Source organism: Neobacillus sp. MER 74 (genome assembly GCF_023714155.1).
Map to the genome: position 1 here is coordinate 346,029 of NZ_JAMAUV010000002.1, position 57,671 is coordinate 403,699.

Annotated in this window: 64 protein-coding genes and 1 other annotated feature (2 of these 65 cut by a window edge); of the genes, 9 read left to right on the forward strand and 55 right to left on the reverse strand. The window is 38.1% G+C overall.

What is annotated here, in order from left to right; genetic code table 11:
* The 16 genes from ccpN to rpsU all read right to left on the reverse strand — a co-directional run.
* Nucleotides 1-500: the 5' portion of a transcriptional regulator CcpN gene (gene ccpN, locus M3610_RS06125; protein WP_098575536.1), read on the reverse strand. 121 nt of this gene lie to the left of the window's left edge; only the first 500 of its 621 coding nucleotides appear in the window; the start codon lies at nt 498-500; its stop codon lies beyond the left edge, outside the window.
* A gap of 119 nt (nt 501-619) precedes the next feature.
* Entirely contained in the window at nt 620-2,002 is a 1,383-nt protein-coding gene (locus tag M3610_RS06130) for a glycine--tRNA ligase (RefSeq protein ID WP_251457346.1), read from the reverse strand.
* Nucleotides 2,003-2,067: 65 nt separating this feature from the next.
* Nucleotides 2,068-2,253, reverse strand: a binding site (T-box leader).
* A gap of 50 nt (nt 2,254-2,303) precedes the next feature.
* Nucleotides 2,304-3,056 (reverse strand): DNA repair protein RecO, encoded by a 753-nt coding sequence (gene recO, locus M3610_RS06135; RefSeq protein ID WP_098575537.1) that lies wholly within the window; start codon nt 3,054-3,056, stop codon nt 2,304-2,306.
* Between the two features lie 34 nt (nt 3,057-3,090).
* Nucleotides 3,091-3,234, reverse strand: coding sequence for a YqzL family protein (locus M3610_RS06140; protein ID WP_066257674.1), 144 nt, complete (start codon nt 3,232-3,234; stop codon nt 3,091-3,093).
* A gap of 155 nt (nt 3,235-3,389) precedes the next feature.
* A complete protein-coding gene (era, locus tag M3610_RS06145; protein ID WP_026563545.1) occupies nt 3,390-4,313 on the reverse strand; it encodes a GTPase Era in 924 nt (307 codons plus the stop codon).
* A gap of 267 nt (nt 4,314-4,580) precedes the next feature.
* Complete coding sequence (locus tag M3610_RS06150) at nt 4,581-4,961, reverse strand: diacylglycerol kinase family protein (protein ID WP_251457350.1); 381 nt, start codon at nt 4,959-4,961, stop codon at nt 4,581-4,583.
* Nucleotides 4,945-5,415 (reverse strand): rRNA maturation RNase YbeY, encoded by a 471-nt coding sequence (gene ybeY / locus M3610_RS06155; protein ID WP_251457353.1) that lies wholly within the window; start codon nt 5,413-5,415, stop codon nt 4,945-4,947. The genes M3610_RS06150 and ybeY overlap by 17 nt, the downstream gene beginning before the upstream one ends.
* Nucleotides 5,412-7,583, reverse strand: coding sequence for an HD family phosphohydrolase (locus tag M3610_RS06160; protein ID WP_251457356.1), 2,172 nt, complete (start codon nt 7,581-7,583; stop codon nt 5,412-5,414). The genes ybeY and M3610_RS06160 overlap by 4 nt, the downstream gene beginning before the upstream one ends.
* Nucleotides 7,584-7,787: 204 nt before the next feature.
* A complete protein-coding gene (locus M3610_RS06165) occupies nt 7,788-8,756 on the reverse strand; it encodes a PhoH family protein (protein ID WP_251457359.1) in 969 nt (322 codons plus the stop codon).
* Nucleotides 8,753-9,946, reverse strand: coding sequence for a sporulation protein YqfD (gene yqfD, locus M3610_RS06170; RefSeq protein ID WP_251457362.1), 1,194 nt, complete (start codon nt 9,944-9,946; stop codon nt 8,753-8,755). Before yqfD ends, M3610_RS06165 begins: the two co-directional genes overlap by 4 nt.
* Nucleotides 9,943-10,245, reverse strand: a complete 303-nt coding sequence (gene yqfC, locus M3610_RS06175; RefSeq protein WP_026563539.1) for a sporulation protein YqfC — start codon at nt 10,243-10,245, stop codon at nt 9,943-9,945. Before yqfC ends, yqfD begins: the two co-directional genes overlap by 4 nt.
* Before the next feature lie 87 nt (nt 10,246-10,332).
* Nucleotides 10,333-10,770: a hypothetical protein gene (locus M3610_RS06180; protein ID WP_251457365.1), complete on the reverse strand. Its 438-nt coding sequence runs from the start codon at nt 10,768-10,770 to the stop codon at nt 10,333-10,335.
* Nucleotides 10,771-10,802: 32 nt separating this feature from the next.
* A complete protein-coding gene (floA, locus tag M3610_RS06185) occupies nt 10,803-11,795 on the reverse strand; it encodes a flotillin-like protein FloA (protein WP_251457368.1) in 993 nt (330 codons plus the stop codon).
* A gap of 16 nt (nt 11,796-11,811) precedes the next feature.
* Nucleotides 11,812-12,447, reverse strand: coding sequence for an NfeD family protein (locus tag M3610_RS06190; protein WP_251457371.1), 636 nt, complete (start codon nt 12,445-12,447; stop codon nt 11,812-11,814).
* A gap of 122 nt (nt 12,448-12,569) precedes the next feature.
* A complete protein-coding gene (locus M3610_RS06195; RefSeq protein ID WP_251457374.1) occupies nt 12,570-13,016 on the reverse strand; it encodes a GatB/YqeY domain-containing protein in 447 nt (148 codons plus the stop codon).
* 15 nt (nt 13,017-13,031) lie between these two features.
* Nucleotides 13,032-13,205, reverse strand: coding sequence for a 30S ribosomal protein S21 (rpsU, locus tag M3610_RS06200; RefSeq protein WP_007087607.1), 174 nt, complete (start codon nt 13,203-13,205; stop codon nt 13,032-13,034).
* Between the two features lie 216 nt (nt 13,206-13,421).
* Between rpsU and M3610_RS06205 the strand changes: the two genes are divergently transcribed.
* On the forward strand, nt 13,422-14,357 hold the full coding sequence (locus tag M3610_RS06205; RefSeq protein ID WP_251457376.1) for a Na/Pi symporter: 936 nt from the start codon (nt 13,422-13,424) through the stop codon (nt 14,355-14,357).
* A 24-nt stretch (nt 14,358-14,381) separates the two neighbouring features.
* Here the strand turns inward: M3610_RS06205 and deoC are convergent, their stop codons facing one another.
* From deoC to gpr, 13 genes are all read right to left on the reverse strand, one after another.
* Nucleotides 14,382-15,056 (reverse strand): deoxyribose-phosphate aldolase, encoded by a 675-nt coding sequence (gene deoC / locus M3610_RS06210; protein WP_251457378.1) that lies wholly within the window; start codon nt 15,054-15,056, stop codon nt 14,382-14,384.
* Nucleotides 15,057-15,155: 99 nt separating this feature from the next.
* Entirely contained in the window at nt 15,156-16,523 is a 1,368-nt protein-coding gene (gene mtaB / locus M3610_RS06215; protein WP_251457380.1) for a tRNA (N(6)-L-threonylcarbamoyladenosine(37)-C(2))-methylthiotransferase MtaB, read from the reverse strand.
* 6 nt (nt 16,524-16,529) lie between these two features.
* Entirely contained in the window at nt 16,530-17,279 is a 750-nt protein-coding gene (locus M3610_RS06220) for a 16S rRNA (uracil(1498)-N(3))-methyltransferase (protein WP_251457382.1), read from the reverse strand.
* Between the two features lie 105 nt (nt 17,280-17,384).
* Nucleotides 17,385-18,326, reverse strand: a complete 942-nt coding sequence (gene prmA / locus M3610_RS06225) for a 50S ribosomal protein L11 methyltransferase (protein ID WP_251457384.1) — start codon at nt 18,324-18,326, stop codon at nt 17,385-17,387.
* Between the two features lie 18 nt (nt 18,327-18,344).
* Nucleotides 18,345-19,472 (reverse strand): molecular chaperone DnaJ, encoded by a 1,128-nt coding sequence (gene dnaJ / locus M3610_RS06230; RefSeq protein WP_098575552.1) that lies wholly within the window; start codon nt 19,470-19,472, stop codon nt 18,345-18,347.
* A gap of 162 nt (nt 19,473-19,634) precedes the next feature.
* Nucleotides 19,635-21,470 carry a molecular chaperone DnaK gene (gene dnaK / locus M3610_RS06235; RefSeq protein WP_251457386.1) on the reverse strand — a complete coding sequence of 612 codons (1,836 nt, stop codon included), beginning with the start codon at nt 21,468-21,470 and terminating at the stop codon, nt 19,635-19,637.
* Between the two features lie 30 nt (nt 21,471-21,500).
* On the reverse strand, nt 21,501-22,100 hold the full coding sequence (gene grpE, locus M3610_RS06240) for a nucleotide exchange factor GrpE (RefSeq protein WP_373561729.1): 600 nt from the start codon (nt 22,098-22,100) through the stop codon (nt 21,501-21,503).
* A 106-nt stretch (nt 22,101-22,206) separates the two neighbouring features.
* Nucleotides 22,207-23,238 (reverse strand): heat-inducible transcriptional repressor HrcA, encoded by a 1,032-nt coding sequence (gene hrcA, locus M3610_RS06245; RefSeq protein WP_251457642.1) that lies wholly within the window; start codon nt 23,236-23,238, stop codon nt 22,207-22,209.
* A 132-nt stretch (nt 23,239-23,370) separates the two neighbouring features.
* Nucleotides 23,371-24,504 (reverse strand): radical SAM family heme chaperone HemW, encoded by a 1,134-nt coding sequence (gene hemW, locus M3610_RS06250; protein WP_251457389.1) that lies wholly within the window; start codon nt 24,502-24,504, stop codon nt 23,371-23,373.
* 79 nt (nt 24,505-24,583) lie between these two features.
* Nucleotides 24,584-26,419, reverse strand: coding sequence for a translation elongation factor 4 (gene lepA, locus M3610_RS06255; RefSeq protein ID WP_251457392.1), 1,836 nt, complete (start codon nt 26,417-26,419; stop codon nt 24,584-24,586).
* A 116-nt stretch (nt 26,420-26,535) separates the two neighbouring features.
* A complete protein-coding gene (locus M3610_RS06260) occupies nt 26,536-26,862 on the reverse strand; it encodes a DUF3679 domain-containing protein (RefSeq protein WP_098575640.1) in 327 nt (108 codons plus the stop codon).
* 19 nt (nt 26,863-26,881) lie between these two features.
* Nucleotides 26,882-28,084: a stage II sporulation protein P gene (spoIIP, locus tag M3610_RS06265; protein WP_251457395.1), complete on the reverse strand. Its 1,203-nt coding sequence runs from the start codon at nt 28,082-28,084 to the stop codon at nt 26,882-26,884.
* A gap of 125 nt (nt 28,085-28,209) precedes the next feature.
* Complete coding sequence (gene gpr / locus M3610_RS06270) at nt 28,210-29,334, reverse strand: GPR endopeptidase (protein WP_251457398.1); 1,125 nt, start codon at nt 29,332-29,334, stop codon at nt 28,210-28,212.
* A gap of 211 nt (nt 29,335-29,545) precedes the next feature.
* Here gpr and rpsT point away from each other — a divergent pair, with 211 nt between their 5' ends.
* Nucleotides 29,546-29,806, forward strand: coding sequence for a 30S ribosomal protein S20 (gene rpsT / locus M3610_RS06275; protein ID WP_098575557.1), 261 nt, complete (start codon nt 29,546-29,548; stop codon nt 29,804-29,806).
* Between the two features lie 43 nt (nt 29,807-29,849).
* Here the strand turns inward: rpsT and holA are convergent, their stop codons facing one another.
* A complete protein-coding gene (gene holA, locus M3610_RS06280; protein ID WP_251457401.1) occupies nt 29,850-30,866 on the reverse strand; it encodes a DNA polymerase III subunit delta in 1,017 nt (338 codons plus the stop codon).
* Nucleotides 30,867-31,170: 304 nt separating this feature from the next.
* Between holA and M3610_RS06285 the strand changes: the two genes are divergently transcribed.
* Nucleotides 31,171-31,305 carry a YqzM family protein gene (locus tag M3610_RS06285; RefSeq protein WP_026563518.1) on the forward strand — a complete coding sequence of 45 codons (135 nt, stop codon included), beginning with the start codon at nt 31,171-31,173 and terminating at the stop codon, nt 31,303-31,305.
* 72 nt (nt 31,306-31,377) lie between these two features.
* Here M3610_RS06285 and M3610_RS06290 read toward each other — a convergent pair whose 3' ends face one another.
* The 3 genes from M3610_RS06290 to M3610_RS06300 all read right to left on the reverse strand — a co-directional run bounded on the left by M3610_RS06290 (nt 31,378) and on the right by M3610_RS06300 (nt 34,959).
* Nucleotides 31,378-33,705, reverse strand: coding sequence for a DNA internalization-related competence protein ComEC/Rec2 (locus M3610_RS06290; RefSeq protein ID WP_251457404.1), 2,328 nt, complete (start codon nt 33,703-33,705; stop codon nt 31,378-31,380).
* Between the two features lie 79 nt (nt 33,706-33,784).
* On the reverse strand, nt 33,785-34,243 hold the full coding sequence (locus tag M3610_RS06295; protein ID WP_251457407.1) for a ComE operon protein 2: 459 nt from the start codon (nt 34,241-34,243) through the stop codon (nt 33,785-33,787).
* 74 nt (nt 34,244-34,317) lie between these two features.
* Nucleotides 34,318-34,959, reverse strand: a complete 642-nt coding sequence (locus tag M3610_RS06300; protein WP_251457410.1) for a helix-hairpin-helix domain-containing protein — start codon at nt 34,957-34,959, stop codon at nt 34,318-34,320.
* Between the two features lie 87 nt (nt 34,960-35,046).
* Between M3610_RS06300 and comER the strand changes: the two genes are divergently transcribed.
* Nucleotides 35,047-35,871 (forward strand): late competence protein ComER, encoded by an 825-nt coding sequence (gene comER / locus M3610_RS06305; protein WP_251457413.1) that lies wholly within the window; start codon nt 35,047-35,049, stop codon nt 35,869-35,871.
* Between the two features lie 55 nt (nt 35,872-35,926).
* Here comER and M3610_RS06310 read toward each other — a convergent pair whose 3' ends face one another.
* From M3610_RS06310 to M3610_RS06345, 8 genes are read right to left on the reverse strand one after another with little or no spacing between them, the layout of a single operon-like run.
* The gene (locus tag M3610_RS06310) at nt 35,927-36,688 is read right to left on the reverse strand and encodes a class I SAM-dependent DNA methyltransferase (RefSeq protein ID WP_251457416.1); all 762 of its coding nucleotides are present in this window, start codon (nt 36,686-36,688) and stop codon (nt 35,927-35,929) included.
* The gene (gene rsfS, locus M3610_RS06315) at nt 36,685-37,041 is read right to left on the reverse strand and encodes a ribosome silencing factor (protein WP_251457419.1); all 357 of its coding nucleotides are present in this window, start codon (nt 37,039-37,041) and stop codon (nt 36,685-36,687) included. The genes M3610_RS06310 and rsfS overlap by 4 nt, the downstream gene beginning before the upstream one ends.
* 3 nt (nt 37,042-37,044) lie before the next feature.
* Nucleotides 37,045-37,611: a bis(5'-nucleosyl)-tetraphosphatase (symmetrical) YqeK gene (yqeK, locus tag M3610_RS06320; RefSeq protein ID WP_098575565.1), complete on the reverse strand. Its 567-nt coding sequence runs from the start codon at nt 37,609-37,611 to the stop codon at nt 37,045-37,047.
* Nucleotides 37,601-38,170 carry a nicotinate-nucleotide adenylyltransferase gene (locus tag M3610_RS06325; protein WP_251457422.1) on the reverse strand — a complete coding sequence of 190 codons (570 nt, stop codon included), beginning with the start codon at nt 38,168-38,170 and terminating at the stop codon, nt 37,601-37,603. The genes yqeK and M3610_RS06325 overlap by 11 nt, the downstream gene beginning before the upstream one ends.
* A gap of 24 nt (nt 38,171-38,194) precedes the next feature.
* Entirely contained in the window at nt 38,195-38,485 is a 291-nt protein-coding gene (gene yhbY / locus M3610_RS06330) for a ribosome assembly RNA-binding protein YhbY (RefSeq protein WP_098575567.1), read from the reverse strand.
* A complete protein-coding gene (aroE, locus tag M3610_RS06335; protein ID WP_251457425.1) occupies nt 38,479-39,318 on the reverse strand; it encodes a shikimate dehydrogenase in 840 nt (279 codons plus the stop codon). The genes yhbY and aroE overlap by 7 nt, the downstream gene beginning before the upstream one ends.
* 32 nt (nt 39,319-39,350) lie before the next feature.
* Nucleotides 39,351-40,457, reverse strand: coding sequence for a ribosome biogenesis GTPase YqeH (gene yqeH / locus M3610_RS06340; RefSeq protein ID WP_251457427.1), 1,107 nt, complete (start codon nt 40,455-40,457; stop codon nt 39,351-39,353).
* A gap of 3 nt (nt 40,458-40,460) precedes the next feature.
* Complete coding sequence (locus M3610_RS06345; RefSeq protein ID WP_026563506.1) at nt 40,461-40,976, reverse strand: YqeG family HAD IIIA-type phosphatase; 516 nt, start codon at nt 40,974-40,976, stop codon at nt 40,461-40,463.
* Nucleotides 40,977-41,446: 470 nt separating this feature from the next.
* Between M3610_RS06345 and M3610_RS06350 the strand changes: the two genes are divergently transcribed.
* Nucleotides 41,447-41,587, forward strand: a complete 141-nt coding sequence (locus M3610_RS06350; protein ID WP_251457430.1) for a sporulation histidine kinase inhibitor Sda — start codon at nt 41,447-41,449, stop codon at nt 41,585-41,587.
* 44 nt (nt 41,588-41,631) lie between these two features.
* Here M3610_RS06350 and M3610_RS06355 read toward each other — a convergent pair whose 3' ends face one another.
* Nucleotides 41,632-42,411, reverse strand: coding sequence for a phosphatidylserine decarboxylase (locus M3610_RS06355; RefSeq protein ID WP_251457433.1), 780 nt, complete (start codon nt 42,409-42,411; stop codon nt 41,632-41,634).
* A 127-nt stretch (nt 42,412-42,538) separates the two neighbouring features.
* Here M3610_RS06355 and pssA point away from each other — a divergent pair, with 127 nt between their 5' ends.
* Both pssA and sigK read left to right on the forward strand, forming a co-directional pair.
* Complete coding sequence (gene pssA, locus M3610_RS06360) at nt 42,539-43,078, forward strand: CDP-diacylglycerol--serine O-phosphatidyltransferase (protein WP_026563503.1); 540 nt, start codon at nt 42,539-42,541, stop codon at nt 43,076-43,078.
* Between the two features lie 164 nt (nt 43,079-43,242).
* Entirely contained in the window at nt 43,243-43,956 is a 714-nt protein-coding gene (gene sigK, locus M3610_RS06365) for an RNA polymerase sporulation sigma factor SigK (protein ID WP_026563502.1), read from the forward strand.
* Between the two features lie 22 nt (nt 43,957-43,978).
* Here sigK and M3610_RS06370 read toward each other — a convergent pair whose 3' ends face one another.
* Together M3610_RS06370 and M3610_RS06375 are read right to left on the reverse strand one after the other, a co-directional pair.
* Nucleotides 43,979-44,956 (reverse strand): F510_1955 family glycosylhydrolase, encoded by a 978-nt coding sequence (locus M3610_RS06370; protein WP_251457436.1) that lies wholly within the window; start codon nt 44,954-44,956, stop codon nt 43,979-43,981.
* Between the two features lie 35 nt (nt 44,957-44,991).
* Complete coding sequence (locus M3610_RS06375; protein ID WP_251457438.1) at nt 44,992-45,675, reverse strand: response regulator transcription factor; 684 nt, start codon at nt 45,673-45,675, stop codon at nt 44,992-44,994.
* Between the two features lie 182 nt (nt 45,676-45,857).
* On the opposite strand from M3610_RS06375, the gene M3610_RS06380 reads away from it, so the two are divergent.
* Entirely contained in the window at nt 45,858-47,654 is a 1,797-nt protein-coding gene (locus M3610_RS06380) for a M3 family oligoendopeptidase (RefSeq protein ID WP_251457441.1), read from the forward strand.
* 451 nt (nt 47,655-48,105) lie between these two features.
* Here the strand turns inward: M3610_RS06380 and M3610_RS06385 are convergent, their stop codons facing one another.
* From M3610_RS06385 to mtnN, 5 genes are all read right to left on the reverse strand, one after another.
* Nucleotides 48,106-48,246 carry a YrzI family small protein gene (locus tag M3610_RS06385; RefSeq protein ID WP_098575574.1) on the reverse strand — a complete coding sequence of 47 codons (141 nt, stop codon included), beginning with the start codon at nt 48,244-48,246 and terminating at the stop codon, nt 48,106-48,108.
* A 45-nt stretch (nt 48,247-48,291) separates the two neighbouring features.
* Nucleotides 48,292-48,432, reverse strand: a complete 141-nt coding sequence (locus M3610_RS06390; protein ID WP_081825320.1) for a YrzI family small protein — start codon at nt 48,430-48,432, stop codon at nt 48,292-48,294.
* Nucleotides 48,433-48,920: 488 nt separating this feature from the next.
* A complete protein-coding gene (locus M3610_RS06395; RefSeq protein WP_251457444.1) occupies nt 48,921-50,057 on the reverse strand; it encodes a bifunctional cystathionine gamma-lyase/homocysteine desulfhydrase in 1,137 nt (378 codons plus the stop codon).
* Complete coding sequence (locus M3610_RS06400) at nt 50,058-50,981, reverse strand: PLP-dependent cysteine synthase family protein (protein WP_251457447.1); 924 nt, start codon at nt 50,979-50,981, stop codon at nt 50,058-50,060.
* Between the two features lie 13 nt (nt 50,982-50,994).
* Nucleotides 50,995-51,690 carry a 5'-methylthioadenosine/S-adenosylhomocysteine nucleosidase gene (gene mtnN, locus M3610_RS06405; protein WP_251457450.1) on the reverse strand — a complete coding sequence of 232 codons (696 nt, stop codon included), beginning with the start codon at nt 51,688-51,690 and terminating at the stop codon, nt 50,995-50,997.
* A 324-nt stretch (nt 51,691-52,014) separates the two neighbouring features.
* Between mtnN and M3610_RS06410 the strand changes: the two genes are divergently transcribed.
* Nucleotides 52,015-52,218 carry a DUF2536 family protein gene (locus M3610_RS06410; RefSeq protein WP_251457453.1) on the forward strand — a complete coding sequence of 68 codons (204 nt, stop codon included), beginning with the start codon at nt 52,015-52,017 and terminating at the stop codon, nt 52,216-52,218.
* Between the two features lie 45 nt (nt 52,219-52,263).
* Here the strand turns inward: M3610_RS06410 and M3610_RS06415 are convergent, their stop codons facing one another.
* From M3610_RS06415 to M3610_RS06440, 6 genes are all read right to left on the reverse strand, one after another.
* Complete coding sequence (locus M3610_RS06415; protein ID WP_251457456.1) at nt 52,264-52,959, reverse strand: YrrS family protein; 696 nt, start codon at nt 52,957-52,959, stop codon at nt 52,264-52,266.
* A 114-nt stretch (nt 52,960-53,073) separates the two neighbouring features.
* Entirely contained in the window at nt 53,074-54,834 is a 1,761-nt protein-coding gene (locus tag M3610_RS06420; RefSeq protein ID WP_251457459.1) for a peptidoglycan D,D-transpeptidase FtsI family protein, read from the reverse strand.
* A gap of 87 nt (nt 54,835-54,921) precedes the next feature.
* On the reverse strand, nt 54,922-55,398 hold the full coding sequence (greA, locus tag M3610_RS06425; RefSeq protein ID WP_026563493.1) for a transcription elongation factor GreA: 477 nt from the start codon (nt 55,396-55,398) through the stop codon (nt 54,922-54,924).
* 161 nt (nt 55,399-55,559) lie between these two features.
* Nucleotides 55,560-56,195, reverse strand: a complete 636-nt coding sequence (udk, locus tag M3610_RS06430) for a uridine kinase (protein ID WP_098575581.1) — start codon at nt 56,193-56,195, stop codon at nt 55,560-55,562.
* Between the two features lies 1 nt (nt 56,196).
* Entirely contained in the window at nt 56,197-57,468 is a 1,272-nt protein-coding gene (locus M3610_RS06435) for a peptidase U32 family protein (protein WP_251457462.1), read from the reverse strand.
* Between the two features lie 54 nt (nt 57,469-57,522).
* On the reverse strand, nt 57,523-57,671 hold the final stretch of the coding sequence (locus M3610_RS06440) for a peptidase U32 family protein (protein WP_251457465.1). The gene runs 781 nt beyond the window's last position; 149 of the gene's 930 nt are visible here — the last part of the coding sequence; the start codon falls outside the window, past its right edge; the stop codon is at nt 57,523-57,525.

Sequence of the window (57,671 nt, forward strand, 5' to 3'; positions counted from 1 at the left end):
AATTTCTTAGCGATATCAATTAATAAATCTTCTCGTTCACACATAGTGATATTAGGCATTCTTGTCATAATAATATTAACAGGAATGGTGGTTAGTTCTTGCTTCCCTATACTAGCACGGAGCAAATCCTTTCTGGATAATACTCCAACAAGAATGGTGTTTTGATCTACTACAAATAAGGTTCCCACATCTTCCAGGAACATCGTACAGATGGCATCATAAACGGAAATATTTTCATTCACCACAACAGGGATAGACTGATATTCCTTCACGTATATTTTTTGTAAATTTTCGGTTAAAAGCTGTGTCCCTGATTTTCCAGTATAAAAATAACCGACACGGGGCCTTGCATCTAAATAACCTGCCATCGTCAGAATGGCAAGATCCGGTCTAAGCGTCGCCCTAGTCAAGCTTAGTTGCTCTGCAATATGTTCCCCTGTGATAGGCCCGTTTTCTTTTACAATTTGCAAAATATGTTCTTGCCGTTTGGTTAGTTCGATTGTTCACACCACCTTAGTTTCCCATTTAGAAAGGTTTTTATCTCAAGATACTTACTTTATTAGAAATATTATATACTATTGAATCTATTAAGAAAACTCGCCAATTGGCGAGTTTCCTCTTAAAACATCATCTTTTCTTGCAAGAAGCTAACTAGTTCATGTATCGAGATACGCTTTTGCTCCATTGTATCACGGTCACGAACTGTAACCATACTATCTTCTTTAGAGTCGAAGTCATAGGTAATACAAAACGGAGTACCAATTTCATCATGCCGACGATAGCGTTTTCCAATCGATCCTGATTCGTCATAATCAACTGAAAAATGTTTAGCCAGAGTCGCGAATACTTCACGTGCTTCTTCTGACAATTTCTTTGATAACGGAAGAACCGCTGCCTTATATGGAGCTAATGCAGGGTGGAAATGCATGACCGTTCTAGAAGTACCATCTTCAAGCTGTTCTTCATCATAAGCATCAATTAAGAATGCTAAAGTAACACGGTCTGCTCCTAAAGATGGTTCAATACAATAAGGAACAAACTTTTCATTTGTTTCTGGATCAAGGTAATGGAAGTCCTCACCAGAATACTCCATATGCTGCTTCAAATCATAGTCTGTTCTTGAAGCAACCCCCCAAAGTTCGCCCCAGCCAAACGGAAACTTAAATTCAAAATCAGTTGTAGCATTACTGTAATGAGACAATTCGTCCTCAGAGTGATCGCGAAGTCTTAAATTTTCCTTTGTAAGGCCTAATGACATTAACCATTGTTCAGCAAATTGCTTCCAATAATCAAACCATTTCAACTCCTCACCAGGCTTACAGAAAAATTCAAGTTCCATTTGTTCAAACTCTCTTGTTCGGAAAGTGAAATTACCCGGAGTAATTTCATTTCTGAAACTCTTCCCAATTTGAGCAATACCAAATGGCATTTTCTTTCTCATCGTCCGCTGGACATTTTTAAAATTAACGAAGATACCTTGGGCTGTTTCAGGACGAAGAAAAATTTCATTTGTACTTGATTCTGTTACTCCTTGGAAAGTTTTAAACATTAAGTTGAACTGGCGAATTCCAGTAAAGTCATGACTGCCGCAATCTGGACAAGCGATATTGTGTTCCTTCACCAATTCTTCCATTTTTTCAAATGGTAAGCCATCGACAATCATTTCAATGCCTTTTTCATCGAGAGCATTTTCAATTAATTTATCGGCACGATGACGTGCTTTACAATTTTTACAATCTATCATCGGATCATTGAAGTTCCCAATATGGCCAGATGCTTCCCAAGTACGCGGGTTCATTAAAATACTCGCATCTAAACCGACATTATATGGTGACTCTTGGACGAATTTTTTCCACCATGCCTGCTTAATATTATTTTTAAATTCAACACCTAACGGACCGTAATCCCAAGTATTGGCAAGACCTCCGTAGATCTCTGAACCAGGAAAAATAAATCCTCTGTGTTTGGCATGTGAAACGATTTGTTCCATTGTTACATTCATAGAAATTGCTCCTTTAAAATAAATTTGATTCAAACAAAAAAACTCCCGTTCCTATGCTAGATTAGCATAGGGACGAGAGTTACCCGCGGTTCCACCCTAATTGCTGCTAAGAAGCAGCCTCTTTTATCGTGTTAATAAACACAAATATTGCTCAGGAACGCCTTCGTTAGTTCTCTATACCCTAGCTTACACTATCCTAGGTTCGCTTTTATAGAGGATGACTAAGTACTCTTCTCCATCACTGCAATTATTTTATTAATGAAAATAATAGCGAAAACTCCAAACATTGTCAACTAGGCGATTATAAGAGATTGCGAAATTTATCCATGGAATTTAGAAACTTCTTGGATTTAAGGTGCAAACCAGAATACTCTTCATAATAGGCAGTAATAACCTTCTTAAGTTCAGCTTTTGTTTCTTCTTTAACAGAAATATTCCCTAATCTTGAAAGATCAAAATAATAAAATACCCTTAATAATTTAACCGCAGCAGCGGATAGTTTAAGATGATACGGATCTTTTTCTAGACATCGATGACAGAGAAACCCGCCTTCACGAATCGAAAAAGAAAAATGTCCGTCTGTACTGCCGCAAACGGAACATTGATTTAAGATTGGGTTCAAACCCATCACATTTAACATTTTCATCTCGTAAATATTCATGAGGATATCTGGGTCATAACCTTCATTTAAGTAATTTAATGTTTGAAAAAGCAACTCAAAATGAAAAGGATTTGGTTTCTTTTCATCCGTGCACTTATCCGTTAATTCGACAATATAACTAGCATAAGCAGTTAAAAAAATGTCTTCACCAATCGACCGTAATGATGTAGCCGTTTCTCCCTGCTGCAGGCTGCCTAAACCAGACCCTCTTGCAATTAGAAAATAACCATGTGTAAAAAGCTGTGTGATGGAGGAAAGGCGGCTGTTAGGCTTTTTTGCACCACGAGCCATGACTCCAACCTTTCCCCATTCCCTAGTATATATTGTTACAATTTTATTTGTTTCACTATAATCAGTTGTTCTAATAACAATGCCTTCACACTTCTGAAGCATTATTGTCACCTTCTAAAGTAGCACGAAGACAAACTTATGAAACGGGAAAATCGATTTGTGCTAGCTCATCATTCAGATTTCCGGGTATTTCCTGGTTTTCCTTCTCTAGTTCTTTAATGAGAAGATATGTGTCAATATTACCTGTTTGGAGGAATACTTTCCACGTAAAATCCATCATCGAAAACCCCACCTTTCATATTTAGACTAGCTGTTATTCGGTCCCAAACCTTACAATTATCATAGCCTGCCAGCGCAAAAATCATAAGACGAAATATTTGTTAATGTTGTCCATGCATAATTTGAAATAAACAGTAATACTTTAGTTAGGGTTAATTAATATTCATCTTCGTTAAAACCATAATCTCGAAGCTGGGACATCTTATTACGCCAGTCTTTTTGAACTTTTACCCATAACTCTAAATACACCTTAGACCCTAGAAGATTTTCTATATCTGCCCGTGCACGCTTCCCAATTTCTTTTAACATACTTCCTTGCTTTCCAATTATGATTCCTTTTTGGGAATCACGTTCAACAATTACGGTTGCCATGACATCGATCATGTCCTTACCCTCTCGTCGCTCCATTTTGTCAAGAACAACAGCAAGTGAGTGTGGAATTTCTTCTCTTGTTAAGTGAAGGGCTTTCTCCCTGATAAGCTCTGTAATAATAAAACGTTCCGGGTGATCTGTCACTTGGTCTGCTGGATAGTATTGTGGTCCCTCTGGCAAGAAAGACTTAATCTGCTCGAGCAATCTTTCGACATTATTACCTTCAAGCGCTGAGATGGGGACAATTTCTTTAAATGGATATTTTTCTTGATATGATTCAATAATTGGCAATAATTTATCTGGATGAACTTGATCAATTTTATTAATGACAAGAAAAATTGGCGTATTAACGGTTTGAAACTTTTCAAGGATAAATTCTTCGCCACGGCCAAACCCTTCTTCGGCATTCACCATAAACAAAATCAAGTCTACTTCTTTAAGCGTATTCACTGCTACCTTCATCATAAAATCGCCTAATTTGTGCTTTGGTTTATGAATTCCTGGCGTATCAATAAAGATCATCTGTGCATCATTTACTGTTAACACGCCTTGGATTTTGTTACGAGTGGTTTGCGCTTTATCACTCATGATCGCAATTTTTTGGCCAATCACCCGATTTAGAAACGTGGATTTCCCGACATTAGGCCGGCCAATTATAGAAATAAAACCTGACTTATAACCTTTGCTGGAGTTCTCATTATTTAACATGGAGATCCTCCGATGTTACAGTAACACATACTGTTGCTTCTTCAATTAGGTGTTCGATATTCACTCGTGTTCTTCCCTTCCAGCAGATGTCTGCTGTTCCTTTATTTTACCTCAAAATCCATTGAAAATCATTACATATAGATGAAAAAAATTAAAAAATTAGAATTTTCTCATAAATTAGCGAGTCCACTTTTTTTTCGCTGTAGAGTCATTTTACCGAATTCATTATTCGATTTCAAATTTCGTCGAACCCCCTATTCTAACTATCTAAAATAACTCTAGAATATAAGGTAAAAAGATCACAATCCCAATGACAAATGAAAGAACGGCATATACAAAGACGGCGCCAGCCGCCAAATCTTTCGCCTGTTTTGCCAAGGAATGATATTCTCCTGTAACGAGATCTACTACTCTTTCGATAGCTGTATTCACTATTTCCAACGCAAACATTCCTCCAATTGCCATAAGGATGAATAACCATTCAAATTTAGTAATTGAAAAATAAAAAGAAATAAGTAAAACAACAATCGAACTAAAAAAATGGAAGCGCATATTCCTCTCGCCCCTCAGGGCAGTTGCAATCCCCGCAAATGCAAACGAAAATGACCTTAACAACCCATACTGTGCCGATTTAGCGTTTGAGTCCATATTCGTCTAAAATATCCTTCTGCAATGTAAACATTTCTTTCTCCTCTTCTGCCGTCATGTGATCATAACCCAGGAGATGCAAGAATCCATGTACAGCTAGAAAACCAAGTTCACGTATAAAAGAATGCCCATATTCTTCTGCCTGCTCGATTGCTTTTGGAACAGAGATAATGATATCACCCAAAACCCTAGGCATATCGGCTCCTACAAATTCCACTTCACCTTCCCCTAGTTCTTCCATCGCAAACGAGATAACATCTGTTGGCTTGTCTTTATCCCGGTATTCTCGATTTATTTCTTGAATTCTTTCGTTTGAAACAAATGTGACAGAAACCTCACTATGCTCTTCCACATCCTGTTTTTTTGCGGCAAAGTTAATTACCCGTTCGATTTCAAGCATTTGTTCTTCTGTAAGTGTTTCAGTTTCATCAATACAATCAATTAGTAATGTCATGCTTGCTTCACCTTCTTTATCATTTCTGGATACTCAATTCTGGAGTGAAAAATCCCTTTTAAAGTTTCACATAACGCTTCAGAAACCGTTTCAATTTCTCTCATAGTGAGATCACATTCGTTTAATTGTCCATCTTGAAGACGATCCGCAACAATTTTCTTAACTAGTGACTCAATTAATTCAGGCGTAGGCTGGGATAAAGAGCGAACAGCCGCTTCCACACTATCAGCAATCCCAACTACTGCAGACTCTTTTGTTTGTGCCTTAGGTCCAGGATATCGATAATCTGCTTCCTTAACTTCAGTATCAGCTTGAGCTGCTTTGTGGTAAAAGAATTTTAGCAAGGTAGTTCCATGATGCTGCTCGGCAATATCAATAATTTCCTTGGGCATATTGTATTTTTTCAAAATAGAAGATCCATCTGTTACATGTGCGATAATAATATTCGCGCTTTTATCTGGCGGGAGGCGATCATGTGGATTCTCAAGATGCATCTGATTTTCAATATAAAAATTCGGGCGCTTTGTTTTTCCAATATCATGATAATAACTTCCTACTCTCGCTAAAAGACCATTCGCTCCAATTGCTTCACAAGCAGATTCCGCTAAATTAGCGACCATCACACTATGATGATATGTACCTGGTGCTTCCATTAAAATTTTTCTAAGCAATGGATGGTTGGGATTAGAAAGTTCGATTAGCCTCATCGTTGATAAGATTCCGAAACTCGCCTCAAAAAAAGGAAGGAGTCCAATCGTTAGTACCGCTGAACCTATTCCTGAAACAAGGGCTGTAATTAGATAATATCCATACTCAATTCCAGTAAATTGCCCATTCGGCAAATACATTAACGCTAAGATAGTTAACAGGTTTACGAGTGCGGCAAAGGAGCCTGCCTGAAAGATTTTCGACCGTTGATTAAGTTTACTTAAAAATAGGATACCCGCCAAGGAACTGAATAGGATATAGATACCCTCTGAAAAATTTAAAGTCCCCGTAACCCCTTCATTAAATAAAATACTGCCGCAAACCGCCATGATAATAGACATTAGCGTGGCTAACTTTTCATCAATTAATATTTTAATTAACATCCCTCCTAAAGCAGCAGGGAATAAATAGCCAATTCCAGCATAATTAAAAATTTGCAGCATGCTGATGATTTTCATTATAAGTATCGTAAGGATGAATATTATCCCAAATAATAACAAGTCCGTCTGCTTTTTTCCTGGTATAGACTTAATTTGAGAAAAATAAAAATAGATAGCTGATAGAATAATCGTTATTAGAACGATTAAGCCAATAAAGGGTTTGAAGGGTCGTTCATTATCAAGGAGACCGACCAACTTTAATTGCCGATAAATATCCTGGTTAATTAACTCTCCTTCTTCAACAATAATTTGCCCCTGTAGAATTTTGGCAGGTTCTACACTTTCTACTGCTTGCTGCCTCAGTTCCTCGGTCGCATTAGGGTCATAAAACTCATTTTGAATAATAGCATACCTGCCTAATTCGATGACACCCCTTCTTAAATTATCATTCAAGGTGGTGTATTTTAATTCTTCCTCTACTCTTTTCTTGGCATTCTCAACATCATCTGCAGAAATCCTTTGGGCCATTACATTATTAATCGCTGTAACAGTTAAATCCTTAGCAATCGATAATTCATCAGGATTGGCTTGTACTAAAGCAACAAAGACTTGATCAGAAAGTCCCTTGGAGACATTTGGTGTTAATTTCGCTTTTAACCGGTCCATTTTTTCCGAATCACTTGGTTCAGCTTTATCAGGTTTTTCTTCTGCTGCTAACTCAGCATGCTTGTTTATTTCTTCTTTTATTTCATCATTCATCTCAACTGTGGCTTGAAAAATGGAGCTAATTAAATCCACTCGATTTTGTGTGTATTCTTTTTTTAAGGTATAGACATCCTGAACCTGATCTATTGCTTCTTTACGCTTATTTTCTGTACTTTTTCTATCTTCTACTGTTCCTGGTGAACGAATTGTTTTTTCCGCAACTGAAAATAGGCTTAAATCTAATTTCTCAGGTTTTACATTACTATACATTGCTGCTAATAACACGGTACCTAACATTATAAAGAATAGTACTAGAAAGAAAGTTATATCCAGCAGCTTACGTATCCGTATGAAGTATTGCTGAAGTTTACCCAACTATATCCCTCCAACCACTGCCCTTGAAAAAAGATTCAAATTGTTCATAAATCAATTCTCAATAATTGTCATATTTTCACTGTTTTTGCTTCATGTAAAATGATAACAGTTTTTCGTACAAGTTTCACCTTCTTTAGGAGAAGATTTGTTTTTACTACATTTTTTAGAAAAAAAGAGGCAAACCTTTATAGGTTTACCCCCTTGTTATTGTTGAATTGCTTTCTTCTCGTATGCCTCAATAATTCTGCCAACGAGCGGATGTCGAACAACATCCGTTTGTTCTAAAAAGATAAACGATATTCCGTTGACATTTTTTAAGATTGCTTCTGCTGCAACTAAGCCGGATTTTGCCCCTTTTGGCAAATCAATTTGTGTTTGATCCCCAGTGATAACCATTTTAGACCCAAATCCAAGCCTTGTTAAAAACATTTTCATTTGTGCATGTGTTGTATTTTGGGCTTCATCTAAGATGACAAATGCATCATCTAATGTACGTCCCCTCATATAAGCAAGCGGGGCGATCTCAATCGTCCCTCTTTCCATTAACCTTTGTGTATGCTCTGCCCCCAATATATCATGAAGTGCATCGTATAATGGCCGTAAATATGGATCCACTTTTTCCTTTAAGTCCCCTGGTAAAAAGCCTAAACTTTCCCCTGCCTCAACCGCTGGTCTTGTTAGAATTATTTTATTTACCTGTCCATTTTTAAGAGCGTTAACAGCCATGACCACAGCTAAATAGGTTTTACCCGTTCCAGCAGGTCCAATCCCAAATACAAGGTCGTTTTTTTTGATGGCCATCACATACTGTCTTTGACCAAGTGTTTTAATTCGAATAGTTTTTCCTTTTACATTTTTGCCAATTTCTTCTTCGTATAAATTCACAAAATATTCCAATGTCCCTGCATTCGCCATTTGCACAGCATACAGGACGTCTCTTTGACTAATATTTACCCCTTTACGGATCACGATCATTAATTTATTAAGAATCTGCCCTGCCAGAGTAACTTTTTCTTCGTCCCCTGACAAACTAACTGCTTCACCACGAGTAATGACTGTGACTCCAAGTTCCTGTTCAATGATTTTTAAATTGGAATCTGAATTCCCTAGCAAACTAATTGCTTCTGCAGGATTTTCAAGCTGTACACTTATGGTAGTTAACTTTTCTGTCATTCACTAGTCTCCTTGGAAATCGGTTGTCCGACCGCAATATTTTCTATTACCTTAAAATGAATATCCAGTATAACTTTACCATTTTTATTTACTTTGTGTAAAATTTTTTCATCCTTTATAATAGCATCTTCATCTAACTGCCCTTTTATTTGTTTTTTTGCAAGTTCAATTGCTATTTGCTGCGCCTCTTTATTAGTATAAGAACGCTGCACCTCTTCTCGCTCGCGAAGGGTCTTATTGAGGTAGGAAACTGGCAATTCCCACTTCAAGAAATGAATTTTATGAACATTCTCTTCTGTTTCATAATTACTGAATTCTGGCTTACCAAACCCCCAAACTGGGAGTTCAAAATTGCCAAGTAATATAAAATGTTTTTCCTTTTCTTTACCGTTAAAAACTTTAAAGTTGGTTTCTAACGGGAGTTCAACGTGACTTTTATACCATGTTTCGCCCCAGACCTCACCCTTAGCAGCAACCAATTCTGGGCTATCTTCTTGTCCAAATGCACCTGAAACAAGGAGTTGACCTTTGTCTACGTGATCATGAATATCCACCATTTTTTGACCATTTTCAATATACATATTAACTATTATTGCTTTCTTTTTCGCAATAAGATTCCGCGGTGATAAATGCTCGGGTTTTTTGGGCTCATTTTTTTCAACTACTTGGAGGTGAAAGGTTGTCCCCTTTAACTCCACACCAACCCATGTTAAGTCCCCGACATTATTAGTCAGTTTCCTCTGAATACCTTCCACATTATCTACAAAAAATTGTAACTTTCCAATTTTTACGCCCATCTTGTCCAACTCTTTACGGATTTGGTACTCTGTTGCTGGTTTTGCGCCTTTAATTTCTATTCCCCAGATAACATTAGACAGAAGCAATAATAGGAACAAGAAAATTCCTGCACCTGCTATAAAGCCACTATTTTTCAACATTCTGCGAAATAAAAAAGGAAGCCCGTTCCTTCGTAAAAAGGATACTGAGCAATTGCTTTTCCTCGCATATCGCCTGATACTCTTGGCATCTTTAAGCCTCATATTAAACGTTATTGTCTCGGTTCCATGTCTTTTGATATTCCAGATTGGAAAATCATTTCTTGTCAGGACATTAATAAAACGTTCAGTGCCCTTTCCTGATACTTTTACAGTAACCCTGCCATTAAAAAATTCGATCCACTGGTTATTCATTTTGTTCCTCCCGGATTTTCATTTATATAAATGACCTGATCAATTTTCCCTTCTAGCAAAATTTCTTCAGGTAAAATGGTTTTAATCACAAAGGATTTTCCTTTTATTAATAACTGTCCTTGCTTTAACAACAAGCGAAGTTCCTTATCTGTAAATACCAACAACCCTCGATGATTCTCAATATAGACATGAATTTGCCCGATCATCGTAATACGGGGTAAATCCATCATGACATCTTGAGGAAGATCCATTTTTTTAGCCATCCAGTTACGAACCCGCCCGGCCCAGTTTTTCGCCATAAAAAAAGAACCCCCTTTCATCTCATATTTATGAAATGAAAGGACGTTCTAGCACACCTTTTTCGTATTAACTAAGTTGATTTACCACTAACTGTTTCTGGGACGGTATGGTTTTTTTGACCGTGGTTCCCCAAGAATCTCAGCCCAAATAATACTGTTAATGAGCGTTTTTTCATCGGAATTTAGGGCGATGTTGCTGTCCTCTACCGGTCTAGGATTTCCATCTACTTTTTCAGCCTTTTGTTGGCCAACGGACATTCCGATCCGATTGACCTCAGGCTTTTGTTTTAGTTGAAGGTATTTATTTTCAAGATTATCTTTTGGAGTATCTGGAATATTCTTTGATGGTAAGGGTCCAGTTGTTCGAGATTCCTCAAAATCCAGTTGTTTTTTTACCAAAGTTCGAATTTCATCAAAAGTTTCCTTTGAAAATGTTTTGTTTCTAGTTGTTCCTTTCTTCCCTTTGGCATTACGGAAAACCATAGAAGCAATACCGATGATAATCATAAATAGTATGCTTTCCAATAATCTCCACCCCTTTCATATCCCAAAGTGGATTATTGTCCGTCTTTTTTGTCTCCAGTCATCTTACCGATAGAACCTCTCATATCAGTGTCTGCTGATATATTTTTATAGTTCATATAATCCATTACACCTATATTGCCCGATTTAAGTGCTTGAGCCATTGCCAGTGGAACCTCTGCCTCAGATTCTACAACCTTTGCCCTCATCTCTTGAACCTTTGCTTTCATTTCTTGTTCTAGAGCCACTGCCATCGCCCGGCGCTCTTCTGCTTTCGCTTGAGCAATTTTCTTATCTGCTTCTGCTTGCTCTGTTTGTAATTCAGCTCCAATATTTTTACCGATATCTACATCCGCAATATCGATGGAGAGGATTTCAAAGGCCGTACCAGCATCAAGGCCTTTGGAAAGAACAGTTTGGGAAATCAGATCTGGATTCTCAAGCACTTTGCTATGACTATCTGACGAACCGATGGTAGAGACAACACCCTCCCCGACACGAGCAACCACCGTTTCTTCCCCGGCACCACCAACAAGTCGTTCGATGTTAGCACGAACAGTAATTCTTGCTTTTGCCTTTACTTCAATCCCATTCATAGCCACACCAGCGATAAATGGCGTCTCAATGACTTTTGGGTTAACACTCATCTGAACCGCTTCTAAAACATCACGACCAGCTAGATCAATAGCAGCACAACGTTCAAAGGATAATTCAATATTAGCCCGGTGTGCAGCAATTAGAGCATTTACGACTCTGTCAACATTTCCGCCGGCTAGGTAATGGCTCTCCAGTTGATTAGTGGTAACGTTTAAACCCGCTTTATGGGCCTTTATAAGGGGATTAACCACCCTGCTTGGCGTTACCCTCCGAAGCCTCATTCCAACTAAGGTAAAGATACTGATACGTACACCTGCTGCCAGTGCGGAAATCCACAGCATGACCGGTACAAATGATAATAAGATTCCAAATAATAGTAAGGCAACTACTACAACCGCAATAATAAAAATCGTTCCGTTACTTGCAAACATATTTAAACACCCCTTTTTAATTTAACTCTCTTACAACAATACGTGCCCCTTCGACTTTTATCACTTTAACGAGAGCGTTCTGCTCGATAAAGCCGCCTTCACTAACTACATCGACTCGTTCATTATTAATAATAACAGTTCCAGCAGGCCGCAATACTGTTAGGGCGAAACCTTCCTTTCCCAACAAATCAGTCCTGTTAATATTGGAGACATATCCATCTTCTTTCCTTGCTGAATCAAATAGGACCATTTTATTAAATAGAACAAGTTTTTTATTAAAAATTTTAATCATCATAAAGAAAATTAATACGGATAAGAAAATAGCTATTAAGATAGATACGCCGATTTGGATCGTATCTTCTCCTGCTAAAAAAAGACTTAAGATTAATGCAGCCACACCTAGTGTACCGGCAATAGCTCCTGGTAAAAAGAACTCGAGGAATATAAGGATTAAACCTGCCACAAATAATAGTAAGGTGCCATAGCCCGCAAGACCCGCTTGGAAATGGCCATAAAAGAATACTATGAGCGCTAACACACCGATAAATCCTGCCACACCAAACCTTGTTGAAAATAGCTCCAGTACAATTCCGATTCCCGCAATCGATAAAAGGATGGTTACAACAATCGGGTCAGTAAGAAATTGTGTCATTCGAGAGCCCCCTTTCTTTCTTTAGTCTCGACTATACTTATTACGTATGTAAATGAATTAAGTTTCATTATTAAAATTAAAAAGACTGCAGGCCATTGACCTGCAGTCTTTATGTCAGAATACTATGAAAGGTGTTGTTGTACAAGTTTATTTACAAGTGCCCCATCTGCTTTACCCTTAATTTTAGGCATAATCGCAGACATCACTTTTCCCATTTCTGCTTTTGATTTTGCGCCGACTTCAGAAATCGTTTCTTTAACAATCTCTGCCAGTTCCTCTTCAGAAAGCTGTTTTGGCATATATAATTCAACAATAGCCAATTCCGTGCGCAACTTATCAACTAGGTCTTCACGACCAGCTTTACCAAATTCATGGAGGGAGTCTTTGCGTTGTTTCACTTCGCGAGAAAGGACTGTTAACTCTACATCATCGGAAAGCTCTTTCGTGCCGAGCTTAATAGCTTCATTTTGCAATGAAGCCTTAACCATCCGAATGACTGAGAGTTTGTCTTTTTCCTTGTTTCTCATCGCTTGTTTCATATCATTATTCAAACGCTCGAGAAGACTCATGTATTACACCCTCTCTTAAAACTTACGTTTTCTAGCTGCTTCAGACTTTTTCTTACGTTTTACACTTGGCTTTTCATAAAATTCGCGCTTTCTTGCCTCTTGCAAAGTACCAGTTTTTGATACTGTACGTTTGAAGCGACGAAGAGCATCTTCAAGCGATTCGTTTTTACGAACGACGGTTTTAGACATTCTCTTTCCCTCCCTCCGAAACACAACACACTAACATTCAATCCATGTACCTTGCAATTATAATATAACCTTGAAACAAGGTCAACTGAAATTCGCATGGATAAAACAAGCTTTTTATTTTTTTATTCAATTAATTGAAGACTTGTCTTTATTTCCTTAAAAACTGGCATGTCCCTCATAGTACAACCATACAATGAAGCAAGGGGGGGCCGTATAATGCTATACATATTATTATTTGTTCTTTGCATTTTATTATTTATCTTTGGGATGACCATTATGCGATTTGCATTGTTTAATTTATCGGCCAACAAATTAAAGGGGTGGCTGATTAAACTTACTAGTACTCCTTTAAAAGGGATGCTAACAGGGACATTTATTACTGCACTTTTACAAAGTAGTACTGCCGTAATGGTAATTACAATTGGGTTAATTTCAGCAAGAATAATGACCTTCCCTCAGTCAATTGGAATAATTCTCGGTACAAATATTGGAACTACCTTTAAAACAGAATTAATTACCTTTAATATAGATAAAGTTCTCGTTCCTCTCGCCATTTGCGGAGCTCTGCTTATTTTATTAAAAAATAAAAAAGCAAGAAGTATCGGGATGCTGCTATTTGGTATCTCTTCAGTTTTTGCAGCTATGAAAGGGTTCGAGATGCTTGCAGTCCCATTAACATCTATGAATTTTATCAATAATTATATCCTTTCCATTAATGATCATATTCTTTTAAGCCTGTTAACTGGTACAATTATTACAGCCATTATTCAATCGAGTACTGCGATGACTGGAATTGCAATGAGTTTTTTATTAACCGGACTCTTGAAGCTAGATGCGGGTATAGCTATTGTCCTTGGTGCGAATATTGGTACTTGTATCACAGCTCTAATTGCTTCGATTGGCGGCGGCAAGGAATCGAGATTAGCTGCATTTGCGCATGTTTGGCTCAATGTATTTGGGGTTTTGCTGTTTATCCCACTAATCCCAACACTTACTGAAAATGCTCCACTTCTTGCAGAGACCAAAAATGTACAATTAGCACATATTAGCGTCATTTTTAATGTAGTTACTTCGATAATTGTCTTACCTTTTGCAACCAGATTTGGCAAGATGATTTTATTTTTACATGATAGACCATCTAAAATCACCTAAAAAAGACGGCATTCGCCGTCTTTTTTAATAATTGGAAGTCACTGTAAGGCCATTGATGATAGCGATACTTGAACTTGCCCCAATTCTAGTTGCGCCGGCCTCAATCATTTTTTGGACATCTTCTGTACTTCTAACCCCACCAGATGCTTTTACACCCATGTCTGGACCGACTGTTTTTCTCATTAAAGCAATGTCCTCTGGCTTCGCTCCCCCTGTAGAGAATCCTGTGGAAGTTTTAACAAAATCTGCACCAGCCTTTAAAGATAGCTCACAGGCTCGAATTTTTTCCTCTTTTGATAACAGACTAGTTTCTATAATCACCTTCGTATGTGCCTTACCCTTTGCAGCCTCAACAACAGCTCGGATATCGTTTTCCACTAATTCATCGTTACCATCTTTGAGGGCTCCAATATTAATGACCATATCCACTTCTTCCGCGCCATGATCAATTGCGTTTTTCGTTTCAAATGCTTTTGTTTCAGAAGTGGTTGCCCCTAATGGAAATCCAATTACGGTACAAACCATCACTCCACTACCTTGCAACAATTCTTTTGCGGTGCTTACCCATGTAGGGTTTACACAAACCGAAGCAAATTTATATTCCTTCGCCTCCTGGCAAAGTGCTTCAATTTGGTGCTTCGTCGCTTCTGGCTTCAGTAGTGTGTGATCAATCATTGCAGCAATATTTTTAGTAGCCATGTACAAACTCCCTTCGATTGCCAAATAATATTAGAAAGTAATATGCTGCTGTCCATAGTTTAACCTAAACACAATAAAAAAAAAGGACCTAAATGGTCCTTAAATGGCAGCTTCTTCTTCAATAAACAATTCTGTTTTGGAAATTGACTCCTCAACAACCTTAACAAATTGCCCACGATTGTACGGGTATCCAGCTTGGTTAATTTTAACTTTAACAATTTTACCAATCATATCCTCTGGCGCCGAGAAAATAACCTTCATGTAGTTATCAGTGTATCCGATTAGATAACCAGAATCGGCTTCTTCTGCTGACACCTCTTCAGGGATTACTTCTAGGACTTCACCCTCAAATCTTGAAGCATATTCTTTTGCCAATTGATCAGAAAGCGCGATGAGGCGATGAACTCGTTCATTTTTTATTTCTTCATCGACTTGGTCTTCCATCCGAGCAGCGGGAGTTCCTGTACGTTTAGAATAAGGGAACACATGTAGCTCAGAAAATTTATGCTCATTAATAAAATTATATGTTTCCATAAACTCTTCCTCAGTTTCACCTGGGAAACCGACAATAACGTCAGACGTGACAGCAAGGCCTGGAAGAACTTCTTTTAGTCGATCTAATCTTTCTCCAAAGAACTCCATTGTATATTTACGGCGCATTCTTTTTAAGACAGAATTCGACCCAGATTGTAACGGAATATGCAAATGTCGGACTACTATAGGTGAGTGTTTAATCACTTCAATTACTTCATCAGTAATCTGACTTGCTTCTATAGATGATATGCGCAGGCGCTTTAGTCCATTTACTGCTTCCAAATCACGAAGTAATTGGGCAAGATTGTAATCCTTCATGTCTTCCCCATATCCGCCTGTGTGAATACCTGTAAGAACAATTTCCTGATAACCTGCATTAACTAATTGCTGGGCTTGCCGAATTACTTCCTTCGGATCACGTGATCTCATTAACCCGCGGGCCCAAGGAATAATACAGAAAGTACAGAAATTGTTACAACCCTCTTGAATTTTTAAAGAAGCACGAGTCCTGTCTGTAAAGGAGGGAACATCTAGTTCTTCATAGACGCGGCTTTTCATGATATTGCCAACCCCATTAATTGGCTGACGTTCAAGCTTATATTGCTCAATATATTCAAGCATTTTTATACGGTCCTGTGTTCCCACCACAACATCAACACCAGGAATAGCCATAATTTCAGCAGGGGATGTTTGTGCATAGCATCCTGTTACACAAATAACCGCATCAGGATTTTTCCTAACGGCACGGCGAATGACTTGACGGCTCTTTTTGTCGCCAGTGTTTGTTACGGTACAAGTATTAATAATATAGACGTCCGAAATTGATTCAAAATCAACCCGTTCGTATCCTTCTTGTTTGAATAACTGCCAAATAGCTTCAGTTTCATAATGATTAACTTTACAACCTAAAGTATGAAACGCAACTGTTGCCATTATTTTTCACCTCATTAATTCAAAATGATAGGAAATTGCTGATAGTGCATATAAAGGGGCTGTTTCGGTTCGTAATATCCTTGGACCTAACCCACAAACTGCAAAATCGCTATCCTTTAATTGCCTAACTTCTTCATCAGTTAAGCCGCCTTCTGGGCCAAAAACGATAAGGAGTGTTTCACCTTTATTGATTTTTTTTAGTGTATCAGCAAAAACGGAAGTTTCCCCATTTCTACTTTCTTCCTCAAAGGCAACTAATTTATAATGAAAATCTTTGCTTTTTAAGAGCAAATCTTTAAAGCTAATGGCACTAAGGACATCTGGTAAAAGGGCACGATGGGATTGCTCCGCAGCTTCTTTTGCAATTTTTTGCCATCTGTCTACTTTTTTCGCTGCTTTTTTTTCATCCCATTTAACAACTGAACGAGCTGCTGCAAATGGTAGGAATTGATACGCACCTAGTTCTGTTCCTTTTTGGATAATCCATTCCAACTTGTCCCCTTTAGGCAGTCCACTAGCAATCGTAATTGAAATGGGCAGTTCAGAAACCCCATCTTTCCATTGTACAACGTCTGCAACAACACTTGTATCGGTAATTTCTGCAAGAGCACATACTGCTTGCTTCCCCTCTAGATCAACACAAATAATTTGGTCACCAATTTGCATGCGCATAACTTTTACGATATGATGGCGGTCTTCATCATCAATCAAAAAGCGCCCGTCGTTTACTCGTTGTTTAACAAAGTACCGTTGCACACTTTTGCACCCTCTCTAAATCATTCACACCTTATTTTACTAAAGAAATGTCTGTTCTAAAAGCATGGCACGAAAAAAAGGGGTATGCCCCCTCTTATTCAACCATTATATCCGTTTGGCAACAATAGCAACCCAATCTTCCATCAAAATAGTTTCGGATATCTCAAAGCCAACAGCAACTAACGCATCTTTGACTTGATCTTTTTTCTGCTGAATGATCCCAGAGGCAATGAACGATCCGCCAGGTTTGACAACTCTTGCAGCATCTTCAGTAAACCGTAATATTACTTCGGCCAATATATTAGCTACAACAACATCAGCAGAATTTTCCTCTACCCCATCCAATAGATTATTTTGGGCAGTAACTGCTCGATCACTTACTTTATTAAGTTTAATATTCACTCTTGCAGTTGTTACTGCTACTTCATCAAGATCAAATGCACGAACATCTTCAGCACCTAGCATAGCTGCGGCAATGCTTAATACTCCCGATCCTGTTCCCACATCGATAACCCGGTCACCAGGACGAACCGTTCTTTCAAGAGCCTGAATACACAAGACAGTAGTCGGATGTGTTCCGGTTCCAAACGCCATTCCTGGATCTAATTCAATGATTAATTCATCACTGCTGACCGGAGTATAAATCTCCCAAGTTGGTACTATTGTAAATTTTTCAGAAATTTTCACAGGATGATAATATTTTTTCCATGCTGTTGCCCATTCTTCTTCATTTACTTCACTTATTGTCACTTTATTTTTACCGATATCGATATTATGAATAATCAAATTATTAATGGATTCCTTAATTGCATCCACCGTTTCACCTAAAAAGCTATTAACCGGAAGGTACGCCTTTAATATCACGCCTTCATCTGGATAATCATCGGGATTGAGTTGATAGATTTCTCCAAATTGATCTTGTCTTTCTTTCGTTAGTTCAAATGGATCTTCAATGACTACGCCACTCGCCCCAGCTTCGTGCAAAATATGAGAAATAGGTTCAATCGCCTCATTTGTTGTGTGAATACTGATTTCAGACCATTTCACATCTACCAACTCCAATCCTTACTCGCTTTTAAAGGCACGTTTTACTTTTGAGAAAAAACTTTCTTCGTGTTCACCAATCGGTGAAGAGCCACTAAGCTCTGCGAATTCTTTTAAAAGCTGCTTCTGTTTATCAGATAACTTTGTTGGGGTAATAATCCGAACTATAATATATTGATCGCCAACACCGTATCCACGAACATTAGGAACACCTTTTCCTTTTAAACGGAATTTTTTCCCTGTTTGAGTACCTGCAGGAATTTTTAGTTTCACTTTCCCGTGTAGGGTAGGCACTTCAATCTCATCACCTAGTGACGCTTGAACGAAAGTGATCGGCATTTCACAATAAATATCATCGCCATCTCTTTCAAAAAACTCATGTTGCCTTACTTGGAATACAACATAAAGATCCCCTGGAGGTCCACCGTTAATTCCTGCTTCTCCCTGTCCTGACATGCGGAGTTGTTGACCATCATCAATACCCGCAGGGATTTTAACATGAATTTTCTTGCGTTTTTGCACTTTTCCTTTACCACCGCAAGTAGAACATTTATGTTTAATTTCTTTCCCTGTCCCATGACAGTGATTACAAGTACGTCGATTGACGATTCTTCCAAATGGAGTATTTTGCTCTACATTTAACTGACCTGTTCCATGACAGTGCTGGCAAGTCTCTGGTTTCGTTCCAGGCTTTGCACCAGAACCGCTGCATGTTCCACAAGTTTCTTCGCGAGGAATTTCAATATCAGTTTCTTTCCCAAAGGCTGCTTCTTCAAAAGAAACCGTCATCGTGTACTGAAGATCTGCTCCTTGTCTTGGTGCGTTTGGATCACGTCTTCTTCCGCCTCCACCGCCGCCAAAGAAAGTATTAAAGATGTCCTCAAATCCTCCAAAGCCGCCGCCGAAATCACCGCCGCCAAATCCTTGGTTTGGATCCGTATGGCCAAATTGATCATAATGGGCCTTTTTCTGATCATCGCTTAATACTTCATATGCCTCTGTTATTTCTTTAAATTTATCTGCCGCATCTGCTGCTTTATTAATATCTGGATGATATTGTTTTGATAGCTTTCGATAGGCCTTTTTTATTTCATCCTTTGAAGCACTTTTACTTAGCCCTAGTACTTCATAGTAATCCCGTTTACTCATGATTACCCACTCCCGAATCTGTCACATAGAGGTTATTGTATCATTCATCACAATGTTAATGCAATAAAAAAGCCAAAGCCCATAGTTCTGACTTTGACTTTTTTCTGAGCTGTGAAAACTTGGATAAATGTCTAGCTCCAGCGCCTAGGCGCTTCCGCTTTTCTATTTATCTTCTTTTACTTCTTCAAATTCTGCGTCAACAACATCATCTTTAGGACCAGCAGTATTTCCAGCCTCAGGGCCTCCCTGTTGAGCTTGCTGAGCAGCTGCCGCTTGTTCATAAAGTTTAACTGTTAGAGCTTGAACGATTTCTTGTAATGCATCCTTTTTCGCACGGATCTCTTCAAGGTCGTTTTTCTCAATCGCAGCTTTTAACGCATCCTTAGCTTCATTAGCTTGAGCTACTTCACCAGCATCAACCTTACCTTCAAGATCTTTTAAAGTCTTTTCTGTTGTAAAGACAAGTTGATCTGCTTCGTTACGAAGTTCCACTTCTTCTTTACGCAGTCTATCCGCTTCTGCGTTTTCTTCAGCTTCTCTAACCATGTTTTGGATTTCTTCATCTGAAAGCCCAGTTGAAGACTTAATTGTGATTTGTTGTTCTTTATTAGTGCCAAGGTCTTTTGCACGAACATTTACGATACCATTCTTATCGATATCAAAGTTTACTTCAATTTGCGGAATTCCACGTGGAGCTGGTGGAATATCAGATAATTGGAAGCGTCCTAGGGTCTTGTTATTAGCCGCCATTGGACGTTCCCCTTGAAGAACATGAATATCAACAGCTGTCTGATTATCAGCAGCAGTAGAGAATACTTGTGATTTAGATGTTGGAATTGTTGTATTACGATCGATTAGTTTCGTAAATACACCACCCATTGTTTCAATACCAAGGGAAAGTGGCGTAACGTCAAGTAATACAACGTCTTTTACATCTCCAGTTATAACTCCACCTTGAATCGCAGCACCCATTGCTACCACTTCATCAGGGTTAACCCCACGATGCGGCTCTTGTCCAGTCGCTTTTTTAATTGCTTCTTGAACAGCAGGAATACGTGTTGAACCACCAACAAGGATTACTTTATCAATTTCTGAAGGAGTTAAACCAGCATCGCTTAATGCTTGGCGAGTTGGACCCATTGTACGCTCTACAAGATGAGCAGACAATTCATCAAACTTTGCTCTAGTCATAGTAACTTCAAGGTGAAGCGGACCAGCAGCACCAGCAGTGATAAATGGTAATGAAATTTGCGTAGAAGTTACACCTGATAAGTCCTTTTTCGCCTTTTCAGCCGCATCCTTTAAGCGTTGTAATGCCATTTTATCTTGTGAGAGGTCAATTCCATTCTCTTTTTTGAATTGGTCTACAAGGTAATCAATTACGACTTGGTCAAAATCATCTCCACCAAGGCGATTATCACCAGCAGTTGATTTAACTTGGAAGACACCGTCTCCTAATTCTAGAATGGAAACGTCAAATGTACCACCGCCAAGGTCATAGACAAGGATGGTTTGATCTTCATCGGTTTTGTCTAAACCATATGCAAGTGCAGCAGCAGTTGGCTCATTTATAATACGTTCTACTTCAAGACCAGCAATTTTCCCCGCATCTTTTGTTGCTTGACGTTCTGCATCATTAAAGTAAGCTGGTACTGTAATTACTGCTTTTGTAACTGGCTCGCCCAGATAATCTTCTGCATAAGACTTTAAGTATTGAAGAATAATCGCAGATAATTCTTGTGGTGTATATTCTTTTCCTTCAATATCCACTTTATAATTTGTGCCCATATGGCGTTTGATGGACATGATCGTGTTTGGATTTGTAATTGCTTGACGTTTAGCAACTTCACCAACTTGGCGTTCCCCATTTTTAAACGCGATTACGGAAGGAGCCGTACGATTACCTTCTGGATTTGGAATAACCTTTGGTTCGCCACCTTCAAGGACTGCAACACAAGAGTTAGTTGTACCAAGGTCGATACCGATAATTTTACTCATTTCCTTTTCCTCCTAAAAATATATGTAGTTTTATTGATTTACTTTCACCATTGCAGCTCGAATCACACGGTCTTTTAATAAGTAACCTTTTTGAAATTCATCCGTTACAATGTTTGGGCCATAATTCTCATCTTCACCCTGCATGACAGCTTGATGCTGATGTGGATTAAATTCTTTACCTACAGATTCAATTGGTTCAACACCCTCATTTTTCAGGGCATCAAGCAAACTGCGGTAAACCATGTCCATTCCTTGTAGAAGTGTCTTAGTTTGTTCATTATCTGCTTCAATTTTCATTGCTCTTTCAAAGTTGTCAATTGCAGGCAATAAATCGGTAATAAGTTTTTGTGCTCTATATTTTTGGCTCGCTTCTAGATCTAACCTAGAACGTCTCCGGAAATTATCAAAGTCTGCTTGCAAGCGTAGATATCGATTATCTGCTTCCTCTAACTTTTCTTTCAACAATTGAATTTCTTGGTCTTTTTCATCAACAGGTGAATCCTCTGTTTGTTCTGTTGCTGCACCTTCGTCAAAAACAGTCTCAACCGTTTTTTCTTCGGTAAGTTCAACATTATCAGTACTTTCAACTTCCATTTCTTCATTTAACGTATTGTTATTCTCGTTTGTCAACTTACTCACCTCCCTTAAAGCATTTACTGTCATATATAGGATAATTCATTTTCATAGTAAAAGGGGGTTGAAACAGGTATTTCACCCCTATTCAATATTACCCGAGCTATTTATTTTGATACAATTTCGTCCAGACAGCCGTTAAATCCTTACTTAAAAATTGTAATAAGCTAATGACTCGGGAATATTCCATCCTTGTGGGACCTAGAATGGCAATCGTCCCTAAATTTTCAACACCAGCCGTATAGGTAGCTGTGATTAAGCTGCAATTATCCATGACACTATTATTATTTTCCGTACCAATTTTAACTTGAATTCCAGCTGAATCATTCCTGATTAAATTATACATCCACTCTTCCTGATCAATCATCGTTAATAGGCTGCGGAGTTTTGTTACATCATGAAACTCTGGCTGGCTTAACATATTGGTCTTTCCAGCGAAGAAAAGTTTTTCATTAACTGGCATTTTTAATGAATCAGCGATAGTATGCAGCATTAAGTCATAATCATGGATATGCTGCCTTAAAAGCATCGCTACTTCTTTATAAATCTTATCATTCAGGTCTTCGAGAGGAACGCCGGATAAGCGATCGTTCAAAATGTTCACTGTTTTTTCTAAATCACTAGCATCTACTGATGCTGGTAATGAAAAAGTCCTATTTTCTACATGGCCCGTATCTGTAACAAAAATAGCTACGGCTGTTTCTTTGTTTAACGGGATAATTTGAATTTTTTTCAACTTATTAATACTAACAGCCGGACCAAGAACAATTGATGTGTAATTCGTTAAGTCCGATAATATTTTCGCGGACCTTTGGATAATTTTTTCGAATTCGAAAATTTTCTCAGCAAAAATCGACTGAATGATAGATGTATCATGTTGATTTAATACTTGCGGAGACAATAAATGATCCACATAATAGCGATATCCTTTTTCAGATGGGACACGACCTGAAGAGGTATGTGTCTTTTCAATATACCCCAACTCTTCAAGGTCGGACATTTCATTACGAATGGTTGCCGAACTGAAAGAAATCTCTTTCTTTTTCGACAAACTTCTTGAGCCGACTGGTTGGGCAGATCGAATAAAGTCATCAACAATAACCTGAAGAATTAACAATTGACGATCTGTTAGCAACATTCATCACCTCTGTTAGCACTCCTAGTTAACGAGTGCTAATTATATTAATAAATTATCAAATGAAGGGGGATGGTGTCAATCAAAAAGAACAGGAAACCGCACTTATCAAGACAATAATTATTATCTTGCTTACCTTAAAAATGCCTGGAATACCTCATTTCCTAGCAGTCTACCCTTTTTCGTTAAAAATATATGATTTTTTCCCACATCTAACCACTGTTTTGCCGTTAATTCTCTAATCTCTTTTTCGAATAATTGAAGGGGATCTTCCGCAAATTTTTCAATAAAATGAGGAATGGCAACACCGGCAGTTTTTCGCAGTCCCAAAAACATTTCCTCTTCCATTTGCTCAATTTTTGATGTTTGATGTTTTTCCATTACTGGTAGGATGCCATTGTTTATTTGCTCCATATACCTTTTTAAGGGACCAATATTCGAACGTCTTATCCCATTTAAATAGCTATGTGCACCTGCCCCAAACCCATAATAGGAATCGTTATTCCAATAGGTAAGGTTATGTCTGCTCTCATACCCTGGTTTAGAAAAATTGCTAATTTCATATTGGTTGAAACCATGCTTTTCCATTTCTTCCATTAGCAATTCGTACATCGAAGCTTCCACATCCTCACCAGGAGTTGGCAGTTTTCCTTTTTTTAACAAATTATAAAAAACTGTTTTTGGCTCAATGATTAAGGAATAGGCAGAATAGTGTGTGATATCAAGCGAAAAAGCCTCTTTTAATGTTTCCTTAAAATCCGTAAGAGTTTGTGAAGGTAAACTAAAGATAAGATCAATACTGATATTTTCAAAACCTATAGATTTTGCTTTATCAATGGTTTGGTAAACATCTTTCGCTTTGTGGACACGGCCGATTTTCTGCAGTAGTTCCCCATTAAACGTTTGAACTCCTAGGCTAATCCGGTTAACCCCAGCCTCTTTTAATATTTCTAATTTCCCTGCCGTTAAATCACCAGGATTCGCCTCAAAGGTAAATTCTATAGTCTCATCCATTGGTAAATTTCTGTTAATACTTTCACAAAATTGATAAAGTTGCTTCTCATTTAACGATGTCGGTGTACCCCCACCCACAAATATCGTCTCAAGAGACGTTGTTGGATATTGGGTTAAAGTCATTTTCATTTCTTGTTCAAGTGCTTTTAGGTAATCATCAACCGGCTGACCCTTTAGATATACTTTATTAAAATCACAATAATGGCAAATATGCTCACAAAAAGGGATATGGAGATAGGCTGATTTAATCATTTCGTTCACTTCCTCATTCTTCAACAAAAAGAGGCTAGAATTCGCCTAAAAATATGGCTTGTCCTAACCCCCAGCTAGTTTATTTTTTTGTGTTGCTATCGTCCATTTTTAAGACAGCCATAAATGCTTCTTGTGGTACTTCCACGGATCCTACTTGCTTCATCCGCTTTTTACCTTCTTTTTGCTTTTCTAATAATTTTCGTTTACGAGAAATATCTCCGCCATAACATTTGGCTAAAACGTTTTTACGCATAGCCTTAATTGTAGAACGAGCAATAATTTTCTGACCTACTGCTGCCTGAATCGGAACTTCAAACTGCTGCCTTGGAATTAGCTCCTTCAGTTTTTCAACAATTATCTTCCCTCGTTCATAAGCGAAGTCTTTATGAACAATAAAGCTTAATGCATCCACTTTTTCACCATTTAACAATATGTCCATCTTAACAAGGCTGGAAGGTTTATAACCTATGAGCTCGTAATCAAAGGATGCGTAACCTCTTGTGCTTGATTTCAGTTGATCAAAGAAATCATAGACAATTTCTGCTAATGGCATCTCATAGATAATACTTACCCTGTTTTCTGCCAGGTATTCCATTGTCACAAAAATACCGCGTTTTTGTTGGCAAAGTTCCATAATGGTCCCTACATAATCATTTGGAGCCATCATCGTAGCCTTCACATATGGCTCTTCCACACGGTCAATTTTTTGTGGATCCGGTAAATCTGATGGATTGTCGACCCTTATTTCGGAGCCATCTGTCATATGAACATGATAGATAACACTCGGAGCTGTCGTTATTAAATCAATTTTAAATTCACGTTCAATCCGTTCTTGAATAATTTCCATGTGAAGCAATCCTAAGAATCCACAACGGAAACCAAATCCAAGTGCTTGCGATGTTTCTGGTTCAAATTGAAGTGAAGAATCATTTAACTGAAGCTTTTCAAGCGCTTCACGCAGATCATTAAACTTTGCTGTATCAATTGGGTAAAGTCCACAATAAACCATTGGGTTTAGTTTCCGGTAACCTGGAAGTGGCTCTGTTGCCCCATTTTTTGCATTTGTAATCGTATCACCCACACGAGTGTCGCCGACATTTTTTATTGATGCTGATAAAAAGCCAACATCACCAACGGTTAACTCATCACGCATAGTTGCTTTTGGTGTAAATACGCCTACCTCATTTACTTCAAATTCTTTCCCAGTAGCCATCATTCTTACTTTATCGCCGACTTTAACGGTTCCTTCGACCACACGAATGTACGCGACAACACCTCGATAGGCATCATAAAGGGAATCGAAAATAAGGGCCTTTAATGGTGCTTCTGGGTCTCCCTGTGGTGCAGGGACTTTCTGAACAACTTGTTCAAGGATTTCTTCAATCCCAATCCCAGCCTTTGCTGAAGCTAATACGGCTTCCGAAGCATCCAAACCGATAACATCTTCAATTTCACCTCGAACACGCTCTGGATCTGCACTAGGTAAGTCAATTTTGTTAATGACGGGTAAGATTTCAAGGTCGTTATCAAGGGCAAGATAAACGTTGGCTAGTGTCTGTGCTTCAATTCCTTGTGCAGCGTCAACGACTAAAACAGCCCCTTCACATGCTGCAAGGCTCCTTGATACCTCGTACGTAAAATCGACATGTCCTGGTGTATCAATTAGATGGAAAATATACTCTTCTCCATCTTTTGCTTTGTATTTTAACTGGACGGCATTTAATTTAATAGTAATTCCACGTTCTCTTTCAAGGTCCATCGAATCAAGGAGCTGATCTTTCATTTCCCGAGAGGTCAATGCATTGGTTCTCTCCAAAATTCGGTCAGCTAATGTTGATTTCCCATGATCAATATGGGCAATAATTGAGAAATTTCTAATCTTTGATTGTCGTTTGAGTCTTTCATTATTGTTCACGGTCTTTCACTCCTACTATACTCGCACATATACACTATTTTGAATTATATCAATAGGATTAACAAGATTCAATCAAAATCGAAAAGCGGCACCTAACTGGTGCCACTTCAATTATTTTAATCAGCAATAAGATGAACTAATTTTTCAGAAACCCCTGATATCCCCTCAGACATCTTCTTCCCCATAGAAGAGAAAAAATTATATGCACTTATTTGTTCGAGTTTCTTTTGCTTTGCCTCTAGATCATGACTTGAGATTTCGTTTCCCAAAAAGGTAGCTTGAAAGTTATTGTCTGCCCCATTTAAACGTACAGCATTTTGAAAATTTGGATCATCATAGCCTTTCATTTTGTGAATACCATCATTAGCCAATTGCATACCTACTAAAACAGAGATTAACATGAGAGCAGCCAAGCATAGGCTTTTTAACATGAACATCTTCATAAAAAATGCTCCCTTACAACTATTGTTTTTTTGTTGATTGTTCAACATCCTTGTTAACCTTTTCAGCCTGCCAGTAAAATTCACTAAATACATCCGCTAAGGCATCTGCGGAACGATTTAATTCTTCAAAGCTATTATCTACTCCGCCAAATTCAATCAACATGGCATTTTCAGAGAGGTTTTGATTATAGATACTATTTGAACCGGCTGCATTTTTAATAATTACTCCTCTGCTTAAGCCTTTATATTTCTTTTGAAGAAGTTCGTGGAGAGCTTTTGCAAGTTTTGCATTCTTTTCATAATTAGGATTCTTCCCCCCGATAATAAAGGCCAGTCTCGCATAGGATTTACCTTTAATATCCACGGTTGTTTGTGCTTTTCGTTGAGAATCCCGGTGAATATCAATCAAATAACTTATATCTTTGTTTGATGCCATGGCTGCTTGAACCACCGGACGGGATTCATCGTAGGATTGCCAAAATTTCCGCCCCTTCTTATTTAAGCTTGCCTGAATGTCTGTTTTATTAACAGTTGTTCCGATTCCTCTGTCCTCGAGACTTGCTTTTAAATGATCACCAATATTCGTCACATTGATTTTCGAATGATATGCAAGGTTGGGATTTGTTACCCCTTTTAAATATGGAAGATAGGATTCCCGATTATGCGAGAAGTATAGATAGACTACCTTCCGTTTACCAGTGGTTTGATCTGGTGCTGACGGGGTATTCTCACTAGATGGATGCTCGGTAATTTCTAAATCTGTCAAGGCTGCCTCTCGTTCCGCTTTCATAATATCAAGCGGCGGCGCAGATTCAATCGGCATATTTGTGTAGTTCGTCCCCTCACCAGCGACTAGAATTTTTCCATCAAATTCATAAAAACCTGGGAGTTCTCTTCCTAAGAGACTTCGGGGATCATTCAAATTAATATTGCTTGATAGCTTAAATACAAGGTTCGTTAATGTTGGAGCTGAGGTCCAATCTTGTTCAACGGATAAGAAATGATGATTTTCCCAACCCATTAATTGATAGAGCAATTCCCCATTTACATTTGTAGCTGCCTGATTTACTGAAGACGACATCGGTCGATATTGTGGCTTTAACGAGGTTAACAACCCACTAATAGAGAAAATCAAAAGCATAAATAGCAACAATACTCCAGCGGCTTTAAGTAGACTTGTCCCTTGCACCATAACAAAAGTTCCTGAATTTCTAGCCTTCATGGTTCCACCTCGCAAAACGGATTCTAGTAAATGATATGAAGCTACTAGAATTGGTAGAACCCGAATTTTAACTTAAGAGGCATCCTTTCAAATAAATAGATTTGAAAAATGCCTCTCATCATCCTTTATTTTGTATAGTAGCCAGCATTACCTTGATCAACAGCACCATGAAGTGAAGAATTTAAACCATTGGCAATTAGATTGGCCATGTCTTCAATAAAAACATCAACTTCCTTAGGAGTAACCATTAGATTATGACCAATTGGCGATAAAACTTCATAAATTAATTTCCTTTTCTCCTCATCTTCTAATGTCCCAATCATTCCAAGAAAGGTCTTACGGTGCTTTTCTTCAGGTAAGTCTTCTTCAGTCAACTTTCGCTTTTCACCGAAACTCATGCCTGCAGGTGCGAGCGCTCTTGAAGGACGATTGCCCTCCTTAAGCTCTTTTCCAAAATGCTTTAGTATAAAATCAATGGTATCACTAGTAATGGATACAGCGTCTACCACGGTCGGAACCCCAATTGCAATAACAGGTATTCCTAAGGTTTCTTTACTCAATTCTTTTCTCTTATTACCTACCCCCGAGCCAGGGTGTATACCTGTATCGGAAATTTGGATAGTTGAATTAACTCGTTCAATCGAACGAGATGCAAGTGCGTCAATAGCAATAACAAAATCAGGTTTTGTTTTTTCCACTACACCAAAAATAATATCGCTTGTTTCAATCCCCGTTAATCCCATTACACCTGGTGAAAGGGCACTAACGGACCTGAAGCCTTCTTCTACATTTTCCGGCTGTAACTGAAACAGATGACGGGTGACCAGTAAATTTTCACACACCATCGGTCCTAGGGCATCTGGGGTCACATTCCAATTGCCTAGCCCCACCACAAGACATGAATCCGTTTTTTTGATCCCAGACCCCTCCAAAAAGTAGGAGAACTCTCTAGCAAAAATTCCCTCCACCTTTTGCTGTACCTCTGTGTTTTGCTGGCGAATCCCTTGTACCTCAACAGTTAAATATCGACCAGGTTTTTTCCCTAGCTGGTCGGCCCCTTTTTCGGTTACTTCGACCAAGGACACTTTTATGTCATCCACATCTTTTTCCTTAATAATCACGCCTTCAATTTGCGAAAGATCTTTCTCTTGCCCGACTGACCCTTTTTGCTGTGTAAGGACCATCTCTCTTGCTTCAATCGCCAAATCCGTTCGAACAGAATATTGACTCAAGTCAATTGACTCATCCATTAATATTCACTCCCATCAAATCTTTCAAAAGTCTAGAAACTATTTCCTATTTTTGCCCTTACCATCTTAATTCATGCAAATGATATTCTTCTTCGAAAACAGTATTGCATTATAGCCTTCCATTTGATAAAATATTTCATGTTCTGAATTATTTCTTAGGAATGTTAAGTCGAGTTCATATAGTCTCGATTCTTTGTAGGAGGTGAAAGTAATGCCTAATATTAAATCTGCTATTAAGCGTGTAAAAACAAGTGAAGCTCGTAACGCTCAAAATACAACTGCGAAATCTGCAATGCGTACTGCTGTTAAGAAAGTAGAAGCTGCAATTTCTACTAACGACGGTGCTGCTGCTAAAGAAGTATTTGCTGCTGCTGCTAGTAAATTAGACAAGGCTGCTGCAAAAGGTCTTATCCACAAAAATGCTGCTGCTCGTAAAAAATCTCGTCTAATGAAGAAGACTAACGCTCTTTAATTTAGAGAAAAAAAACGATTCCCTTCTAAAGGAATCGTTTTTTTTATTTCTTTAAATGAAATAGAAACATTTCAATCAATAAAGATTTATTCATTCCACCGGTTTTCATTTGGTAATCCGCTTCAGCAAGAAGGTCGATTAAATGAGCCAATTCTTCATCCGTAAATTTATTTGCTTGTCCGAGTGCCAACTTAACACGGAAAGGATGCGTTCTTAAGTAACCAGCAATTTGCTGCTGCCCATACCCTCTCCTCGATAATTCCTTTACTTGGTAAATCAATCTAAATTGCCCTGCAAGCAAGGCCAAAATCTTTATCGGTTCTTCATTTTGTTTTAGCAAATCGTAATAAATCCTTAACGCTTCATCAAGTTTTCGCTGGACTACTTTTTCAATGAGTGTAAAAATATTCTGCTCAAGCGAGCGTGCAACTAATTTCTCTACTAGTCCTATGTCTATTCTTTTTTCACCTGCTGCGTATAAAGCCAATTTATCTACTTCACTGGTTATCATAAACATATTTGTTCCAACTAATGCCAATAACTGGTCGATTGCATCTGGCTCGAATTCAATCCCGCTGTTCTTGGCCCTGCCCTTAACCCAGTTCTTTAAGTCATGTTCATTTAACTTTTTTGCCTCAACAACTTCAGCATTTCTTTTTAATTCCTTTGTTATTTTCTTCCGTTCATCTAACTTTTCGTACGGCGCGGAAATTACCAACACCGAATAAGGCGAAGGCTCTTTCAAATACATTTCGAACCTGGATAAATTATGTACCGCCTTATCCTTGGACTTTTCTGCTGTTAAAAAAACAGGATTATGTAAAAAGATAACTTTTTTTTCTCCTAAAAAAGGAAAGGTTTCAGCATCTTCGATGGCCACCTCGATTGGCGTTTCCTCTAAATCATAACTAGCAAAATTAAAATCCTTCTCTTCTTCGGTTAAAATATGATTGAGTAGTAATTCCTTTGTTTCATTAATTAAAAAAGACTCAGTTCCAAACAATAAATAAATAGGAGCAAATTCCTTTTGTTTGATTTTTTTCCAACTATCCATTACCATGTTTCAGCGCTCCCCTTCTTTCCATTCATACCTATGGTAAAGAAGCTTGGCCATTTTGACAAGCATTTTAAAGGGAATTAGCCCTTATTTAAAAAGTGCTAATTCCCTATCTATAATGAACGCCCGCAATAGAAGCCCTAGGATATTCTATTGTCTGGCGGAGTTCCTTAAGTAAATATAGTTTAGCCGTTTATCCGTCTTACTATTTTGACAACTCTTGTCAGTTGTGGAAAGCAATTTGATGTATGCTGGATTTTTTTTCGAGAATGACTTATACTATATTGTGAAATAGGAGGGGTAGACTGTGAATGAATTTGAAAAAGATGTGCAAAGTAAACGAAACGACGCAATTGATTCAGGGGTAGGATTTGGGGTTTCTTTTGGTTTTTTTGCCATAATGTTTATTGTTGCAACAGTCATTAAGGTAATCGGTTCGTAATGATTGGCTACATATGTGTAAGGTAGAAGGCTGCAATGATGCAGTCTTTTTTAATTATTAAGATGCTTTATCCTATGGTAAATACGGGTAAAAGGTTCCTTTTTGATGATAAAATTTATAGGTGATTGCCCCCTGTAGATCTGTACGAAAAATAATCGTATTTGTTTTTTCTAACCGTTTAAGCACCTCTTGATGGGGATGACCAAAGCGGTTATTTTCACCTGCTGAAATGAGGGCGACTTTTGGTTTTATTTGGTTAATAAAAGTATCTGCACTTGAAGTTTTACTGCCATGGTGACCAGCTTTTAACACATCAATATGTAAATGAGGATATTGACGTATGATTTTCTCTTCCCCTGCTTGATCTAGATCTCCTCCGAAAAACCAACTTACACCTCCTAATTGAGCAATAAAAGCAATGGATCCTCCATTTCTTTCTCCCTTATAATTCTTTTCTGGCGACACAATAAAAAAGCCATTTTCTTCATTTGTCCACTGATCGCCGTCCGAAACTTTTATGACTGGAATATTTAATTTTTTGGCCTCCTTAATAATATCAAGTTCAGTACTCGATGGTTCAACCACAGCAGGCATTATGATTTGTTTAACTTTAAGCTCTTTTATAATTGAAACTGTCCCCCCAATATGATCCATATCCCCATGCGTTAAAATTAGTTTATCAATTTGCGTTATTCCCTTTCCTTTTAAAAATGGAACAACTACATCCCTTCCCACTTCAAAGGGTTCTGCACGTTCTCGCCATTTTTCTTCAGCAAAGTGCATGGTTCCACCTGTATCAATGAGATAGGTCCCTTTTGAATGTGGGAAATGAATTAAGATACTATCCCCTTGACCAACATCAATCATTGTTACTTCCCCGTATGGGGATAACCAGTTCCAACTTTTTTGTGAAATTACCAACATGATACTTAAAAAAATCAGGAAAGCCTTTCTTTTGGGATAGGTTTTTGACTCCCAAAGATAAAAAATAGCAAGCAGCAGTAAAATATAAGTGATGAGTAAAATCAAATTGGGTCTCCCGGGAGTAAAATGGAAGAAAGTAAAATCGGCGAGATATTCAATAAGGTGATTAGCGACAGTAATCATGATTAAAAAGAATTTAGTAAGAAATGGTGGAGTTGTTCCGAAAATAAACTGAATAAAAAACAAAAGATATAATCCCGGTAGATATAGAAATGAAAAGAGCGGAATATAGACCAAATTGGCGATAATGCCAATTAATGAAACCTCAAAATAATGATACAGCAAGAATGGCAGTGCCCCTAATTGAGCAACTAATGAAGTCGCAAGCATCCGTGTTAAATGATTAGCATAATCTGTAAGAATACTATTAGCAGATAAAATGATGACTAGACTCACTGCAAAAGATAGTTGAAAGCCAGCATCAAAAACCACCATTGGACTAACTATTAAATAAGCAATAAAAGCCAAACTAATGGCATCAAGTGGGAGTAACTTCAGTCGAGTGCGCCACTTCACAGTAAGTAAGACAACAAAAATCATTAGTCCTGAGCGAATAACAGAGGGCGAACTACCAGTTAATATCACATAGATTGGAAGGATCATTAGAAGGAAATTAATCATGAACTGTCTCGTAAGTCCGAAGCGGACCCCAAGATAAAAAACCATCGTGATTAATAAGGAGACATGGAGACCAGAGATTGCAAGTAAATGGACAAGACCCGTTTTTTGATAAGCTGATAATACATCTGGGTCAAATAAATTTGTGTCGCCAAAAATTAATGCAGCTGAAAGGGAAGCAATTTCCACGGGAAAGTGCGACTCGAGGTAGTTAATTCCTGTATAACGCAGTTGTTTGATGATCACTAACGGAGATGGTTTCAGCGGAATGCAATGTTGAAGCGGATTTACTTGTACTTCCATTATCCAATAAATGTTCTTCCTCATTAAATAAGCTCGGTAATTAAACGAATTAGGATTTTTGGCGGTCGCCGGTTTTTCTAAGGTACCAGATACGGTACATAATCTTTGATAAAACATTTCTGTTTTTAAATTCATTTTTTCCTGCTCAGATGAAATGTTGTAACGAATTAAGACCCTCTCCTTGTAGCGTTGTTCGATTGCTTGCACTTGTAAAAGATCGCCATCAATTTTGGGGTCTTGAGTATATTGAAGCGTAAATGTTGTTGTAGGAGCGGGGATAACCGATTTATTTATTGAATTAGAATGAAGGCCAATAAAAAAGAATATCAAGAAACAAATGGTGATACTAGTTAGTCGCAAGGCGGAAAATCGTTTGTATATATATAGAAGATAAAGAAAAAAGACTTGTAATAAGAAAAAAGGAAAGAACTTATAGAGCGCAGATAATACACCAAATAAAGCAGCAATGGCAAAATAAAGATATTTTCCATTCATTCGATTTTCTCCATTTAGAATTTCATATATTTAGATTTAGGGAGGCCGGCACATAACCGGCGTCCATTTGAAAAAATTATTATTTAACCACCCGTAAATTCATTACTGACTCGTTTAAAGCAACCTTTTCAATTGTAACATTTGCCTGTTTAAAAAGGTCAATTGCATATGGATGATTTTTGTAATCCTCTGCGTAATAAACGGTTTTAATTCCCGCTTGAATAATTGCTTTACAGCATTGTAGACACGGGAAATGGGTGACATAAATTTCAGCGTCAGCGGTTGGAACACCAAATTTAGCACACTGCAGTAATGCATTCATTTCTGCGTGGACCGTTCTGACACAATGATTGTCAATTACAAAACACCCCTTATCAATACAATGGTCACCGCCAGCTATGGAACCATTGTATCCCCCGGCAATTATTCGTTTATCTCTAACGATGGTTGCACCCACGGTCAACCTGGTACATGTGCTTCTAAGTGCGAGCAAATGGCTTTGTGCCATAAAATATTGATCCCAAGAAATTCTCTCCACTTCTCCCACTCCCTTTTTTGATCGTTCTCTATTAGTGTAATAGTGCTTGTCCTTTTTGGTCAAATAAAGATTTTTTATATAGCAATCAAATCCTTTAATTTTTCAAACGTTTTGTCCCCAATCCCGCTGATATTTTTTAAATCTTCAACCGTTTTGAATGGGCCGCTTGTATTCCTATATTCGATGATGGCCGCTGCCTTAGCTGGACCGATGCCAGGAAGATTCTGCAGTTCTGTTTCATCTGCCTTATTAATGTTAATTTTTGCTTCATTTTGACTACCAACTGACGAAGCTGGGTTACCTGATGAGGTAATAGGTGAAGAAAGACCCTCCTCTCCCTTTGCGGGTATGTAAATGATCATTTCATCCTTGACGTGTTCGGCAAAATTCACCATGCCTTGGTCTGCTTTATCCGTTAAACCACCAGCCCGGCTAATAACATCAATCACTCTTTCACCCGTATTTGCTTGATAAACTCCAGGCTGTTTAATTTGTCCTTTCACATCTACCATAATTTTTTCTGGTAGTTCAGGTTGGTTGTCGGATTGGGTACTTCCTCCTTCCCCCACATTCTCTTGAACCTTACCTTCCATACTAAGTGTGTTAACGGGGGAAGTGGTTGCATAATCACTAACATAAAAATAATAAATACCACCTAAAGTTAATAAAGCCCCCAGCAAAACAGAAATCTTGTGTTCAATCAACCAGTCTTTCACTTTGATCCTTCCTTTCTAAAGGTATATTTCACTACCTGATTTCATATGGTTATAAAAGAATAATTGCATGTGAGGAGGGTCGGAACAATGAATATAGGTATTATCGGTACTGGTAATATGGGGAGCATGTTGGTAGAAGCCATGATTGAAGGAAAAGCCATTTCCCCTGCTTCTATGATCATTACAAACAGAACAAAATCAAAAGCCTTGTTGCTTAAAGATAAATATAAAGAAATAAAGGTTGGGGCAAATCCAGGAGAAGTAGCTGCTGAGTCCGACTTGGTATTTGTTTGTGTCAAACCATTAGATGTATATAAAATTTTACATGAAATTAAACCACGGTTAAGTCCCAAAAAATGTGTGATCACGATAACGAGTCCTATCAGTACAAGCCAAATTGAAAAAAAGGTTTCCTGTTCAGTCGCAAGGGTAATTCCAAGTATTACCAATCGGGCCTTATCTGGGGTAACACTGATTACCTATGGAGAAAATTGCAGTGAGCGATGGAAGAGGAAGATCGAAGAATTAATTACTAAAATTGGAGTGCCAGTCCATATCAACGAAAAAATAACGAGGGCTGCCTCTGATATCGTAAGTTGTGGTCCTGCATTTTTCAGTTATCTACTCCAAAGCTTCATTAATGCGGCAGTTAAAGAGACTGAAATTAATGAAAATGATGCAACGACGATGGCTAGTGAAATGATTGTCGGACTAGGTGAATTATTAAAGCAAGGGCATTACACCTTGCCGTCACTACAAGATAAGGTATGTGTTAAGGGCGGAATTACAGGTGAAGGAATAAAAGTATTAGATAATGAACTCGGGGATGTTTTTGAACATATCTTTCAGGCAACAAAAGCAAAATTTAAAGACGACCTTGATAAAGTCGAATCACAATTCTCAAATTATTAATTTCGCCATGAACTGACAAATTCCTTTTTTATTATGATAAAAAAGCCATCTTTTTTTATAGATGGCTTTCTTTATGTTTTCTTGCTACAAAGAAGATTCGTTCTGATTGTGAGTGAGGGTCTGTATTTTCAAAATCCGCGCTGACTTCCAGGACTTCAAAACCGGCCTCAATTAACCAGTTTGAATATTGCTGTATGGTATATGTACGTTGAAAATGAAGCTCATCAAAGCGGTCATACTTACCGGTCTGTTCGTCCAGAACAAAGAAACTCAGCTCATGCTCGACACTATTTAGACTTTTTCCAGCAAAGCTATTCCAAATAAAGGAAACATTTTCCTCACTTGAAGCATATGTTTGATTTATAAATAGATGAGCTATTTTATAAATGGAATGGACATCAAAGAGGAAAATTCCCTTAGTGCTCAAATGCTGAAAAACGTTTGAAAAAGTTTCCCTAACTTCGTCCTCAGTTTGGAGATAATTTAACGAGTCACACAAAATACCAATGACGTCAAACTCCGCCTGTCCTTCCAAATCTGTCATACTCTGTTGAAAAAATGGAATTCTTAGCCCTGTTTCCTCAGCTTTTGCATGGGCCACTGCTAGCATATCCTCAGATAAATCGACACCCGTTACCTGAAAACCATCTTGGGCTAAACGGACAGATAATTCACCCGTGCCACATGCTAAATCAAGGAAGCGAGTGCCCTCAACATGATATTTTACGCACCTATCTTTAACGAATTCGACCCACTCCTCATAGGGTGCATCCTTCATTAATTCATCATAAAGATACGCGAATTGTTGATACCTCATGTATTTAACTCACTAAGGATATCTTCCATTGGTGCATCGCCCCATAAGCGTTCCAACTTATAATAGCTTCGTTCGTCACGATGAAATACATGGGCAACGACATCACCAAGGTCAATTAATACCCATCTAGCTTCATCAAAGCCTTCTATTCTTTTTACTTCACATCCTTGCTCTTGCGCTTTTTCTTTTATTTCCCTTGCAATTGCTTGTACTTGTTTATCTGAATTACCATGACAAATGATAAAATAATCTGCAATTAGGGAAATCCCCTTCATATTTAATGCAAGAATATCTTCCGCTCGTTTGTCATCCGCAGCCTTTACGGCAATTTTTAGTAGTTCATAATTATCCATGAATCAATCCTCCAGTTTCGCGATTAGGTCATTGTACGTATAGAATGTATCAGGGTAAACCGTTTGATTCTTTTTTAATAAAAAGCTAATTGTATTTTTAATTGCCATAATTAATGCTTTATCTAAATTTTCTTTCGCCATTTCTCTTACTTCATCCACACCTGGAAAATGACGGCCAGGTTCAATGTAATCGGCCAAATAGATTATTTTTTCTAAAAGGGTCATTCCTGGTCTTCCTGATGTATGATAACGAATGGCATCTAACACTTCAGGGTCGGTTATGCCCGCTTCTTTTTCCACCAAGTACGTACCAGCAGGGGCATGCCACAATTCTGAATTAAAATGAAGTAAATCCTCTGGGAATCCTTGACTAGCGATAATTTCCTTCATTTCTTCTTTCGGCCGAAATTTTGCATAATCATGGAAAATGGCTGCTAATTCTGCTTTCTGTTCATCCCCGCCATATTGCTTTGCAAGGACGATTGCTGTCTCCATTACTCCTAAGGTATGCTGATAACGATGGTCGGTTAATTGTTTCTTAACAAGTTCTAAGGCCGCTTCACGTTCCATACAAATGCTTCTCCTCGATATATTGAATGACCGAATCCGGCAATAGATACCGAATGGTCTGTTTGTTTTTTACCCTCTCACGTATCATACTCGATGATACATCCATTGCTGGCACATCTACGTAAAGGACAGGGTATTCAGTTTGACTGCTATATGCTGGTCTCTCAACTCCAACAAATTGGACCAGTTTAATCAGCTCTTCAATTTTATGCCATTTTGGGAGGTATTCTATCATATCAGCGCCAATAATAAAGAAAAATTGATGGTCAGAATACTGGGCATTGATCATTTTCATCGTATCGACTGTATAAGAAGGGCCTTTTCTATGAAGTTCAATCGTTTCGACTCGAAAAGCATCATTTCCTTTGATGGCTAATTCAAGCATTTGCCGGCGGTCTTCATTTGATATCGATTCCGATTTTTTCTTATGTGGAGGCTCTTGATTTGGCATAAACCAAATTTCATCTAGATGAAGGCTGGAAAGAACCTCATTTGCAATTAAAAGATGTCCGTAATGCGGAGGATCAAAGGTTCCTCCCAATATCCCCACCTTTTTCATGAGCTCGTCTCCTTATACATTCAATTATGGAAGCTTGATTGTCTTCTTTTCTACAGACTCTTTATAGAGAACTATCGTGTTACCAATTAGTTGCACAATTTCTGCTCCTGTACCCTCTGCTAATTGCTCAGCAACGACGGTTTTGTCTTCTTCACAATTTTGCAAGACGCTGATTTTAAAAAGCTCTCTTGCTTCAAGTGCATCAGCAATTTGCTTAATCATATTTTCATTTACTCCCCCTTTACCTACTTGAAAAATAGGATCTAAGTGGTGGGCCATTGAACGTAAGAATCTTTTTTGCTTTCCTGTTAACATGTTTTTCCTCCTAGTTGTTTTAACACATTATCTCTCATTCTTTCTACATCCGGGAATATTCCTGTCCATTTTTCAAAAGCTAGCGCACCTTGATAAACAAACATATCTATTCCGTTTTGGATTCTTGCTCCATTTTGACGTGCGTCTTTTAAAAATTGTGTTTCAAGTGGATTGTATATGATATCACAAAAGACTGACTGATTCCGTACATTATTTATTGCAATCGGCTGCTCATAAATTTTGGGAGACATGCCGATCAATGTTGTTTGAATAATTAAATCATATTCACCTAATGATTCAATGGCTTCTTCAAAAGAACACGCTCGAGAATCAACGGAATAAGGGCAATCATTGATCAATCCAATAGCCCGATCCATTGTACGATTGGCAATGTCTAATCTCTGAGTGTTTTCCTTTGCCAAGGTAAAATAGATGGCTCTCGCTGCGCCGCCGGCTCCAATAATTAAAACTTTTTGGCCTGTTAAATTAGGTAATATAGCATTTAATCCTTTTAAAAAACCAGGACCATCCGTGTTATAGCCAATTAATTGACCATTCTCATTCACAACTGTATTGACCGCTCCGATATTTTCAGCCAATTCATCTATACCATCCAAAAAGGGAATAATATTGCTTTTATGTGGGACAGTTACATTGAATCCACCGACACCCACTGCCTTTAAACCCTTGACAGCATCTTGTAAATTCTCAGACTTTACATGAAATGGTAAATAAACGGAATCCATGTTATAAAAGGAAAATAAATCGTTAAGCATAAACGGAGACATTGAATGTCCGATTGGATCCCCTAAAACAGCATATAATTTCTTCACCAGTATCCCCCCACCCATTAAGCATTGTCTATTTATATTAAGGATTTCCGAATTAATGCTTGTACCCCTTTAGGCACGTAAGCAGCTACCTTCGCACCAGGCTCATTGACAGTAATCCATCCAAGCCCAGAGAATACAATGTCTGTTTTTGCTTCTTTTATGGTAAATTCCTGTTTCACAAGTTCCGGAAAGGAATCGATTTGATTCATACGTGGCGGAGTTAACATTTCCCCCACATGTTTTTCATAAAGCTCATCGGCATTCTCCATTTTAGTTCTATGAATATTTAATTCATTGGAGACATAACAAACAAATGACCTACGGCCGCCGCTAATATAATCAAAGCGAGCCAACCCGCCGAAGAACAAAGTCTGACCTTCATTTAATTGAAATACTTTAGGCTTGATTTCCTTTTTAGGGGTAATAATTTTTAAATCCTGCTTATCAACAAAATGCGCCATTTGATGATGGTTTATAATACCAGGAGAATCAATTAATGACTTTTCATCATCGAGCGGAATTTTGATAATATCCAATGTCGTTCCTGGAAAATGAGATGTGGTAATTACATCGGTTTCACCAGTTACCTCTTTAATAATTCGATTAATAAAGGTAGATTTCCCAACATTTGTACAACCCACAACATAGACGTCTTTACCGTTTCGATGCTCATCAATGGCGGCCGCGGTTTCTCGAACAAACAACCCTTTCGCTGCACTAACAAGGAATACATCTTCCGGCTTTAATCCAAGTTCTTTTGCCTCGTGTTTCATCCAATGAATTAATTTGCTATGTTTTACAGATTTGGGTAACAAATCTACCTTGTTCCCGACAAGAAGCACTTTATTGCTTCCAACAAAACGGTGTAACCCTGGGAGCCAGCTGCCATTAAAATCAAAAATATCGACAATCATGACAATTAAAGCATCTGACTTACCCATTTCATTTAATATTTTCAAGAAATCATCGTCCGTTAAGCTGACATCTTGAACTTCATTATAATGCTTAAGACGAAAACATCGCTGGCAGATAATCATGTCCTTTTCCAAAGCTGATGTTGGTGCATATCCTAGTTCCTCTGGGTTATCGGTTTGAACTTTTACTCCACAACCCATACATATATGTTGATGTTCACTCACACATTAATCCTCCCATTGAAGCATACCTTTTTTTCGAAACCAATTTAAAATCCTTCTTTCAGCAAAACGGTTAAACTTTGTCCAAAAGCCATCCGTTTGCGCAACAGGGACAACCAGGATAGTATGAAATCCACCCCGGTTTCCGCCAAGTACATCTGTTAGTAACTGATCTCCAATTACTACAGCCTCTTCCTTTTTTATTCCCATCTGTGAAATTGCTTTATGAAAAGCGACTGCAAAAGGCTTCCTCGCCCTAAAAATAAACGGAATTTTCAAAGGATCAGAAAAAGCTTTGACTCGTTCTTCATTATTATTAGATACAATTGTCACCAGGATATTGTGTCTTTTAATTTCCTCAAACCACTTAATTAACTGAGGAGTAGCAAAGGGACGGTCCCACTCTACTAACGTATTATCTAAATCCGTAATGATCCCCTTTATTCCTTTGGCACTTAACTGCTCAGGAGATATATCAAGAATGCTTTTGACATGCTCATTCGGTAAAAATTGTTTTAACACTAAGTTAACACCTCATTGACATCAAAATTCGTTCATTTTTTTCACATGTACCATCATAACCAATTTTAACTTTTGTTTCAAAGATTAAAAGAAGTTTTAAACTTATTATTCATCAAAACATGATAATGCATGATGAATAATTTATCTCTCCATGTTCATCCGTAGAATCTCTTCTTGCAGCAATAAAAAAATCCACTTGATAAAAAGATTAAAAATATTTTTCGACAAATTTCATCATTTCCAAATATTGTGGATAAAGTTATTAACATTATACCCATTGAATCATACACTTTTCATCATTTTATAAACAAAGTAATCACAAGTTATCCACCAGAATATGTGGATAATTGGAACGATTGTTCTATAGGAATAAATTTGGTAGATTTAGGGTACACCATTGAACATACCATTTTATGTTTATCATTCCTATAATAGGACACTTTATTTGCAAATCGGAGGTGGAATTTGCCGTGCGAAAACTTTCAGATGAATTACTAATTGAATCGTATTTTAAAGCAAGAGAATTAAACCTTAGTCCTGAATTTATTGGACTAATCGAGTCAGAAATGCTGCGACGTTCCTTATACCATAAAATAAAAATGTCTTCATAATCCGCCCTAATCGGGCTTTTCTTTTTGCCCATTTTTCTTTCGTACTATCTAAAAATCCCAATTTTCTCTCCCACTTTAATGTCCTTCGGGGTATGTATGGTTGAATCGATTTGAAAAATATCTTTTTCGAATAACAAGACAACCGTTGAACCGAAACTAAAGTAAGCTAATTCTCCGCCCTTTTCTAATTCGGATCCCTTGTGGGTGGTTTCAATCGAATTAACAAACATTGCCCCTACCTTAACAATGGCTACATGCCCGTAATCTGTTTTAACTTCAGTAATTACCCGATAATTTTTGGCAAGCGTTCGAACCCCATATTTTAATCCCAGCTTATTGACAGGATATGATTTAGCTCCCAGCGTCCATTGCTTGGTGACGACTCCATTAACAGGACTATGAATACGATGATAATGACTTGGGCTTAAATAAAGGATCATATATGTACCATGTATATATTTGGCTAATAATTCTTGGTCGCCGAGCATTTCTTTAATGGAATACGTCTTGCCCTTGACCAGAATATCACTTGTTTCTGTAATTGGGCCAACATCTTCAATAACTGCATCCACAGGGCTAACAACTGTTTCTTCGTTTTTATCAATTACTCTTGCTTCCTTTTTCAGTGTCCTAACAAATAAATCATGAAGAGTAGCATAGTCTGACAAATCCTTCTCCGTTTCTTCTAAGTTTAAGTGATAAATCTTGGCGAAGGATGGTATCATAAAACGACTGACAGATGAACGAGCAAACCTTCTTAATATAACTGAAGTCCACCTGCCATTGGTTAACTCAATCATGAAACGATAAAGACCTTGAATCATCGAACTACCCCCAAATAGTGTAAAAATACTCTTTACGAAAAGACATAAAACGCTTAAAATTAAATAATATAGAATAAATTAACAAATTTGATTTCCCTTTTGGCTAAAAAAAGGAGTGATGTGGAGAATGTTTTTGTTGGACGTACTTGATCAAACAATAAAAAAACTTAAATCCCAAACAGCTAATGTACTCACATTAACAAACTTATCGCTTGGCGGATTTGCAATTATATTCGGGCTTCATGGGAATCTAAGATTAAGCTTGCTGTTAATTTTTATTGCGGCTTTGGCAGATCGTTTTGATGGCATGGTTGCACGAAAGTTTAATATCGAATCGGAATTAGGCAAACAGTTAGATTCCATGAGTGATATTATATCATTTGGTGTAGCACCTGCACTATTACTATATCAAGGAATTTTACATGAATTTGGCGGACCGGGTTCATTTTTCACCGTTTTCTACATTGGTTGTGGTGCCTTCAGATTAGCACGCTTCAATATATCGGAAAGCAATGGATACTTTACAGGTTTACCCATTACTGCAGCAGGTTGCTTGGCAACTCTAAGCTACTTGGCCATTCCTTATATTCCATCGCAATCATTCTTATTCATAACCATCATTCTATCATTCCTTATGGTAAGTCCATTTAAACTGAAAAAAGTCTAATTATTGAAACTTAAAGCATCCATCACTCCGACGATGGATGTTTTTTATTTTCAAAAAAAAAATGTCTCTCAAATAAAAAAGTTTATGGACAGACACAATTTCCCTTTTCCTTCATAGGAATTAATAATAGGCGAAATGGCCAAAAAAGACGGGGGTAGATGCGGATGTCTGGAATCTTAACAGCTCTCGGATATTTAATGAAAGAATTTTTATTCCTTGTCTCCTATGTTAAAAATAATGCCTTTCCTCAACCCCTATCTGCTGCAGAAGAAAGAAAATATCTTCGCTTAATGGCAGAGGGGGATTCACATGCGCGTAATATGCTAATTGAACACAATTTGAGACTGGTCGCGCATATAGTCAAGAAATTCGAAAACACAGGGGAAGACTCGGAAGATTTAATTTCGATTGGAACGATTGGGCTAATTAAAGCGATCGAGAGCTACTCAGAAGGAAAAGGAACTAAGCTAGCAACCTATGCTGCACGTTGTATTGAAAACGAAATTTTGATGCACTTACGGGCCCTTAAAAAAACAAAAAAAGATGTTTCCTTACATGATCCGATTGGTCAAGATAAGGAAGGAAACGAAATATCATTAATCGATGTACTAAAATCAGAATCCGAAGATGTGATTGATACAATTCAGTTGAACATGGAACTTGAGAAAGTAAAGAAATACATTGAAGTTCTCGATGACCGAGAAAAAGAAGTAATTGTCGGACGCTTCGGACTAGACCTGCAAAAGGAAAAAACACAACGAGAAATTGCGAAAGAATTGGGCATATCAAGAAGCTATGTCTCAAGAATTGAAAAACGCGCCTTAATGAAAATGTTCCATGAATTTTATCGGGCTGAGAAAGAAAAAAAGAAAAAATAAGAAATGAAACAGAGCCGAAAGTTTATTTCAGCTCTGTTTTTCCATTCTGCATCGGATTATTCCATTTAACTCCACCATCTATCGATTCATAGATATCATTATTTATGGTGGTGAAAGCTATTTGCTTAGGATCTTGAGGATTAACTGCTAAGTAAGTGATTGGATTTTCATAATCAAGGAAGGGAATCTCGATATTTTTTTGTTCACCGGTTGCAGGATTAATCGTTTTTAATAATATGTTCTTATTTTCCACACTTGAAAATAAAACTGAATCTCCGCTAAATGTAAGTGACGTAACCATAAATGGATTGGTAATTTGTTTCATCGTATTTCCCTTATCGGTCGAATAATAAATACCAGACCGTGTCGGCATCGCGATGATATCCCCATTTTTCGGATGAACGGCAATCCTCCCATAGGAATCCGCATTAAAATTCTTTAATGTACTATTTTTCCACGTCTTCCCATTATCCTTAGAATAGTTCAGGCCTTGGCCTAAGGTTTTTGCATTTTGGTCTTCTTTAATAACATAGAGACCTTTTCCTGAATAACTTGCCCCCATGAAATGAAAAAGCGATTGACCGTAGAAGGATAGTTTACTGATAGTTTGTCCTTTATTGACACTTTGAATGATACCAAGCGGGTCCTTTAATCCCGATCCTTTTTGCGGATGTCCGCTTGCAATAAAACCAGTACTTACCGCTTGAAAACTATAGTATTCATGTTGGTTCGTTGTTGTTTCAAACCAATTTGAACCGTTAAACATTTTTAAGCCCTTATCGGTCGCAACGTATAAAGCAAAATCATTTCCTGGATAACCAATACCAAGAATCTGATCTACTTTTAATGATTTTGCTTGAATAATATCATAGGTGACCTTTTCTTTCTTTTCTGGTTGTGGCCGCTGCTTTTGTTCTTGGCTTGTGTCTTGGCAGCCTGAGGCCACTAGCAACATGGTTCCAATCAACATTGCAAGAAAGACTTTCATTGTTTTCTTCACTTTTTTCCCTCCATACTAAACTATGAGGTATTCACTTATGAATCCTTATCCATCCACTTATACCCCAGTCCCCATACGGTTGTCAAATATTCATCAACTGGAAATCCTGTTTTTCGTAATTTATCTCGTAAATTACGAACATGGGAATCAATTGTCCGGTCTTCTGCCTGAGCCGCATAACCCCAGATTGTTGTCAATAAGTGTTCACGGGTAAACACTTTATTCTGATTTTTTAGGAAAAGCGCTAATAAAGCAAATTCTTTTGGTGTTACAGGGATTTGCTGATTATTGAAAACAACACTGAAAGAGTCCTCGTTCAATTCAAGACCCTTAAAGTCAATCAATCCTGTAAAACCTGTTTTTCTTCTTAAAACGGCGTCAATACGAGCAAGTAATTCTTCTTCATCAAAGGGTTTTGAAATATAGTCATCTGCCCCCATGTTTAAACCTTTTACAATATCATTTTTTTCACTTCGTGCGGTTAGCATGATGATTGGGATGTCCCAGTGTTTTCGAATTTCCTGACATGCTTCCCACCCCCCCATTTCAGGCATCATTACATCTAACAAAATGATTTCTGCTTTTTTCTCTTCTTGCAAATAATGAATGGCCTGACGAGCAGTAGTCATTTTTATGCAGGTATATCCCTTGGGAGTTAGATAAAGGGAAAGTAAATCTAACATTCTTGGTTCATCGTCTACGAGTAGTATTTTTTTCACGAACTTCCACTCCCATAAATAGAAATCTAGATTTAAATTATACTATATACCAACTAATACAAATATGAAGATAATAGTAATTTCCTACGCTTTCGACCGATTCTTCGGAAAGCGTAGTTTATAGAATTTTTCGAAAGAAATTTATATAATTATATTGTAAATACATAAAGGGGGTATATAGATTGACAACCACTCCATATTTAGATGTTTGGGACCTAGACGCAATTTTTAAAGGTGGCAGTGAATCCGCTGAATTTGCAGACCATTTAATCCTCACCTCAGAATTAATTGAGCTATTCCAATCAAAAGTGAATAACTGGTCACCACTCAATGCGATTGAGGACGCAAATCTCTTGAAAGAATTACTTGAGGACTTTGAGCATGCTGCTAAAAAGCTGCGTCAGGCAGGTGCCTTTGTTGGGTGTTTGCAGGCACAAAATACAGACGATAAAAAGGCATACTACTTGGACTCCAAAGTAACCAGCTTAAGTGCTGCCTTTCAAACAGCTCTTAGTAAGTTTGACATTTCATTAACATCGATCACTGATGAAGTTTGGACGAAGCTGTTAGCGGATGAACAATTAAATGTCCTTTCTTACATATTAACGGAACGGCGTGAACGTGCAAAAGATAAACTATCTAAAGAAGAAGAAGCATTAATTAGCGCCCTTGGTGTGGATGGTTATCATAGTTGGGGTCAGTTGTATGATTTAATCGTTGGAAAAATAAAAATCCCTTTTAACGAAAACGGAGAAGAGAAACAACTGTCCGTCGGTCAGGCTTTCAACAAATTTTCAAGCCCTGACAGAGATATCCGCGCAGCAATCTTTGCGAATTGGGAGAAGGCTTGGGGAGAACAGGCTGATTTATTAGCCAAAACCCTTAATCACCTTTCGGGCTTTCGTTTAAATGTTTACCAGAAAAGAGGCTGGGAGGATATATTGAAAGAGCCGCTTAGCATTAACCGTATGGAAAAGGGTACTTTGGAAACCATGTGGGCAGTCATTTCGGATAACAAACAAAAGCTCGTTAAGTATTTAGATCGGAAAGCATCGCTCTTAGGTATTGAAAAATTGAGCTGGTACGATTTAGATGCTCCATTGGGAAAAACGGCTTCAAAGGTTACTTATCAAGAGGGAGCTCAATTTATCGAACAGAACTTCGCGATTTTTGGAGAGAAAATGGCTTCTTTTGCTCGAAAAGCATTTGAAGAACGATGGATTGAGGGGGAAGATCGACCTGGAAAAGCACCTGGCGGTTTTTGTACTTTCTTTCCGGAAAGTAATCAGTCTCGTATTTTCATGACTTACTCAGGAACACCATCAAACGTTTCAACATTAGCACATGAACTAGGTCACGGCTTCCACACATTTGCCATGAAGGGTGTCCATCATCTCAACCGCAATTATGCGATGAATGTCGCTGAAACGGCTTCAACCTTTGCTGAAATGATTGTTGCAGATGCTGCCGTGAAAAATGCGAAGGATAAGGAAGAAAAACTTGTTCTTTTAGATGACAAAATCCAAAGAACTGTTGCCTTATTGATGAATATTCATGCGCGCTTCTTATTCGAAACACGTTTTTATGCGGAAAGAAAACAAGGGCCTGTTGCGGTGGAACGTTTAAATGAGTTAATGCTTGAAGCTCAAAAAATGGCCTATAACGATGCATTAGAAGAGTATCATCCATTATTCTGGGCTTCAAAACTACATTTCTTTATTACTGGGGTTCCGTTTTATAATTTTCCGTATACATTCGGTTTTCTTTTCTCACTTGGCATTTATGCACAGGCGCTAGTAGAAGGGAAAGGTTATGAAGAAAAGTACATTGCCCTGTTAAGGGATACAGCATCCATGTCAGTCGAAGACCTTGCAAAGAAACATTTACAGGTTGATTTAACTCAACCAGAATTCTGGGAGAAAGCCGTTCAAATTTGTCTTGATGATATTGATGAGTTCTTAATGTTAACAGATAAATAAGGAAAAATAAAAGCATCGACCGATTGGTGTGGTCGATGCTTACTTTTATTCTACACTAAGTTCAGCTGAAATTACGCAGCTGATTGCCGCAGTAATGACGATTGCCATCACAACCATGAACATACTCTCCACCCCTTAGATAGATCCTGTTCTTTCTAATTTGAATTTATCATATTTTCACAGTATCTACCGGGGGGAAATTCGAACATTTTGTTAACAAAAAAGTGAGGCTATTAGCAATAATATTTACCTATGATATCATTATGAACTTTTTTTCTTTGATTTAAAGAATAGCGACAATAATAAGATATGGAGCGGCATCTCGTTACCTCCTAATTTTTATTCTCAGCTAGGTGGTATCCTTCATAATCCAGAAACTTGCACCCCGACCTTGCATTACTAAACACTTCATATTTAAAACCACCTTTCTTTTTATCAAATTTATTGCTAATTACATGCTGCGGAACATGGATGCTTGACGGTCCTTGTTTTGTTCATAAAGCTTCTCAACCATTTCTTGATGAATAGCTTCTTCTGTACTTACTTTTCTTTTCTTAATCGTAATCGAAAAGAAGATGATATTTAGAGTCATTTCGGTACACTTCCTTTGTTTTTAGCTTTTAATTAAGGATTTCCATTACATATAGCGGTACATGGAAATTTGTTTATCCTTGTTTTGTTCATAAAGCTTTTCTACCATTTCCTGGTTTGCAGCCTCTTGAAGACTGATCTCACGTTTTTTGAATGTAATCGTGAAGAAGAGTATGTTCAGGGTCATGTGGTACCACCTCCTTTAAATAATTTTTAATTACTCAGTCACAACAAATTTAATTTATGCAGCACATATCCAAAATGCTCTCAAAAAGGGCACAAAAAGGCCGCAGAAGATTATCCCCTGCGGATTGGTGATTTTTTAGGCACAAAAATACCGCAAAGGATCATTCTCCCTGCGGCATGGATATGTATGGGTAACTTAACGTAATCTTAAGCAATCCATTCCAGTCGGGTCGAATGTTTGATATTCATATATACAGTTGTAGATGCTAAAGTCATGCCCATTGGTGCAACAATCTTACGAGTTAAAGTTAACATCATTTTCTTCGACCTCCTTTTTGGAATTTTTTACTTTCTACGGTAATTATATCCATACACTACCACTTTGTAAACCTTTTTTACAGAAGTTTTTATAAATTAATTAATAAGCCTAATTTAAAAAAGGGTGTCAGGCACCATGTGAATTCTTCACATGTGCTTGACACCCAAGTTTTAAGCTTTTAATGCATTGTCAAGATCTTCGATGAGGTCTTCTGCGTCTTCTAAGCCCACTGAGATTCTTACGAGGCCGTCTGTGATTCCAAGTTCTGCTCTGCGTTCTGCTGGTATCGATGCATGTGTCATTCTTGCTGGTACTGAAATCAAGCTTTCTACTGCTCCAAGACTTTCTGCTAATGTAAAATATTTCACCTTACTAAGTAATTTGTCAGCGTTCTCGGCACTTCCAACATCAAATGAAACCATCCCGCCAAATCCTCTTGTTTGCTTTTTGGCGATTTGATGATTGGGATGTGTTTCAAGCCCAGGGTAATAAACTTTCTTCACATTCTCGTGTCCTTGTAGAAATTCTACAATAGCCTTTGTATTGGCTTCCATCTCTTCCAAGCGAACCCCTAAAGTACGAATCCCACGAATTAATAAATAAGAATCTTGCGGACCTAAGATTCCTCCTGTTGAATTTTGCACAAAATGGAGATCTTCCGCGAGCTTTTCACTGTTTACAACAGCTAAGCCTGCGACGACATCGCTGTGCCCGCCAAGATATTTGGTGGCACTATGCACAACAATATCCGCACCCAGTTCGATTGGATTTTGCCAATAAGGTGTTGAAAATGTATTATCGACAATGGTTAAAAGATTATGTTCTTTGGCAAGCTTTGCAACTGCCTCAATATCCGTAATTTTTAATAGCGGATTGGTAGGTGTTTCTAAATGGATCGCTTTCGTATTGGGTTTAATGGCACTTAAAATATTATCAGCCTTACTTGTATCAACAAAAGTAGAATCAATGCCTAACCGATTCAAGACTTTAGTCATTACACGAAACGAGCCACCGTAAACATCATCTGTTAAAATGACATGATCCTCACTGTTAAACAGCATCATTACTGCTGTCATGGCTGCCATCCCAGAGCCAAAAGCAAATCCTGCTTTTCCTCCTTCAAGCTCTTTAATCAATTCCTCAAGCGCAAATCTTGTAGGATTTCCGGTACGAGAATATTCATACCCCTTATGTCCACCGACACCTTCTTGCTTATACGTACTCACTTGATAAATAGGAAAGGTAACCGCCCCCGTTGCAGGATCATTACTTATTCCACCATGAATCAATTGGGTTTTCCTTTTCATCTAAATACCTCCTTCAAAAATCTTCTTGCTTAAATATCGTTCGCTTCCATCAGGGAAGATAACCACAATATTTGTGCCAGGCTCAGCCGCCATAGCTTCTATCAATGCTGCATGAAAGGCTGCTCCCGAAGAGCTGCCCACCAGCAAGCCTTCTTTCATAGCGATTTCCTTTACCAAAGCAAAAGCAGAATCATCAGGTACAGTATGAATTGCATTAAAGTAATCAGGATCCATATATCCTGGCAAAAATTCCATTCCAATCCCTTCAGTCTTATGCGGACCTGATTCTCCACCATTAAGGATAGAGCCCTCCGGTTCAACAATCACTGTTTTCACAGTATTCTTTTGGTCTTTTAAGTAACGAGCAGTTCCCATAAATGTTCCGCCAGTGCCTGCTCCCGCTACAAAGATATCAATTTGACCGTCCATTTGATCCCAAAGTTCCGGTCCAAGTGTTTTATAATACGTTTCAGGGTTGGCAGGGTTACCAAATTGCTGTGGACAATACGAACCAGGTATTTCCTTCAGAAGCTGCTCAGCCTTGGCAATTGCCCCTTTCATTCCTTGCTCAGTTGGAGTATGAACGATCTTAGCTCCAAGTGCTTTCATTAAATCTTGCTTTTCCATGCTAAACTTTTCAGGAACACATAGGATCACCTGTACTCCTTTGTTAATAGCAGCAAGTGCTAAACCAATCCCGGTATTCCCGGCGGTGGGTTCAATCACAGTTCCACCGGTCTGCAATTTTCCAGATGCAAATGCTTCCTGTAATAGCTCGACCCCAAGGCGGTCTTTTACACTGCCGCCTGGATTCATAAATTCTAGCTTTGCATAAATACGAACTCCATCAGGCAAAGGAAACTGTGAAATCTCAACAATCGGGGTATGCCCGATCAGCTCATGAACATTTTTATAAACCTTCATTTTTCCACCTCTACTATCGTAAAGCTGTCACCATTTTCATTACAAGGGTTGCAGAATTGGTCGCCGCTTTATCAATGAATTGATCAAACGAAAGTTCGGATTCTTTTCCAGCAATATCTGAAAGCGAACGAATAATTACGAAAGGAACTCCAAATCGATGGGCCACTTGGGCAATCGCTGCTGCTTCCATTTCAACGGCCTGCAGGTCATTAAATTTAGACCGGACAAAGTCAACTCGGACCGGGTCTTCCATGAATGAGTCTCCTGTGACAATCAAGCCTTTAACAATTTGGAAATTATCAAGCTCTTGTGCAGCTGTTTCAGCAACTGAAATTAATTTTTCATCTGCTAAAAATGCAGCAGGCAGCTGTGGTACTTGACCATATTCATAGCCAAATGCCGTTACATCAACATCATGGTGTCTGACTTCAGTAGAAATAACCGCATCTCCCACATTAAGTGATGGGTTAAAGCCACCTGCAGAACCAGTGTTTATGATACAATCAGGCTTATATTTTTCTAACAGGATAGTCGTTGACATGGCCGCATTTACTTTCCCGATTCCAGAGCGGAGCAAAATAACATCCGCACCATGCATTTGCCCAAAAGTAAACTCACATCCTGCGACGGTTTCTTGTGTTTGATTGGTGATGTTGTCTCTAAGTAAGGTAACTTCTTCTTCCATTGCTCCGATAATTGCGATTTTCATACTTGGACCTCTTTCTCATTTTTTTACGCCTTCCTTAGCTGTCTAGCCTTGTTTAAGGTCGTAACGTTTCTGCTAATAATCTTCCTCGGATTCATCCATCGTATCCGCAAACACTATTCTACCGTTTTTGAAAAAAGCATGCTAATAATACAGCAAGTACTTCTCCAATTTCCCCCGCGACAGAGCTATATCTCCAATCCTATAAGTATCATATGGGTTCGTGAAAAACCTGTTCCCAACGAATTATATTTGCCAGGCTCTTCACAATTTCGTTGTGCGAATTCTTGGAAAAAGCTAAAATACAAACAATAGGAAGGTGATCATATGAATTTTCAATTTGAACTTATTGAGGATAAAGTGGAATTTTTTGAGGCAAATAATTTAAAAACCTTACAAAAAAAGATTGAATCGCAAATTGACGAAAATCGGGCAATTTTACTTTCTGTCCATTCCGTTTCCCACCAAATGCATGTTAATGAAAATGGCCAAACATATTTTACTGCTGTTGTCCATTTTAAAAAGAAATAAAAAAAACCTCTCAGAGATTTTGAGAGGTTTTTCACTATCCATTTTTTAATGGTCATTCCCAGAGAGATCTTCTACCTTGGTAGGTTTCCAGCCTTGGCCATCCACCCACTGAAGGTAGACATTGTACTTCTGCTTATTATCTTTTGAAGCGACTGTGCTAAACGAGCCATTTGCGGTAGATTTATCTCTTCCAAGCCAATATACTGTCATGTTGGCTTGGTCTAAACCAGTGGCATAGGAAATAGCATTTAACATTTCTTGCCAGTCAGCGGAAGATTTATCATAGTTAGCGATATGCTCGCCCGTTTGAGTTGTACCAACAGGCTCCCATGATGAATTTTCAGTCTCACTTCCCCCATCACCCTCTGTTACCACTTCCTGTGATTTATCCGCTTCCTCAGTAGCTGAAGAATCTTCTGTCGTTGCGGATTCTTCCGTTGTTGAAGTCTCTTCACTTAGTTCTTCTTCTTGTGCAGCAGTATCAGTATCAGTGTCGTCCTCAGCTGAAGTGACATCTTCCGACTTTGTTTTTTCTGTATCCTTTTGTGCCGATTCTTTTTGTTCTGTTTTCGTTGTTTCCTTTTTTGGTGATGCATTATCATTTCCTGTAGCAAAAATATTGTATGCGACAAAAATTATCAGTAAGAGTACAACGACGATTAAACTATTTAAGACGATATTAGTCTTTTTTCTTTTTGCACGATAACCTGAACGTGATTTAGAATTAATGTTATTAGTCAAAATTATTCCCTCCTAAGTAAAAATACAGAACTCCCCTACAGACTGGAGCCCGACATTTATAGACTCTCAATATTCTAACATGATTTCAAGAGAACTTGAAGGAAAAACCATTTCCTATTGCATTCCATGATCTTTTTGATATAACATTTTTACCATTTCAGCGAATAACAAATTTACTCCGCCCTCCGAATCGAGCACATCTAAATTCACGGCAACAAGGACATATTTGGGATTTTCATAAGGGAAATAACCTGCGAACCATTTATTATGCAGCTGCATCCCCGCTTGATATTTTCCAGTCTCTGCTGTCCCGGATTTCCCTGCGACCTCGTAGGGCAAGTCTTTAAACCATCTTCCCGTTCCATTTGGGTTTACGACAACTTCCCGCAGTAATCTTTGAAGTTTCATTGCGGTATAAGGAGAGATGTTCTCACCTTTTAGGTTTTGCTTTGGGAAATCTGCCATTGTCGTCCCGTTCTTATACTCTATTTTTGAGACGGCTCTTACCATCTCTTTTTCTCCACCTCTTGCGATTGTTGCCATCATATTAGCGACAGCCAAAGGAGTTGCCCGTACCTCATGCTGACCAATTCCAGACATCGCCGCGATATTTGCATCCTTTCTTGCATCATCCGATAGAAATACTCTGCCTCTATCTTCATCAGCCAGTTGTTTAAAATCATTTGTATGAAAAATATCGCCATGCCAGCCAACAGAACTTGTAAGCGACAGTTTTTCTGCATAGTCTTCTATAAGGTGTGGATTTATTTTTTGCAATTCCTTTGCTACTTCCCCGAACGTTCGATTACAGCTTCTCGCAAAGCTATTCGTAAAGTCCAACATTCCGTAATTATATCTTAACTCAGGTTTTCCATTGATTTTCTTACTACAATCAAACAGTCGCTGCGGATTATCAAGATTATGATCGATAGCCGCAGCTGCGACAACCGTTTTGAAAACTGAACCCATAATCTGCTGTTTTAACATCATATTTGTCATTCCTGCACCATTATAGGGATCATTTTTATTGATGGTTGGCCGCGAAACAAGTGAAAGAATGCTATTATCCTCAATATTAAGAAGAACCACCCCCCCTTTTTTAATTTCATATTGGTCCACTAAATCCTCCGCTTTTTGCTGCAAAGTCTTGTCAAGGGTTGTCCGAACATTAACAGGATAAAACGGATTAGCCGGATCCACATATTTCACATTAATTCCAAACAGGGGCGCCCCGCCTCCATCGACATGATAAATGAGCTTAGACTTTCCTTCAGGAAGAAGGAATTCATCAAAACTTTCTTCCAGCCCTGATACACCAATCAAGGTTTTCTCGGTTAGTTCTTTATCCGGGTAACGCTTCTTTAATTCGGTTGCATTTTCTCCTGTAAGCCCAATTAGCTGCTCTGCTGGTATTTCTGAACGCTCAAATTTCTTTTCAATCGCAAATACTCCTGGGATTTTCAAACGATTGATTCTATCCTTTTGTGAAGTCGTAAGTTCTAAAGGTTCAGGGTCACCAAAGGCAAAAGGCTTTTTCGCTCTTTCCACAGCCTTTTTAAGGACCTCTACAGGTATACCAGAAATGTCAGATACCCTGTCAGTATCCCAGTCCATTTTTTTTAAAAAGGGGAAAAGGACTAGAACAGACACCTTTTTATGCGTGAGCATTTCACCATTTCTGTCTAGAAAATTCCCTCTGCCATTATCAATAACTAGTTCCTGTGTTCGTTGTTTTACGCTTTCTTCTAGTAAATTTACATTATGTTTCGAAAATGTCTCTGTCTCAATTAACTGTATTTGCATTAAACGTGCTAAAAGTAATAGCAAACCGGTTATAGATATTATAAGCCATCCTATCGCTCGTTTTCGCCACATAAAAAACACCTCGTCAAAAGTTTTGACGAGGTTTTCTTATTTCAATCAATTATTCAAATGAAAGACCAAAAATAGTTATAATAACGATTATTTTATGCTAACGATTCGGACGCTCATTTCTCCGCCAGGAGTTTGAACTGATACTTGATCGCCTACTTTTTTACCTAAAAGGCTTTTGGCGATTGGGGAATCATTAGAGATTTTCCCTTCAAATGGATCAGCTTCAGCGCTTCCGACAATCGAATACGTTTCTTCATCACCATCTGGAAGCTCAACAAACGTAACAGAACTACCTAATGTTACAGAGTCACTTGCCATGGCAGCCTCTGCAATAATCTTGGCATTACGAATCATATTTTCTAAAGTAGTAATTCGGCCTTCAACAAATGCCTGTTCCTCTTTCGCAGAATCGTACTCAGAGTTTTCAGATAAATCACCAAAACTTCTCGCGATTTTAATTCTCTCCACCACTTCTTTACGTTTCACAGCTTTTAAATATTCAAGTTCTTGGATCAGTTTTTCTTTACCTGCTTGTGTCATCGGAAATACTTTCTCTGTAGCCAAAACCCTCACTCCTTCTAGTCCTTAAGAATTGTGTATGTACTCTATGTAATTCTATGCCCATCAGCATAATAGATAGTAGCGCGTCCTCTTTTATAAGGGCGCGCGACAGAAAATATTTTTCCAGTCTGAAATTAATATTTAGACTATTCCTTGCTATTGTTTCATAAAAATGACTTTTGTTCAAGAATTGTTTGAATTTTTGTGACCATTAAATCAATCGCCACATGATTATGGCCGCCTTCAGGGATAATAATATCTGCATATCGCTTAGTAGGTTCAATAAATTGATTATGCATCGGACGAACAACATTTAGATATTGTTCAATAACGGAATCAAAGGTCCTGCCACGCTCACTAATATCACGTGTCAAACGGCGGATAATTCGTAAATCTGCGTCCGTATCTACGTACAATTTAATGTCCATTAAATTTCGTAGTCGTTCATCTTCAAGTACTAAGATTCCTTCTAAAATGATTACATCTTTTGGTTCTACAGGGATGACCTTGTCAGAACGTGTATGGATTGAATAGTCATAAACAGGTTTTTGGATGATTTCATATCGTAAAAGTTTTTCGATATGTTCAATAAGTAAGTCATTATCAAACGCAAGCGGGTGATCATAATTTGTTTTCAAACGCTCTTCAAATGGTAAATTACTCTGGTCCTTATAATAATAATCCTGTTCTATCACTAAAATCGAAAGATCTTTCAACGTTTCATAAATGGATTTTGTTACACTGGTTTTTCCGGAGCCGGAGCCGCCGGTTACACCAATAACAACCGGTTTACGCATCATGCTAGTTCTCCTTTCGCATCATGTTGTTAGGGTAGACCGGTTTGTCCAATTTAAATTGTACAATTTGAAGTGGATGTCTTGCTGCGTCCAATTCATTACCTTTTTCATCCCATATTTTATCAATGACATGTGTAAAGTTTTGAATTTCAGGTCCAAAAAATTCCACTTCTTCACCTGGTTTAAAATGGTTTCGCTGCTGAAGTGTAACCATTTGGGTTTCTGGATTATAATGCAAAACAAGACCTACAAATTCAAAATTTGTCTTCTTGCTATGATTACCAAACATCTGCTCTTTATACCCCGGAACACCTTCAAAAAATGCTGGTGCTGTTTCTCGATTAGCACACTTGTCCAGCTCTGTTAACCAATCCTTCTGGATAACAAAATTCTCAGGATCGGCGCAATAAGCATCGATTACTTTGCGGTATACACTAACGACTGTTGCAATATAGTGAATGGATTTCATTCTGCCTTCAATTTTTAAACTATCGATTCCAAGTTCAATCATTTGCGGGATTGCTTGAATTAAGTTAAGATCTTTCGGGCTCATTGCAAATGGAGCGTCTCCCTCTTCATAGAGAGCCACTTCTTTATTGCTGCCTTCCAGTTGGTAAAGATCATAATCCCAGCGGCATGATTGACAGCAGCCGCCACGGTTTGAATCTCTCGCAGTCATATGGTTACTCAAAGTACAACGGCCTGAATAAGCGATACACATGGCACCATGAATAAAGGTTTCAATCTCGACATCGACCTTTTCTTTCATTTCCTTAATTTCTTCTGCGCTTACTTCACGTGCTAAAACAACTCGCTCTGCCCCTGACTCTTTCCAAAACTGAGCTGCCTTCCAGTTAGAAAGTGATTGTTGTGTACTAATATGGATTTCAATTTCCGGTGCAAGACGGCGGCAAGTTTCAATAATTAACGGGTCTGCAACAATAATTCCCGCAATTCCTGTTTTCTTCAAGCCTAAGATATATTCCTCTAATCCGTCCAAATTTTCATTATGAGCAAAAATATTAGTAGTTACATAAATCTTTGCTCCATAGTTCTTAGCAAACTCTACACCCTCTTTCATTTCTTCGAAGGTAAAGTTGTCTGCATTTGAACGAAGTCCATACTCCTGGCCACCGATAAACACGGCGTCAGCACCATAATGGACAGCAATTTTTAATTTTTCAAGATTTCCAGCTGGAGCAAGGAGTTCCGGCTTCTTAACAATGACACGTTTTCCATCGATAATTTCAGAAATCTTATCTTTAACTGTACTCATAGCTGAACCCCTCCAATTGTCTAGCTTCTGCGCCTAGGCGCTTCCACTTTTCTGTTAATAAACGGTCTCTTTGAAAAAGAATCCTGTATCTAATGAACGATTTTCTGGCTGAATTTCTTCAATTGCAGCTAAAAGCTCGTCCTTTTTATCTTCATATGCGTCTGGATCTTCACTAAATAAATCGATGGCTTCCCGGTAAGCCT

Bases quoted from the DNA above. Each gene is read 5' to 3' on its own strand.
- holA (WP_251457401.1), bottom strand. From the start codon at position 30,866: ATGGTAATGGATAGTTGGAAAAAAATCAAACAAAAGGAATTTGCTCCT.
- mtnN (WP_251457450.1), bottom strand. From the start codon at position 51,690: ATGAAAATCGCAATTATCGGAGCAATGGAAGAAGAAGTTACCTTACTT.
- M3610_RS06190 (WP_251457371.1), bottom strand. From the start codon at position 12,447: ATGACACAATTTCTTACTGACCCGATTGTTGTAACCATCCTTTTATCG.
- comER (WP_251457413.1), top strand. From the start codon at position 35,047: ATGAATATAGGTATTATCGGTACTGGTAATATGGGGAGCATGTTGGTA.
- M3610_RS06410 (WP_251457453.1), top strand. From the start codon at position 52,015: ATGAATTTTCAATTTGAACTTATTGAGGATAAAGTGGAATTTTTTGAG.
- M3610_RS06420 (WP_251457459.1), bottom strand. From the start codon at position 54,834: ATGTGGCGAAAACGAGCGATAGGATGGCTTATAATATCTATAACCGGT.
- M3610_RS06195 (WP_251457374.1), bottom strand. From the start codon at position 13,016: ATGAGTCTTCTCGAGCGTTTGAATAATGATATGAAACAAGCGATGAGA.
- yqfC (WP_026563539.1), bottom strand. From the start codon at position 10,245: ATGGCGAAAAACTGGGCCGGGCGGGTTCGTAACTGGATGGCTAAAAAA.
- sigK (WP_026563502.1), top strand. From the start codon at position 43,243: ATGTCTGGAATCTTAACAGCTCTCGGATATTTAATGAAAGAATTTTTA.
- yqfD (WP_251457362.1), bottom strand. From the start codon at position 9,946: ATGAATAACCAGTGGATCGAATTTTTTAATGGCAGGGTTACTGTAAAA.
- dnaK (WP_251457386.1), bottom strand. From the start codon at position 21,470: ATGAGTAAAATTATCGGTATCGACCTTGGTACAACTAACTCTTGTGTT.
- yhbY (WP_098575567.1), bottom strand. From the start codon at position 38,485: ATGTTAACAGGAAAGCAAAAAAGATTCTTACGTTCAATGGCCCACCAC.
- ybeY (WP_251457353.1), bottom strand. From the start codon at position 5,415: ATGACATTACTAATTGATTGTATTGATGAAACTGAAACACTTACAGAA.
- udk (WP_098575581.1), bottom strand. From the start codon at position 56,195: ATGATGCGTAAACCGGTTGTTATTGGTGTAACCGGCGGCTCCGGCTCC.
- M3610_RS06140 (WP_066257674.1), bottom strand. From the start codon at position 3,234: ATGATGGATTTTACGTGGAAAGTATTCCTCCAAACAGGTAATATTGAC.
- M3610_RS06310 (WP_251457416.1), bottom strand. From the start codon at position 36,688: ATGAGGTATCAACAATTCGCGTATCTTTATGATGAATTAATGAAGGAT.
- rpsU (WP_007087607.1), bottom strand. From the start codon at position 13,205: ATGTCTAAAACCGTCGTTCGTAAAAACGAATCGCTTGAAGATGCTCTT.
- yqeK (WP_098575565.1), bottom strand. From the start codon at position 37,611: ATGGAACGTGAAGCGGCCTTAGAACTTGTTAAGAAACAATTAACCGAC.
- M3610_RS06325 (WP_251457422.1), bottom strand. From the start codon at position 38,170: ATGAAAAAGGTGGGGATATTGGGAGGAACCTTTGATCCTCCGCATTAC.
- M3610_RS06385 (WP_098575574.1), bottom strand. From the start codon at position 48,246: ATGACTCTAAATATCATCTTCTTTTCGATTACGATTAAGAAAAGAAAA.
- mtaB (WP_251457380.1), bottom strand. From the start codon at position 16,523: ATGGCAACAGTTGCGTTTCATACTTTAGGTTGTAAAGTTAATCATTAT.
- M3610_RS06130 (WP_251457346.1), bottom strand. From the start codon at position 2,002: ATGAATGTAACAATGGAACAAATCGTTTCACATGCCAAACACAGAGGA.
- floA (WP_251457368.1), bottom strand. From the start codon at position 11,795: ATGTTTGCAAGTAACGGAACGATTTTTATTATTGCGGTTGTAGTAGTT.
- rsfS (WP_251457419.1), bottom strand. From the start codon at position 37,041: ATGGATAATTATGAACTACTAAAAATTGCCGTAAAGGCTGCGGATGAC.
- M3610_RS06395 (WP_251457444.1), bottom strand. From the start codon at position 50,057: ATGAAAAGGAAAACCCAATTGATTCATGGTGGAATAAGTAATGATCCT.
- rpsT (WP_098575557.1), top strand. From the start codon at position 29,546: ATGCCTAATATTAAATCTGCTATTAAGCGTGTAAAAACAAGTGAAGCT.
- M3610_RS06165 (WP_251457359.1), bottom strand. From the start codon at position 8,756: ATGACAGAAAAGTTAACTACCATAAGTGTACAGCTTGAAAATCCTGCA.
- hemW (WP_251457389.1), bottom strand. From the start codon at position 24,504: ATGATTAAATCAGCCTATCTCCATATCCCTTTTTGTGAGCATATTTGC.
- pssA (WP_026563503.1), top strand. From the start codon at position 42,539: ATGTTTTTGTTGGACGTACTTGATCAAACAATAAAAAAACTTAAATCC.
- M3610_RS06435 (WP_251457462.1), bottom strand. From the start codon at position 57,468: ATGAGTACAGTTAAAGATAAGATTTCTGAAATTATCGATGGAAAACGT.
- era (WP_026563545.1), bottom strand. From the start codon at position 4,313: ATGTTAAATAATGAGAACTCCAGCAAAGGTTATAAGTCAGGTTTTATT.
- M3610_RS06400 (WP_251457447.1), bottom strand. From the start codon at position 50,981: ATGAAGGTTTATAAAAATGTTCATGAGCTGATCGGGCATACCCCGATT.
- deoC (WP_251457378.1), bottom strand. From the start codon at position 15,056: ATGGCTACTAAAAATATTGCTGCAATGATTGATCACACACTACTGAAG.
- M3610_RS06260 (WP_098575640.1), bottom strand. From the start codon at position 26,862: ATGAAGATGTTCATGTTAAAAAGCCTATGCTTGGCTGCTCTCATGTTA.
- M3610_RS06290 (WP_251457404.1), bottom strand. From the start codon at position 33,705: ATGAATGGAAAATATCTTTATTTTGCCATTGCTGCTTTATTTGGTGTA.
- gpr (WP_251457398.1), bottom strand. From the start codon at position 29,334: ATGGATGAGTCAATTGACTTGAGTCAATATTCTGTTCGAACGGATTTG.
- M3610_RS06390 (WP_081825320.1), bottom strand. From the start codon at position 48,432: ATGACCCTGAACATACTCTTCTTCACGATTACATTCAAAAAACGTGAG.
- dnaJ (WP_098575552.1), bottom strand. From the start codon at position 19,472: ATGAGTAAACGGGATTACTATGAAGTACTAGGGCTAAGTAAAAGTGCT.
- spoIIP (WP_251457395.1), bottom strand. From the start codon at position 28,084: ATGAAGGCTAGAAATTCAGGAACTTTTGTTATGGTGCAAGGGACAAGT.
- M3610_RS06205 (WP_251457376.1), top strand. From the start codon at position 13,422: ATGCTATACATATTATTATTTGTTCTTTGCATTTTATTATTTATCTTT.
- recO (WP_098575537.1), bottom strand. From the start codon at position 3,056: ATGCTTCAGAAGTGTGAAGGCATTGTTATTAGAACAACTGATTATAGT.
- M3610_RS06355 (WP_251457433.1), bottom strand. From the start codon at position 42,411: ATGATTCAAGGTCTTTATCGTTTCATGATTGAGTTAACCAATGGCAGG.
- M3610_RS06150 (WP_251457350.1), bottom strand. From the start codon at position 4,961: ATGGACTCAAACGCTAAATCGGCACAGTATGGGTTGTTAAGGTCATTT.